The organism is Methylobacterium sp. J-077 (assembly GCF_022829365.1).
GTDB lineage: Bacteria > Pseudomonadota > Alphaproteobacteria > Rhizobiales > Beijerinckiaceae > Methylobacterium.
This window is the reverse complement of record NZ_JAKSYJ010000119.1, coordinates 280,310-336,013: the sequence shown is the minus strand read 5'-3', so window position 1 is coordinate 336,013 and position 55,704 is coordinate 280,310. Positions and strand designations below refer to the sequence as shown.

The window sequence follows — 55,704 nt, the reverse complement described above, 5'->3', positions numbered from 1 at the left end:
GCGACGCGGTCTCGCTCGATGCCGGCGGGCGGATCCTGTTCCACGGCCGCATCGATGATCAGGTGAAGATCCGCGGCTTCCGGGTCGAACTCGGCGAGATCGAGGCGCGGATCCGCAGCGTGCCCGACATCAACCAGGCCGCGGTGGTGCTGCGCCAGGACGACGGCGTCGACCGGCTGGTCGCCTTCCTGATCCCCGAGCGCGGCCGGTCGGTGGACACCGCCGCCCTGCGCCGGACGCTCGCCGGCCAGATGCCGCCCTACATGGTGCCCGGCCATTTCGAGCTGGCCGAGACCCTGCCGCGCCTGACCTCGGGCAAGGTCGACCGCAAGGCCCTCAAGATCGCCCCGCTCACGGTCGTCTCCGCCGACGGCGAGCAGGAGCCGCCGGCCAACGAGACCGAGGCGGCCCTGGTCGCCGCGGCCAAGCAGGTGTTCGGCAACCAGCCGATCCCGCTGGAGGGCGATTTCTTCGCCGATCTCGGCGGCCATTCGCTGTTGGCCGCCCGCTTCGTCTCGGCGGTGCGCGAGGCGCCGGCGCTCGCCGGCATCACCCTGCCGGACGTCTACGCCCTGCGCACCCTACGGGCGATGGCCGACGCGCTGATCGCCCGCACCGGCGGCATGGGCGCGGCGGCCTCCGTCCGCGACCTCAGCTTCGAGCCGCCGCCGCTGCGGCGCCGGGCCCTGTGCGGGCTGGCCCAGGCCATCGCGCTGCCCATCGTCATCACCCTCTCCACCGCGCAGTGGCTCGGGATCTTCGTCACCTACCTGCTCCTGACCGGCGGCGGCCTGAGCTTCTTCGCAGAGCTCGGCGTGCTGCTGCTCGTCTACATCGCGATCAACGGCGTAACCGCGGTGGTCGCGGTCGCGGGCAAGTGGCTGATCCTCGGCAGGACCAAGCCCGGCCGCTACCCGCTCTGGGGGGCCTACTACTACCGCTGGTGGCTGGCGCAGCGCCTGGCGCCCCTGGTCCACGTGAAATGGCTCCAGGGCTCACCCGCGATCTCGGTCTATCTGCGGCTGATGGGCGCCACGGTCGGCCGCGACGCGCTGATTTCCGACATCGAGATCGGCGCCCCCGACCTGCTCACCATCGGCGACGGCGCCTCGCTCGGCGGCCGCCTGGTCATCGCCAATGCCGAGATCGTCGGCAACGAGCTGGTGATCGGTTCGGTCGAGATCGGCGCCGACGCGGCCATCGGCACCTCCTGCGTGCTCAGCCACGACACGGTGATCGGCGCGCAGGCCGAGATCGCCGACCTCACCACGATCCCGACCGGCACCCGGGTCGGGCCGGCCGAGATCTGGGACGGCTCCCCTGGCCGGAAGGTCGGGATGGCCGATCCATCGGAGCTGCCGGCGCCTGCCGAGGCCTCATGGTCGCGCCGCGCCGCCTTCGCGGCCGCCTATATCGTGCTGCTCGGCGCCATCCCGGCGGTCGGCTTGCTGCCGATCTTCCCGGCGTTCTTCATCTTCGACCAGATCTCGGATTCGCTCTCCGACATCACGGACATCGACTACCACTGGTACTTGCCGATCCTCACCTGGCCGACCGCCATGCTGATGACCGCCGGCACGGTGCTGCTGATCGCCGGCATCCGCTGGATCGTGCTGCCGCGGGCCCGCTCGGGCACCTACTCGGTCCACTCCCTGTTCTACCTGCGCAAGTGGTCGCTGGCGCTCGCCGTCGAGGTGACGCTGGAGACGCTCTCGTCGCTGTTCGCCACCGTCTACATGCGCGCGTGGTACCGGCTGATGGGCGCCAACATGGGCCACGGCGCCGAGATCTCGACCAACCTCGGCAGCCGGTACGATCTGGCCGAGGTCGGCGCGAAGAACTTCGTCGCCGACGAGGTCGTGCTCGGCGAGGAGGAGATCCGGCGCGGCTGGATGCATCTCAAGCCGGTGCGCACCGGCGCCCGGGTATTCGTCGGCAACGATGCCGTGGTCCCACCCGGTGCGATCATCCCGGACAACGTGCTGATCGGCATCAAGTCGAAGCCCCCCGCCAACGACGCGATGAGCCCCGGCGAGACTTGGTTCGGCTCGCCGCCGATCCGGCTGCCCGCGCGCCAGCGGGTCGATCTCGGCTCCAACGCGCAGACCTACGAGCCGGGGATGTGGCCCAAGATCCGGCGCGGCGTGTTCGAGGCCTTCGCGACCTCGTTCTCGCCGATGCTCTACATCACCCTCGCGATCACCGTCATCGACTGGTACTTCTACCCGGCCATCCTGGAGAAGGACTGGTCCGGCCTGGCCGTCAGCTTCGTGACCGCCAGCGTCTGCATCGCGCTGATCCAGTCCGCCGCGGTCATCGCGATGAAGTGGGTGCTGATGGGCGTCTACAAGCCCGGCATGCAGCCGATGTGGTCCTGGTGGGCGATGCGCACCGAGGCGATCGCGGTGGCCTATTGGGGGCTGGCCGGCAAGGTGCTGCTGGAGCACCTCCAGGGCACGCCGTTCCTGCCCTGGGCGCTGCGCCTGTTCGGCGTGACGATCGGCGAGGGCGTGTGCATGCTCACCACCGACATCACCGAGTTCGACTGCGTGTCGATCGGCGACTACGCCACGATCAACCGCGTCTCGGCGCTGCAGACCCACCTGTACGAGGACCGGATCATGAAGATCGGCCGCGTCGTGGTCGGCCGCGGCGTCTCGGTCGGCGCCTTCGCGACGGTCCTGTACGACACCAAGGTCGGCGACTATGCCCGGCTGCGCCCGCTGACCATCGTGATGAAGGGCGAGTCGATCCCCGCCAACACGGAGTGGGAAGGGGCGCCGGCGGTTCCGGTGATCCACGCGACGGGAGCTGCGCGGACCGAACGACGGGGCGGCACGGCCGCGTCTCCGACCGTAAGTAACTGACACTACTGACGCCTGCGCGCTATTTTCGTCGCTCTGCTTCTAAATCCGCGCACTAGAGCCTCTTGCGGTGGATGTGACCAGACGTGCCTATGCTATCGTCTCAGGTGGAGACTGATAGAAAGCCGTGCATCTCGATCCCGCCACCCTGCTGATCGTCAGTTCCGTGACGACCCTGCTGGTCGGCACGCTGTTCCTGCTGTCGTGGCGGCAGGCGCCGTCCTCGCGGGCGCTGGCGATCTGGGGCGCGGCGCATATCGCGGGCGCGTTCGGTTCCGGCGGCCTCGCCCTGCGCGGCCAGATTCCCGACCTGCTGTCGATCGGTGTGGCCAACGCGGTGGTGCTGGCCGCCTACGGGCTGATCTGGAGCGGCGTCCGCTCGTTCGAGGGCCGACCCGCGCGGCCCGGCCTGGCCGTGGCCGGGGCGCTGATCTGGTGCGGTCTCTGCCTGGTGCCGGCCTTCTACGGATCGATCGAGGCGCGGATCGTCTACGCCTCGGCCGCGGCGACGCTGTATTGCGGCGATGCGGCTGCCGAGTTCTGGCGCGGACGCAGGGAGCGTCTCGCCTCGCGGGTCGCGGCCGGCATCATGCTGGGGCTCCACGCCCTCTTCTATCTCGTGCGGATCCCCTCGACCCTGCTGGCGCCGCCGCGGCCCGGGCTGAACCCGCTGACCTCCCCCTGGGTGGCGATCCTGTGCTTCGCGACCCTGCTGTTCTCGATCGCCTCGGCCTTCACCTTCATGGCCCTGGTGAAGGAGCGGGCCGAGCGCGAGCAGCGCGTCGCCGCCTCGACGGATCCGCTCACCGGCGTCCCCAATCGACGCGCCTTCGCGGGTGCCGCGGAGGCGGCCCTCGCCGCGCACCGGCATGCGGCCCTGCTGCTGTTCGATCTCGACCGGTTCAAGGCCGTCAACGATGTCCACGGCCACGCGGTCGGCGACGCGGTGCTGGTGGGGTTCTGCACGATGGCCGCCTCGCTGCTGCCCCGGGAGGCGATGCTCGGCCGGCTCGGGGGCGAGGAATTCGCCTGCCTGCTGCCCGACGTCTCGCCCGTCGAGGCCCTGGCGCGGGCCGAGGAACTGCGGCGGACCTTCTCAGGGCTGTCGGTGCCGGAATTGCCGACCCTGCGGGTCAGCGTCAGCATCGGGATCGCGCAGGCCCGGGACGGAGCCGATTTCGAGGCGCTGATGCGTCGGGCCGACGCCGCGCTCTACGTCGCCAAGAACGGCGGCCGCGACCGGGTCGCCGTGGCGGATTTCGGATACGCCGCATAGGGCGTCGCTGTCGGAGATCCACCGCGGATGCGCTATCGCGGGCCGGACTGGAGACCGGCCATGGACGAGCCCACCCGCATCGACCGCCTGGAGATGCGCCTCACCGAGCAGGATTCGACGATCGAGGACCTGAACCGCACCGTGACGGAGCAGTGGCGGGTGATCGACCGGCTGGTCCGTCAGGTCGATGCGCTACGGGATCAGGTGGAGGAAGCGGCGGCGCGGTCTGCGCCCCGCGGGCCGGAACCGCCGCCGCCGCATTACTGATGGGGCCGGCGCGCCGCTCTCAGCAGCGCGCCAGGTGGCGTTCTAGAAATTCGCCTGGGTGACGAACTTGGTCACCAGGTAGGCATCGAGCGCCTCAGAGCCGCCCTCGCTGCCGTAGCCGGATTCCTTGACGCCGCCGAAGGGCGTCTCGGGCACGGCGAGGCCGTGGTGGTTGATCGAGATCATCCCGCTCTCCACCGTGTTCGACACCCGTGCGGCCCGCTCGGCTGAGCGGGTATAGGCGTAGGCGGCGAGGCCATAGGGCAGGCGGTTGGCCTCGGTGAGCGCCTCCTCGTCCTCCGAGAACCGGTTGATCATCGCCACCGGCCCGAACGGCTCCTCGTTCATCATCCGGGCGGTCAGCGGCACCTCGGTGAAGACCGTCGGCTCGAAGAAGTTGCCGCGGTTGCCGATGCGCTTGCCGCCGGCGCGCAGCGACGCCCCGGCCGATTCGGCGTCGGCGGTCAGCGCCTCGATCGCCTCCAGGCGGCGCCCGTGGATCAGCGGGCCCATCTTCGTGTCGGGATCCAGCCCGTCGCCGACCTTCGCGCTCTTGGCGTAGCTGGTGAAGCCCTCGACGAACCGGTCGAACACCGAATCGTGCACCAGGAACCGGGTCGGCGAGACGCAGACCTGGCCGGCATTGCGGAACTTCGACGGGGCGAGGACCGACACGGCCTTCTCCACGTCGGCATCGCCGAACACGATCACCGGCGCGTGGCCGCCGAGCTCCATGGTGGCGCGCTTCATGTGCTCGCCGGCCAGCGCCGCGAGCTTCTTGCCGACCACCGTCGAGCCGGTGAACGAGATCTTGCGGATCACCGGATGCGGGATCAGGTAGGCCGAGATCGTCGCCGGGTCGCCGTAGACCAGGGACAGGGCGTCGCCGGGAATACCGGCATCCAAGAAGGCCCGCACCAGGGCGGCGCAGCTCGCCGGCGTGTCCTCGGGCCCTTTGAGGATCACCGTACAGCCGGTGCAGAGCGCCGCCGAGATCTTGCGGACCGCCTGGTTGATCGGAAAGTTCCAGGGCGTGAAGCAGGCCACCGGGCCGACCGGCTCGCGGATCACCGCCTGCAGCACGCCGTCGGCGCGGGCCGGGATGACACGGCCGTAGGCGCGCTTACCCTCCTCGGCGAACCAGTCGATGATGTCGGCGGCCGCCAGCGTCTCGACGCGCGACTCGGCCAGAGGCTTGCCCTGCTCCTGGGTCATGATCCGGGCGATCTCGTCGACGCGGGCGCGCAGCAGGTCTGCGGCTTTGCGCATCAGCTTGCCGCGCTCGAACGGCGACACCTTCCGCCAGGCCGGGAAGGCCCGGGCGGCCGCCGCCAGGGCCTCGTCGAGATCCGCCGTGGTGGCGACGGCACACTGGCCGATCGTCTCGCCCGTGGCCGGATTCAGGACGCCCAGGGTCTCTCGGTCGGCGCCCGCGCGCCAGCGGCCGGCAATGTGAAGCTCGGTATCCGGATACATCGGTCAGTTCCCGCCCGGCCGCATCGTCGGCCGTTGCCGACATGTGGCAACGTGGCACGGATCGACAATCCCGCCCGGGGCATGGCTGAGATGGGATCCGCTCAGGCGGCGCGCGAGCGAGCGGTCTCCGGCACGGTCACGACCGTGGCGCTCCCGTGCCGGGCCCGGAGCGTCCCACCCTTCGGGACGATCTGCCAGCCCTCGCGGCAGCCGTCGATCGGTTCGGACACGACGACGATCCCGCCCGGCCCATCGCGGAAATACAGGCTCGGCGGTCGGCCGTCGCAGGCCCAGCGATAGGCGGTCAGCGTCTCGCCATCGGTGAGCAGGGCGGTGAAGCGCAACGGCTCGGAGACGCCGGCCTCCTTCATCAGGGCGCGGATCGTCTCCAGGGTGCGGGCCATGGCGCCGACCGGGTCCTGCTCGAGCCCGTTGGCCAGGGCCAGCAGAAAGATCGCCTCGGAATCGGTGCTGCCGCGCCGGTGATCGTAGAACGTGTCCGGGATCAGGGCCTCGAGCCGCCGCTTGATCCGGTGGTAGCCGCCGATCTGGCCGTTATGCATGAACAGGTGCCGCCCGTAGACGAACGGGTGGCAATTCGCCCGGGCGGTGGCGGTGCCGGTGGAGGCGCGCACATGAGCGAAGAAGGTCCGCGCCCGGACCTGGCCGCACAGGTTGGTGAGGTTCTCGTCCGACCAGGCCGGGGAGATGTCGCGATAGATCCCGGGCTCCGGACGCTCGCCGTACCAGCCGATGCCGAAGCCATCGCCGTTGGTCTCGGTCTTCCCCTCGTCGGCGTGCAGCGACTGGTGCACCAGCGAATGCGTCGGCGCGCAGACCAGGTCCGAGAGAAAGACCGGCTCACCGCTATAGGCGAGGAAACGGCACATATCGGACGACGATCCTTCTCTGGTTCGCGCGTGATCCGTTCGCGGCCAACCTGGAACGGGCAGCCGCGAATGAGATTAACAGTCGGTCCACATGGGTGAACAGGTTCTTAACCGGGACCCAGCTGCGCCATTTTCAAGCGTTTCGGGCAAAAATGGCGCCGCTTGATTGCGGAGCGGGCAGGGGCGGCTCAACCACGAGGACACTTGTGAGCCGGCTCCTGGCAGGCCAGCATGGCCGAATCGGGGAATCAGCGGTCCATCAATGAGGCCGCGACCCGTAGAGGGGTTTCACGCAACCGACAGCAGGAGATTTTCATGGATCGCGCACAGCCCGAGTGTTCCGCCCCCGTGGCGCTCGTCGTGGAGGACGATGCGGCGGTGCGCGACCTCGCGACCGCGGTGCTGGAAGAGAGCGATCTCGGTGTCATCGCCTGCGAGAGCGCCGAGGCCGCGCTCTCGGTGCTGGAGCGGTCCGACGTCACCGTGGCCCTGTTGTTCGCCGATATCCGCCTGCCCGGCGCGATGGATGGCGTGTCGCTCGCCCAGGCGGTGGAGCGGCGCTGGCCGGACGTGCGGGTGGTCGTCACCTCCGGCGCGAGCCGCGACGAGCGCCTGCCCGACCAGACGGTCTACATGCAGAAGCCCTGGCGGGCACTCGACGTGCTGGTCCAGGCCGAGCACGCCACGATGGCGGCCAAGGCCGCCTGAAGAGGGGCTGACGCGTGCTCCTTCCTCCGGAGAGGGGAGGGGGCCGCGTTTCGGAGCTGATCGCACGCCCTGTCGCGTCGCAGACAATCCGATGATCGATGCATCGACGCACGCGAAGCGTGGGAGCCCACGGTTTTTGGCATAGGCCCTACGCGTTTCACGGTCATTGCGAGCGCAGCGAAGCAACCCAGTGCAGCGCGCGATCCAAGAAGGTCGCGTATCCCTAGGTTGCTTCGCTTCGCTCGCGATGACGGCACGCTTCCCCGAACGCGGGGCTCATCACCCCAGACAGCACGTTGCGTTACCGCCTCCGCGCCGGCGCTGATCCCAGCCAAACCAAACGCAAAAAGCCCGGCCGCTGGCGCGGTCCGGGCTTCTGCCGTTCGAAGGAAACGTCTTAGGCGACGGTCGTCGGGTTCACCGAGGCCTGACCGGCGGCGTTGCCGGCCTGCGGGCCGGCGGACGGCGACGGGAAGCCGGGGCGGCGGCTGCCGGCCGGGAAACGGGGCTTCGGCTTCGGCGCAGCGATCAGACCCTCGCGGATGGCGGTCTTGCGGGCCTGCTTGCGGGCGCGGCGGACGGCTTCCGCCTTCTCGCGCGCCTTGCGCACGGACGGCTTCTCATACGCCTTGCGCTGCTTCATCTCGCGGAAGATGCCCTCACGCTGCATCTTCTTCTTGAGGACGCGGAGCGCCTGATCGACGTTGTTATCGCGAACGAGTACCTGCAACGGACTTGATCCTCTGGACCTGGATTTGGGGCTCGCGCAGCCCGCCGCCGATCTGGAAACCGGCAACGTCCCTCGCCCGGGAGAACCCGGGAGGGACGGGAACGTCGGTTTCCGAATCGGCGTGGAGCCCACGCCTTGGCGCGCCTTCTACACCAAGCGCGAACCAGTTCCAACATCTTCGCAGCATCGATCTTCGCTGTGCTGATACCGCCATCGACGGCACTCATTCGGCGACCGATTCGACGCACACCTGCCCTGCTCGGGCTCGATTTGCGGCGGAGCCCGATTGCAACGCGATCGGACACGGTTCTAGGCTCGGGGGATGACGCACGACGACTCGCAGCAATTCGCCAGCGACAACTACTCCGGCATCTGCCCGGAAGCCTGGGCCGCCATGGAGGCGGCCAATCGCGGCCATGCACCGGCCTACGGCGAGGATGCCTGGACGGAACGGGCCGCGGACGCGTTCCGCCGCCTGTTCGAGACCCCATGCGAGGTGTTCTTCGCGTTCAACGGGACTGCGGCGAACGCGCTGGCGCTGGCGGCCCTGTGCCAATCCTATCACAGCGTGATCTGCGCCGATTCGGCCCATGTCGAGACGGACGAGTGCGGCGCGCCGGAATTCTTCTCCAACGGCTCGAAGCTGCTGACCGTTCGGACCGAGGGCGGCAAGCTCACCCCGGAGGCGATCCGCGGGCTCGCCACCAACCGCAGCGACATCCACTTCCCGCGGCCGCGAGTGGTGACGATCACGCAGCCGACCGAGACCGGGCAGGTCTACACGCTGGCTGAGCTGCGGGCGCTCTCGGCGACCTGCCGCGAACTGGGGCTGGCGCTGCACATGGACGGCTCGCGCTTCGCCAATGCCTGCGCCAGCCTCGGATGCAGCCCCGCCGACATGACCTGGCGGGCCGGGATCGACGTGCTGTGCTTCGGCGGCACCAAGAACGGCATGCATGCCGGCGAGGCGGTGGTGTTCTTCGATCCGAAGCTCGCCGAGGATTTCGGCTTCCGGTGCAAGCAGGCCGGCCAACTCGCCTCGAAGATGCGCTTCCTCGCCGCCCCCTGGGTCGGCATGCTGGAGAGCGGCGCCTGGCTGCGGAACGGCACCCACGGCAATGCCTGCGCCCGGCGCTTCGCCGCGGCGGTCGCCGGTCTGCCGGGGATCCGCGCGCTCTTCCCCGTGGAGGCCAACGCGGTCTTTCTCGCGATGCCGGCCGCGACCATGGAGCGGCTGCGGTCCCGGGGCTGGCGCTTCTACACCTTCATCGGCGGCGGGGCGCGATTCATGTTCGCCTGGGATGCCGAGACCGCCCGCGTCGACGCCCTGATCGCCGACCTGCGTGCCCTGTCGGCGGAAGCCGCCTGAGGTCGGGTTTCCAGAGGGCTCAGCCCTTTGGCGGGTCATCGGGGCGGAGCCCGATAGCAAGCGCTCAGATCAACCCGAGATCGGCCGGCTCGGCGCCGGCGAAGACCCGGTTGAGGCTCGCCTGATCGAGGTCGTAGAGGCGCTGGAGCAGGCCGGAGAGCAGGGCGCGGTAATTGGTGAGCACCGGGTAGTCCCGGTTCTGGAACAGGTGCGCCTCATCGGCGCGCACCTGCGGGCCGGCGATGCGGCCGCCCCGGACCCCGCCGCCCAGCACCCAGTAGACGCTGCCGTGGCCGTGATCGGTGCCGCGATTGCCGTTCTCCCGGAAGGTGCGGCCGAACTCGGACAGCACCACCACAACGGTGTCGGACCAGCCCGGCCCGATCTCCTCGACGAAGCCCGCCAAGCCTCGACCCAGTTCGCCGAGCCGGTCGGCGAGGTAGCCGGTGCCGGCGCCCTGGTTCACGTGGGTGTCCCAGCCGCCGACATCGACGAAGCCGAGGTTGAACGTCTCGCGCATCAGCCGGCCGATGCGCCGTGCCGACAGCTCGAAGCCCTTGGGCGAGACTGCGCCGCGGTCGGCCTGGCCGGCATGATCGGAGATCGTGTTGTAGACCGCGTCGCGGACGCGAAAGCCCTCGGTCACGGCGCCGGCCAGCTTGGTGTCGCCGTACATGGCGGCGATCAGCCTGGCCTGCCGGGCGTCGATGCCGGGTTTGCCGACCCCGTTGATGGCGATGTTGGGCACGGTCTCGCTGCCCCGGAAGATCAGCGGCAGCTGCTCGGTGAAGGCGATCGGCCGGACCCGGGTCAGCTCCGCGGCGAGCCGCGCCATGAAGCCGGAATTGTAGTCGCGGGTGGCGCCGATCGTCTGGCCGAGCTCGATCGTATCCTGGGTCTCGAAATGGCTGCGGGTCAGGTCGTCGGTGCCGGCGAAGGGCACGAACGCCGCCTGGCCCTTGGCGTAGAGCGGCAGGATCGTGTCGCGCAGTGCCGGGTGCAGGCCCCAGTCGGCATCCAGCGCCAGGGCGGCGTTCGGGTTGCCGGGATCAGGCCTGGCCACGGCGAGGTTGGGCCGCGCCTGGTAGTAGAACGGGCTGCCCGTGGGGATCACGACGTTGGCCGCGTCGTAGGCGCCGCGCAGGAACACGACCAGCAGGCGGGCATCCGCCTTCGGGGCCGCCCAGACGCGGCCCGCCACATTGGACAGGCCGAGCGCGGTGGCGGCACGGAGAAGGTCACGGCGGTTCATCGCATGAACTCCGGTGAGGCGAGGTAGAGCGTGTTCCAGTCCTGCGGCGACACCGCCTGGGCGAGGGCGCCTCGCGTGGGCGCGCCGAGCGTCCCGGCCAGGGTCGAGAAGTAGAGGCCGTTGGCGAGCACCGGGAAGGCCGGCTCCTCGGGCCGGTCCGGGTCGGCCGGCTTGAACAGGCCCGCCGGGCCCGAGCCGATCTGCCGGGCGATCTCGAACCGGGTGGTGAGCTGCCCCGGCCCGCTCCAGGCGGCGGCGTCGAGGGCGTAACCGTCCGGCGTCGAGCGGTTGAACAGGCCTTCGCCGAGGCGGTTCAGCCAGCCGAGCACCGGAGCCGTGTTGAGGATCACCTTCTCGTCATAGGCCATGCGCAGGGCCGAGAAGACGTAGCGGACCGGATCCTTGAACGCGCCGCCCTGCGATGCCGCGAAGACGGGCTCGCGGACCAGGGCCTCGGTCACGGCGGCGATGTCGCCGTCCGTGCGCGCGAACGTGGCGGCCAGCCGGGCGACCAGCGCGTCGTCCGGCGCCTGGCCCGTGACATAGGTGGCGAGCGCCCGGGATACGGTGGTCGCGGTGGCGGGATGGCGGACGATCAGGTCGACAGCCTCCTCGACCTCGGGCCAGCCGCGCCCCTGGATCCGAACGCCCAGGAAGGTCTTGTCGCCGTAATCGTGCCGGTTCGGGTTGAATTCGAACAGCCCGTCCCGGATGAAATCCGCCGCGTGCTCGGGCCGGAGCTTCGGGGGTTCGGGCTTCAGGTCGATGCCGATACCCGTGAGGATCCGCGCCAGGGCCTCGACATCGGCCTGGCTGTAGCCGGAGCCGACACCCATGGTGTGCAGCTCCATGATCTCGCGGGCGTAATTCTCGTTGATGTGGCCGGCGGCGTTGGCGTCGTTGTCGAGGTAGTGCAGCATCGCCGGGTGGCGCAGGCTCGCCATCAGCAGGTCGCGGAAGCGGCCGAGGACGTGCGGACGGATCGCCGTGTCGACGTAGTCGCCCACCGCAGCGCGCAGATTCGCCTTGCCCTGATGGACGTTGAAGCGGTTGTACCAGAACCAGGTCAGCCGCTCGCGCAGCTGGTCCGGGCTGTAGAGGGCGCGCAGCACCCAGGACGACGCGGCGTTGCGGGCGGCATCGTTCAGCGCGGCCTGGAACGTCTTCTGCGCCGCCTTGCTGGCCTCCGGATCGGGCAGAGCCTTGGCAGCCTTCGCCTGGGCGTCGAAGGCCTGGGCGCGCTCCAGCAGGGTTCCGGGCGGCGTCAGCGCGTCGATCTGGGCCTGAGCGGACGGCGGCAGGCGGGTTTGCGCCGGCGGATGGAGCTGCTCCTGCAGCCAGCGGGCGCGGCCCTCACGGCGCAAATGCGCGAAGGCCGACGGGGTGGCGCCCCAGGTCAGCGCGTCGAGGAACGCGACGTCGGCAGCGGGGGACGGAGCCGGTTCCGCGGCGAGCGGTCCGGCGGCGACCAGCATCGCCGCGGCGGCGAAGTGACGTGACAGGGTTGCGGTGCGCATCGTCGATGGCCTCGCCGAAAAGTCCGGCGCCCGAATCTCGCCGCTCCAGCCTGTACCGCGGATTAAGGGCTGCGGGTTCTTTGCCAATACCCGGGCTTGCCGCTACACGATCCCAAGACCACCGCCCGAGCCCATCGCCCGAGATCGGGCGCGCCGGGCGACGCCCCTTACGTTGTGCCGACCCAGAGCGTTCGCTCCATGCTGATGCAGACCAAGACCGAAGCGAGGCCGGCCGATCCGGTTGCGCGGCGGCGCACCTTCGCGATCATCTCCCACCCGGACGCTGGCAAGACCACGCTTACCGAGAAGCTGCTGCTGTTCGGGGGCGCGATCCAGCTCGCCGGCGAGGTCAAGGCCAAGCGCAACCGGGTCTCGACCCGCTCCGACTGGATGGGGATCGAGAAGGAGCGCGGCATCTCGGTGGTCACCTCGGTGATGACCTTCGAGTACGGCGACTGCGTCTTCAACCTGCTCGACACGCCGGGCCACGAGGATTTCTCCGAGGACACCTACCGGACGCTCACCGCGGTCGATTCGGCCGTGATGGTGATCGACGCCGCCAAGGGCATCGAGGCGCGCACGCGAAAGCTGTTCGAGGTGTGCCGGCTGCGCGACATCCCGATCGTCACTTTCGTCAACAAGCTCGACCGCGAGGCCCGCGACCCGTTCGAGCTTTTGGACGAGATCGAGAAGACGCTGGCGCTGGACGTCGCGCCGGTCACCTGGCCGATCGGCACCGGCCGCAACTTCTCCGGGACCTACGAACTCGGCGGCAACCGCGTGCGCCGGCTCGACGCCGCCGAGGATGCCGGCATGGTTACGGTGTCGGGCCCGCAGGACCCGCTGTTCGACCAGCTGCTCACCGAGAACGGCGCGGCCGATGCGTGGCGCGAGGAGGTGGAGCTGGCCGAGGGCGGGCTGAAGCCGTTCGACCTCGACGCGTTCCGCGAAGGGCACCTGACGCCGGTGTTCTTCGGCTCGGCGCTGCGCAATTTCGGCGTGCGCGACCTCATCGACGGCCTCGCCAAGGTTGCGCCGCCGCCGCGCGGCCAGGATGCCGACAAGCGCCTGGTCGAGCCGACCGAGCCGCGCATGACCGGCTTCGTATTCAAGATCCAGGCGAACATGGACCCGAACCACCGGGACCGGATCGCATTCATGCGGGTCTGCTCGGGCAAGCTCAGCCGCGGGATGAAGGCCCGGCTGGTCCGCACCGGCAAGCCGATCTCGCTCTCGGCGCCGCAATTCTTCTTCGCGCAGGATCGCGCCATCGCGGACGAGGCGTTCGCCGGTGACGTGGTCGGCATCCCGAACCACGGGACGCTCCGGATCGGCGATACGCTGACGGAAGGCGAAGACATCGTCTTCCGCGGCGTGCCGAGCTTCGCCCCGGAAATCCTCCGGCGGATCAAGCTCACCGACGCCATGAAGGCCAAGAAGCTGCGCGAGGCGCTCCAGCAGATGGGCGAGGAGGGCGTCGTCCAGGTGTTCGTGCCCCAGGACGGCAGCCAGGCGATCGTCGGCGTGGTCGGCGCGCTCCAGCTGGACGTGCTGAAGGAGCGCCTCCAGGCCGAATACGGCCTGCCGGTGGATTACGAGACCTCGCGCTTCTCGGTGTGCCGGTGGATCGAGTCCGAGTCCGAGATCGAGCTCGACAAGTTCGTGGACAGCCACGGCTCGGCCATGGCCAAGGACCTCGACGGCGCCCCGGTGTTCATGGCGACCACGGCGTTCTCGTTGCGCTACGAAGAGGAGCGCTACCCGGCGGTGCGCTTCACCGACGTGAAGGATTACCAGAAGCGGGCGGCTTGAGGGTTTAGGGGAGGTCGCGTCCCGTATCCCTCCCGCGCAGAGGGGGGAGATAGGGCGCGCGTCGGCGCCGAACGTGAGACCTCAAAACTTCCCCAGCATCGGGAAATCCGCCGTCAGCGTCGATTCCGCCGCGATCGGTGCGTCGCGCTTGCGCGGCTTGCGGTTGAGCACCTGCTTCAGCTTGCTCTTCAGCACCGCCATGTCGAACGGCTTGAGGATGAACGCGTCCGCCCCGGCCTGGTGGGCGAGGTTGATGTCCTCGAAGTCGAAGGACGATTCCGTGAGCATGAACGGCGTGTTCATCAGCGCGTCGTCGGCGCGGATCTCGCGCAGCAGGCTGAGACCGTCCATCGGCTCCATGGTGAGGTCGGAGATCACCAGGGCGTAGCGGCGCGTGCGCAGCCGCTCCAGCGCCTCGGCGGCGGTCGTCACCCCCTCGACGTCGGGGAAGCCGATCCGGGTCATCAGCATCACCACGAGACGCAGAAGCTTTTCCTGGTCGTCGACGATGAGGATCGGGGGCGTATCGCTCTCGGACATCGCTCGGCTCAGATGAAGAGGTGATCGATGCCCTGGCGGGACATCGCGTCGTTCTGGAGCGCCACGCAGAGACCGTGGATCGCGGTCGCCTTGGGGGTGCCGCGCTGGAGCATCGGCAGCAGGTTGGCCTTGGCGAACAGGCTGTCATTCGCCGCGGTGCGCTGAGCGCTCTTGAAGGAGTGGACGAACTCGCGCTTGGCGATCTCACGCCACTCGTTGATCTGGACGTCGCGGTGACGCTGGTCAGCGCTGACCCGGTCGAAAGTCTCATGGACCGACGAGCGCTCGCCCTCGATCACCTGGCAGGCAAAGTTGCCCTCGATGATCAGGAAGCTGGTGATCACCGAGAACTCGTTCTTCTTCTGCGCGACTCGACCGATCTCGGTGATCTGCTCCGACCGCTTCGCGGGGTCCGATGACAGATTGAGGCGCGAGAAGTAGATGATGTGGACGAGGCTCGTCCGTTTCGCCCGCATGACCTCGAGATCCGCAATCCATTCTGCTTCGGCGTGTTCGGGCAGGACGCGCCCCACCCAGCTTAGCCCGCCCACGATCCTTGCGCGAGCCGGATAACACCCCGTAAACGCGCCGGCCCCACCTGTTCACATCGGCGTGGTTTCCGGTCCGGCAGAAACTGCCGGGTCGGCACCTCAGGTCGGTCAGTGCTGCCGGGCAGGCTCTGGCCAATGTCTGATCTGACAAGGACTTAGCTTTGGCACGGCGGTTGCGGTCGCTGGATTCTGCGGGCCAGTGCGGCGCGTATCGGGATCGCATGCCATGGATCTTTTTACCGCCCTGCAGACCTCGGTCTCCGGACTGCAGGCGCAGTCCTACGCCATCAGCAACATCTCCGGGAACATCGCGAACTCGCAGACGACCGGATTCAAGCGGATCGACACCAGCTTCGTCGACATGATGTCCGAGACCACGCCGAAGCGCGAGGTTTCCGGCTCGGTCCTGGCCCAGTCCCAGCTCACCAACACGATCGCCGGCAACGTCGTGGCCTCGACCGTCCCGACCAACATGGCGATCAACGGGACCGGATTCTTCACGGTGGTGCAGAAGACCGGCGATTCGAACGGCGCCGCGACCTTCAGCGGCACGAACGTCTACACGCGCCGGGGCGATTTCTCGCAGGACAAGGACGGCTACCTGGTCAACGGTGCCGGCGGCTACCTGACCGGCACGAATCTCGACCCGGTCACCGGCCAGGCGACCAGCACCGGGCTGCTCAAGATCGGGAACACGTCGCTTCCGGCCCAGCCCACGACCTCGATCACCTATGCGGCCAACCTTCCGGCGACGCCGGCCACAACCGCGTCGACCACGTCGGGCTCCGACGTCTACAATCAGCTTCCGGCGGCCGTGGTCCTCAGCGGGACCGGCCAGACCGGCGTCTCGGTGCCCTCGACGGGGGCCGGGACCTTCGTGAACAACAGCATCGCGGGGCCGTCCCTCACCACCTACACGCAGACCGGCGCGCCGGTCACCCTGAGCACGCGCTGGGCGAAGGTGCAGGATGCCACCACGACGCCGTCGCAGCCGGCCGTCTGGAATCTCTATTACGCCTCCGATCCCTCGGCTTCGGCGAATTCCACGGCCTGGCAGAATGTCGGGACCGCGTTCACCTTCGACTCGACCGGCAAGCTCACGTCGCCCGCTACGAGTCCGGTCTCGCTCGGCAACGTGACGGTGGGAGACTACACCTTCTCGAACATGACCATGAATGTCGGCACGGCCGGCCTGACGCAGTACGCCGACACGTCCGGGGCCGTGACCACCAACACCCTGACCCAGAACGGCAACAGCTCCGGCACGCTGACCAGCGTCGCGATCGGGACGGACGGCAAGATCAACGGCACGTTCTCGAATGGCTCGGTGCTCGGGCTCGCCACCGTGGGGATCGCCCAGTTCGCCAATCCCGACGGGCTGAAGGCCGATTCGAACGGCAATTACCTCCAGACCGCCGATTCCGGGCCCGCCCTCGTCGGTCTGAACGGAAGCACGATCACGGGCGCCAGCACTGAGCAGTCGAATACCGACATTGCGACCGAGTTCTCTAAGATGATCGTAACGCAGCAGGCCTACTCTGCGAACACGCGCGTCATGTCGACGGCCCAGACGATGATGTCTGACCTGCTCAACGTGATCCGCTAAGTGAGGATCCGATCCGAACTGCGGAGGCCGTGAGATGTCGTTGAACGCGCTTTCCACCGCGACCGCCGGGCTTGCGGCGACGCAGGCGGCGATCAACGTCGTTTCGCAGAACGTCGCCAATTCCGGCACGGCGGGCTACGTCAAGCGGACGCTCTCGACGGTCGCCACCGGGACCAACAATTCCGGTGTCGCGGTCGGGACGATCACCCGCAGCTTCGACGCCGCCGCGCTGAAGCAGCTGCGGCTCCAGACCTCGGGAGCCGCCTATACCAGCACCAAGTCCGATATCGTCTCCCAGCTCGACACGCTCTACGGGACGCCCGGCAGCTCGGCGGCGCTCGACGGCACGCTCAACACCTTCACCGAGTCGCTGCAGGAACTCTCCGCCAACCCGACCTCGGCAGCCGCCCGCACCACCGTGGTCAGCAACGCCTCAGCGCTGGCCAGCCAGATCAACGGCGCCGCCGCCTCGGTGCAGAACTTGCGCACCGGGGTCGAGGCGCAGCTCGGCACCGACACGCAATCCGCCAGCACCCTGCTGTCCAACATCGCGAGCCTGAACGCCAAGATCCAGAACACCACCGACGCCTCGTCCCAGGCCGACCTCCAGGACCAGCGCGATCAGGTGATTAACAGCCTGTCGAGCTACATGGACGTCCAGACCGTCGCGCAGCGCGACGGGACCGTCTCGGTGCTGACCCAGTCGGGCGTGACCCTGGTCGACCGCGGCAACGCGGCGACGCTCACCTTTGACGGGCACGGCACGCTGAGCCCCAGCTCGACCTACTCCACCGATCCGACCAAGCGGACTGTCGGCACGATCACGGCGACGCTGCCGGGCGGCGGCAAGGTCGATCTCGGGGCGCCCGGCGCCATCCGGTCCGGGAGTCTCGCCGCCGGAATCGAGCTGCGCGACCAGATCCTGCCGCAGGCCCAGCGCCAGCTCGACGACCTCGCAGGCGGGCTCGCCAGCGCGCTCACCGACAAGTCCGTGACCGGCACGGTGACCGGCTCGTCGGCGACGATCGACCTCACGGGCATCCAGGCCGGCAACAGCCTCACGATCCCGGTCACCGCCGCGGATGGCTCGGTCCGCAACGTCACGCTGGTCGCCTCGAACACCGCGACCACCGGGGTCGATCCGAGCCAGACCGACGATGCCAGCGGGCTCGCGCAGACCTTCAACATCTCCGGCGGTCCCTCGACCTACGCCAGCGCGATCCAGACCGCGTTGGCGGCGCTCAACACCCGGGCGACGGCCGCCGGCATCAAGAACGCGCCGAACCTCACCGCCACCGGCACCGGGGCTTCTGTCACGATCGGGCCGGCGGCGGCCAGCACGGACAAGGTTTCGGGGGCCAGCGCCAACATCACCCTGCCGACGTCGCCGAGCGATCTCACCACGGGCTACCCGCAGATCGCTCTGTTCACCGACGTCTCCGCGGCTCCGCCACCCGTCACCCAGCTGTTCACCGGCTCGCTCGACAGCGGCTCGCAACTCACCGGCTTCGCCCAGCGGATCGCGGTCAATCCGGCGGTCTCCGGCAACACGGCGGCTCTGACCGCATCGAGCGCCACCGATCCGAGCGCCTCGGGCGGCCGCGCGCAGGCGATCTTCACCGCGCTGACCTCGGCCCAGCAGACGTTCTCGTCGTCGAGCGGCATCGGCGGAGTCTCGGCGCCCTACCAGGCGACCGTCGTCGGCTTCGCCCAGGACGTGATCGCCTCGCAGGGCTCCGCCGCCTCGAACGCGTCATCGCTCAACGACACCCAGCAGACCGCGCTCTCGACCGCGCAGAGCCGGTTCTCCGCGGGAGCGGGGGTCAATATCGACCAGGAAATGTCGAACCTGATCGCCCTGCAGACGGCCTACGGCGCCAATGCCCGGGTGCTGACCGCCGCGCGCGACATGCTCAACCAGCTGCTGCAGATCTGACCATGACGACGATCTCACCCTTCGCGGCCGGTTCCTACGTCTCCAACCGGAACACCTCGCAGCTCCTCACGCTGAAGAACCAGCTGAACGACCTGTCGAACCAGCTCTCCAGCGGCAAGGTCTCGCAGACCTATGGCGGTCTCGGCACCGGGCGCTCCACGGCGCTCGCCGCCCAGGCGACCCTGAGCGCGCTCAACGGCTACGGCGCCGGCATCACCGCCGCCCAGACCCGGACCGACCTCGCCGTCACCAGCCTGACCCAGGTCGCGACGCTCGGCACCAGCGCCCGCACCGCCCTGAACAACGGCCTTCAGAGCGTCGCGGCCAACACCACCGCGGGCCGCTCGATCGCGCTGAGCAACCTGCAGACGGCGCTCGACACGCTCAACCAGTCGGCGGCGGGCAGCTATCTGTTCGGCGGCCGCGATGCCACGACCCAGCCGGTGCTCGACGCGGACACGATCCTCAACGGGACGACCGACAGCCAGGGCAACAAGCTCGACGGGCTCACGACGCTGGTCAACCAGCGGGTCAGCGCGGAGCTGGGCTCGGGCGGCAACGGCCGCCTGACGCAGACATCGCCCAGCAGCACCTCCGTCCAGGTGACCGAGGAAGCGAACGCCGCGACTCGGGGCAAGTTCGGCTTCACCCTGACCGGCACCCCGACGACCACCGGGACGGCGCTCAGCGCGTCCGTCTCGGGCGCCGGACCGGCCTCCCTCAACGTAAGCTTGGCGGCACAGCCCGCGGCCGGCGACAGCGTCAGCTTCGCGCTGAAGATGCCCGACGGCACCTCCACGACCGTGACGCTAACGGCGGCCACCAGCGCGGATCCCACCTCGACCACCAGCTTCGCCATCGGTGCGAGCGTCACCGATACGATGACGAACCTGTCCGCCACGCTGACCAACGCCCTCAAGGGGGCGGCCACCAGCACGCTGGCGGTGAACGCCACGGCGGCGGTGACGCAGGATTTCTTCACGGGCTCGGCTAAGGGCGGCCCGACCGGAACCGGGATCACGCCTCAGCGCATCGTCTACGATGCGAGCAAGAATCCGATCGGCTACACGCCCGCGACCCCGACCAACACGGTGCTCTGGTACCAGGGCGAGAACACCTACGACACGTCGACCAACCCGCCGCAGCCGACCTCCGCCCTCGACAGCCAATCGGTTCAGGTCAGCGCCACCGGCAAGGTCGGCACCGGCGCACGCGCCAACGACCCGACGATTCAGAACGTGCTCTCCGGCCTCGCGACCATGGCGTTCGCGCTGCCGACCACCAGTGACGCCAACACCAGCTCCACCTACCAGACCGTGGTCGACAAGGCCGGAGCGTTGCTGTCCGCTGCCGACCAGACCAATCCCAGCGTCCAGGACACCGTCACGCAACTGAGCGTCGCCTCGACGCGGCTCTCGAATGCCGCCACGACCAACACCGCAACCCAGACCACGGTCCAGAACACCCTCGACGGGATCGAGCAGGCGCCGACCGAAGAAGTCGTCGCCAAGCTGCTCGACGTCCAGAACCGGCTCCAGGCCAGCTACTCGGTCACGGCCTCGCTCTCGAAGCTCTCGCTGGTCAATTACATCAGTTGACGTCTCTTCAGACGGGGAACATCCTTAATCGGGCACCGCGACCTTAGTCTCGCCGCTTTCTCGCAGTGAAGGGCGGGTTGCGATCGCGTTCTGCGCGATCGCCCGATCGAGGAGAGGTCCGCGTGGCGCTGTCCGAACCCGTCCGCGCGGTCCGCCGCCTCGGCTCCACGGCGCAGATCGGCGCCATCGTGATGGGCGAGCAAGCGATCGACACCTATCTCGACGGTTATGGCCGGGCTGACGACCGCGCCATCGCGCTCGACATCCTCCTGCGCGATCTGGCGCGGCTGCGGTGTCTGGAGCCCGACCTCGACGGCTTCATCGGCGAGGTCGAGCGCTACATCGATCTGCTGTACGAGGACCTCGCGCGCCGGGCCGCCTGAGATGTCTCGTCTGCACCTGACCGCCCTGGTTCTCATGACCGCGGCGCTTGGCCTTGGCCCTGCCGAGGCCCGAGACTTCGAAAGAGCGTCGATCACGCCGTCGGTGATACCGTGTCCGTCGAAGGGGCCGGGTTTCGTGCGCCTGCCGGGCAGTGCGAGCTGTATCCGCGTCTCCGGCCGCGTCACTGCGGGCGCGGATCTGCGGACCGGCCATGGGATCGACGCATCGGGCGTGCCCGCCATCACCGGGCGCCTTGCGATCGATAACCGCGCCGACACCGATCTCGGCGAGGTCCGCACCTTCGTGCGGATCGGCAACGGCCGGCGCTGACTGCGCCGTCAAAGATTCCGCGACAGCACCAGCGGTCCGCTGCGCACGCCGCGGCCATACGGCGAGGGGGCCGGGCCCTGCCGGCCATAGCCCGACGGCATCTGCGCGCGGCCGATCTCCTCCGCCAGGGATTTGATCAGCCCCTCCGACACGGATTTCGCGCTGTCGAGCACCGACTGGTTCGCCTCCACGGCGGTGGTGAAGCGTCGATGGGCGGCCCGCAGGGTCTCGACGCCGTCCGGGTTGAAGCGCTTCAGCGCCACGGCGTTCGCCTTGGCGACTTCGAGCCCCTGCATGTAGGCTGCGGCGAGCGCTGCTTTCGGCTCGGCCGCCGCGAGCCCCTCGCGCAGCCGCCCGGCCCGGACATGGGCGGCCTCCTCGGCCAGGACGGATTCCAGCGCGGCCATGTTGGCCAGCACGCCCCCGACCAGCGCCTCGGCGGTGATCCGGTCGGCGACGCGTAGTGGCTCAGCCCTTTGCATTCGTCGCTCCATCGCTCGCCGCGCCCTGCATCTTCATGATCTCACGGAACACCGAATCGGCGATGCCGACACCGCCGCTCTTCACGATCTGTCCCGCGTATTCCTTGGTCAGCATCGAGCGGTAGACGCCGCCGCCGGTGCCGTTCTCGCCGAGCGGGCCCTCGGTCCCGTCCGACTGGGTCATCCGGTCGAGGCTGTTCTCCAGGAACATCGATTCGAACTCGGTGGCGGTCTTGTGCGCCTTGGCTGTGTTGGCGGTCTTGAGGATGCCCTCGGACACGCTGCCCGCGATGGCGCTCCCGACGCTGGCGGCGGCATTGGCCGCGATATTGGCGAGTGGCAGCATGGTTGAGCCCTCTTGATCCTTCCTGGAGCATCGTCTCGTTCCGAAAGCCGGCAACCACCTTTCGGGACGATGCACGCGACAATCACATCAGCTCGATATCGGCCTGGAGCGCCCCGGCGGTCTTGATCGCCTGGAGGATCGAGATCAGGTCGCGGGGGCCGACGCCCAGGGCGTTGAGCCCGTCGACCAGCTCGCGCAGGCTCACACCCTCCTTGACCAGCGCCAGCTTGTTGCCGTCGCCGGTATCGACCTTCACGCTCGTGCGCGGCACCACGGTGGTGCGCCCGTTCGACAGGGGCGCCGGCTGACTCACCTGCGGCTGCTCGCTGATCGTGACCGTGAGGTTGCCCTGCGCGATCGCCACCGTGGAGACGCGCACGTCGCGGCCCATCACGATGATGCCGGAGCGCTCGTCGACCACGACCCGGGCGGTCTGGTCGGGCTCCACCTTAAGCTGCTCCACCTCGGTGATGAGGCGGATCATGTTGCCGTTGTACTTGGCCGGGATCTGGATCGTCACGGTGGCCGGATCGGTCGGCTCGGCCGTGTCGGCGCCCATGAAGTCGTTGATCGCTGCCGCGACCCGCTTGGATGTGGTGAAGTCGGGGTTGCGCAGGGACAGGCGCAAAGCATGCGCGTCGTTGAGCTTGAACGCGATCTCGCGCTCGATATTGGCGCCGTTGGATATGCGGCCGTTGGTCGGCACGCCCCGGGTGATCTTGGCGGCGTCGCCCTCCGCCGAGAAGCCAGCGATCGCCACCGAGCCCTGAGCCAGGGCGTAGACCTCGCCGTCGGCACCGAGCAGCGGCGTCACCAGCAGCGTGCCGCCCTGAAGGGATTTCGCGTCGCCCAGCGACGAGACGGTCACGTCGATGCGGGTGCCCTGCGCGGCAAACGGCGGGAGGCTCGCGGTCACCATCACGGCGGCGAGGTTCTGGGTGCGCATCGTTGCGCCCCGCGTGTTGACGCCGAGCCGCTCCAGCATCGCCTGCAGCGACTGCTTGGTGAACGGGATGTTGTTGAGCGTGTCGCCGGTGCCGTTGAGGCCGACTACGATGCCGTAGCCCACGAGCTGGTTCTGGCGGACGCCCTCGATCGAGGCGAGGTCCTTCACCCGGGACAGGGCCAGCGCCGGGCCGGACGCCGTCGCCAGCAACAGCACGCCGACGACGAGGGTGGCGAGGGCCGATCCGATGAGACTGAAGGGGTGGCTCGGGCGCATGCCGGGTTTTTTCGAGGGTGAACGGACCTGCCCGTCTCCTGCCAGCCCCGTGCCAGAAGGCTTTTCGGGTTAAGTCTCTGAGGAAAAATATCATTATGCGGCCGGTATGCGGTCGTCGATGACGATCGACCGGTACCGAACCTGCCGACTCGGCAGCTTCTGCCGGCCTGTTTACCGGTGCTTAACCCTGCCGGCGCGAGTGTTTGGACCTGCGCAGGGGCGCCCGGAGCGACACGAACAGCATCATGCGCGTCGAGACTCGCCAGCCGATCCAGAATGCCGGTGGCGTCGCGGCCAAGGGCCGGGTCGAGGGCGGTCGCGGCTTCAGCCTCGACGCGGCCCCGGCTTCCGCTTCGGGCACCCATGCGCCGGCCGCAGCGGCGACCCTGGCCGGGCTCGACGCGGTGCTGCTGCTCCAGGGCGAGGCCGAGACGCCGCAGCAGCGTCGCCGCCGCACGGCCAAGCGCGGCCACGATCTCCTCGACGGCCTCGACCGGCTCAAGGCCGCAATGCTCGGCGGCCGCGTCGCTCCGCAGGATCTGCGCGCCATCGCCGGCCGGTTGGCCGAGCGCGCGGCTTCCTCGGGGGATCCGCGGCTCGACGGGTTGATGGCCGAGATCGAGCTTCGCGCCGCGGTGGAACTCGCCAAGCTGGAAGGCCGGCGCAGCGCATAGCTGCACCACCGTCATTGCGAGAGGAGCGAAGCAACCTAGGGAAACGCCACCTCCCGGGATCGCGCGCCACACTGGGTTGCTTCGCTCCGCTCGCAATGACGGATCGCTTTACGATCGCTACCCGGCCCGCCGCTTCGGACCGGTCGGCAGCATCTGCGGCTCGCCCGGGCCGGTCTCCACGCCGAGATCCGGCACCGCGATGATCGGCGCACCGCGCAGGTCCTTGCGCGTGACGATCGCGCCGCGCTCCTCGAGATAGGCCAGCATCCGCCGGGCGCGGCCGCCCGAGCTGGTGCCGTAGGCATCGGCCAGCATCGCGTCGGTGGGGCAGGGGGCGCCCTCGATCGCCGCGCGGGCGACCACCAGAAACAGCCCGGCGAGGTCGTCCGGCAGGCCGGCCGCGATCGCCTGCGCCCGCTCCCAGGTCGAATTGTCGGCGACCGCGCCGCCGGCCTCGGCCCGGGCGACCGCGAGCCGGCGCTTGAATTCCGGCAGGCCCATCGTGTCGCCGCGCAGGCGCCGGATGCGGCAGCGGACCGTGAAATCCTGGTAGAGCGTCGCCGGCGTGCAGGCGGCGGCGTCGGCATCCGCCAGGACCGAGGCTAGGACCTCGGTCAGCGCGGCCTCGCGCGCTTCCGGGTCCATCGGCTCCTCCTCGGGCTCTTCCACCGGAACCGGAGGCCGGTAGCTGGCGAGCTGGACCAGCACGTCCGGGGCCGCCACCGGGCGCGGCTTCGGGCGCGGCATCGGCGGCGCCAGGCTGTCGGCCGGGCTCGCCGTGAGGATCAGTGCCCTTGCATCCTCGGTCTGGTCGGGGAGGGGGACGAGCACCGGCGATGAGCTGCGGCTCACCGTCAGGGTCGGACCCACCGCGATGGTGAGCGGGCGCCGGGACAGAGCCGGGCCGAGCGCGACGAAATGGCCGCGTGGCAGGTCTCGAAAGGTCTCGGCCTGGCGGCGCTCCAATCCGAGAAGATCGGCGGCGCGGGCCATGTCGATGTCGAGGAAGGTCCGACCCATCAAAAAATTGGAGGCCTCGGCCGCGACGTTCTTGGCGAGCTTGGCGAGGCGCTGGGTGGCGATCACGCCGGCAAGCCCGCGCTTGCGCCCGCGGCACATCAGGTTGGTCATGGCGCCGAGCGACAGGCGGCGGGCCTCGTCCGAGACCTCGCCAGCCGCCGCGGGGGCGAAGAGCTGCGCCTCGTCCACGGCCACCAGCATCGGGTACCAGTGGTCCCGGTCGGCGTCGAACAACCCGCCGAGGAAGGCGGCGGCGGCGCGCATCTGCCCCTCGGCGTCGAGATTCTCCAGCGACAGCACCACCGAGACCCGGTGCGTGCGCACCCTTGCGGCGATGCGCTGGAGGGCGACGTCGTCGCCGTCGGCCTCCACGACCACGTGCCCGTAGCGGTCGGCGAGGCTGGCGAAATCGCCCTCCGGGTCGATCACCGCCTGCTGCACGAGCCCGGCGCTCTGCTCCAGCAGGCGCCGGAGCAAGTGCGACTTGCCGGAGCCCGAATTGCCCTGGACCAGGAGCCGCGTGGCCAGCAGTTCGGTGAGGTCGAGGAGCGCCGGCTGCCCGCCGGTCAGGCCGAGATCGATATCGGAACGCATGGCCGCTCAATACCACGCCGGAACCGGATCCGTGCGTGCTCCGGACGCGCTATCCACGCTTCCTGCGCGGCTGCAATGCCGCGGCCGCGCTGGACCCGGGCGCCGCCGCCCTGTAGGGGCCGCCCTCCCTCGAAACAAACCGGATCCCCACCACGATGGCGGCCTGCGGCCTCGATTTCGGCACGTCGAACACCACCCTGGGGCATCTCGCGGCGGCGGGGCCGACCCTGCTGCCGCTCGAGGGCGCGCACCGGACCATCCCCAGCGCGATCTTCTTCGAGCCCGGCGAGCCGCCGCTGATCGGCCGGGCCGCCACCGCGGCCTATGTCGACGGCCATGCCGGCCGGCTGATGCGCGGGCTGAAATCCGTCCTCGGCACGCCCCTGATGGACGAGGCGACCCCGGTCGGCCGGGAGCGCCTGCGCCTGCGCGACGTGATCGCCCGCTATCTCTCGGCCGTGAAGGCCCGGGCCGAGGCCGCCTGCGGGCAAACCCTCGACACGGTGGTCCATGGCCGGCCTGTCCATTTCGTCGACGGCGACCCGGAGGCCGACCGGCGGGCGGAGGACACGCTGCGCGACATCGCCCGGGACGTCGGGTTCCGGGAGGTCTCGTTCCAGTATGAGCCGATCGCCGCAGCCCTCGACTACGAGCGCCAGGTCCGCGCGGAGGAGATCGCGCTGATCGCCGATATCGGCGGCGGCACCTCGGATTTTTCGATCGTCCGCCTCTCGCCCGAGCGGCGGGGCCGCCCGGATCGGGCCGGCGACATCCTGGCCAACGACGGCGTGCGCATCGGCGGCACCGATTTCGACCGGCAGCTCAGTCTCGGCACGGTGATGCCGCTGCTCGGCCTCGGCAGCCCGATGCGGCGCGGCGACCTCGCGGTGCCGAACGCCTATTACCACGACCTCGCCACTTGGTCGGCGATCAACCGCCTCTACAACGGAAAGACCCTGCGCGAGATCGACGAGGTGATCCGCGATTGCGCCAAGCCCGACCTGGTCGCGCGCCTGCGTGCCGCCGTCGAGGGCGAGCGCGGCCACGCCCTGGCCGGGGCCGTGGAGGGCGCCAAGATTGCCGCCTCCGAGGCCGGCACGACCGATCTCGACCTCGGCCTGATCGAGCCCGGTCTCACCGCCCGGGTGGGCCGTGACACCCTCTCGGCGCAGACCGGCGACCTCGCCCGGGCGGTCGCCGCCCGGATCGCCCGCTGCCTCGCCCAGGCTGAACTCGGCCCGGAGCGGATCGATGCCATGTTCCTCACCGGCGGTTCCACCGGCCTGCCGCACCTGCGCGCCGCGCTCACCGCCGCGCTGCCCGCGGCCCGGGTGGTGGAGGGCGACACGTTCGGGTCGGTGGGGCTGGGCCTGACCATCGAGGCGGGACGTCGCGCGGCGTGAGCCTCCGCGATTGACGGGCCTGCCGCGATCCCCGACAAGGCGGGCGCCTCGCGCCCGGAGAGACCGGCGGCCCATCCTTTCCCTTCGCGCCGCCCCGCCCGATGCTGTTCAACTCCTTCGTCTTCCTCCTCGCCTTCCTGCCGGCCGCGCTGATCCTGCACGCGCTGGTGGCGCGCGCGGCGCCGGCCTGGCGGCTGCCGCTGCTCGTCGGCCTGTCCTTCGTGTTCTACGGCTGGTGGGATGTCCGGTTCGTGCCGCTGCTCGCCGGCTCGATCCTGGCGAACTGGTGCGTCGCCCGGGCGTATCGCCGATGGCCGGGGCGCTGGCTGATCCCGGCCGCGATCGCCGCCAACCTCGGCCTGCTCGGGCTGTTCAAGTATCTCGACTTCTTCGCCGACCTCGCCAACCTGATCCCGGGGCTGGAGGCGCCGCGGCTCGGACTGGCCCTGCCGCTCGGCATCTCGTTCTTCACCTTCCACCACATCATGTATCTCGCCGACCTGCGGGCCGGCCGGGCGCCGGCCTTCGGGCTGATCAAATACGCCCTCTACATCGCCTTCTTCCCGCAGGTTCTCGCCGGCCCGCTCGTGCGCTGGAGCGAGATCATGCATCAGTTCGACGAGCGGCCCTACGCGCGGCCCGATGCGGCCGAGCGCTTCGCCCGCGGGTTGATGCTGCTCACGGTCGGGCTCGCCAAGAAGGTGTTTCTGGGTGATCCGCTCGCCGCCTACGTGAACCCGGTGTTCCAGGCGGCGGCCGCCGGCAAGGTCGTGTCCGTCACCGAGGCGTGGCAGGCGACCCTCGGTTTCACCTTCCAGATCTATTTCGACTTCTCCGGCTATACCGACATGGCGCTCGGCATCGCCCTGCTGTTCGGCCTGGTCCTGCCGCAGAATTTCGACGCGCCCTATCGCGCCACCTCGCCGCGCGATTTCTGGCGGCGCTGGCACATGACCCTGTCGCGGTTCCTGCGCGACTATCTCTACATCCCGATGGGCGGGAACCGCCGCGGCCTGTCCCGGCAGGTCGGGGCGCTCGCCGCCACCATGACGCTCGGCGGCCTCTGGCACGGGGCGGGGCTGACCTTCCTGGCCTGGGGCGGCCTGCACGGGCTGGGCCTCGGCGCCGGGTTGCTGGCGCGGCGGGCGCGGATCACGGTTCCGACGCCCCTCGGCTGGCTGCTCACCAGCCTGTTCGTGATGCTGACCTGGGTGCTGTTCCGGGCGACGAGCTTCGAGGCGGCGCTCGTGATCTTCAAGGGCCTGTTCGGCCTGGCGCCCCATGGCTCGGGCTTCAAGTGGCGCACCATCGCGGTGGCGGCCCTGGTCGCCACGCTCGGCCCGACCGCCTGGGCGGCGGTCCATCGCCTGCCGCCCCGCCGTCTCCTGGCCTTCGGTTTCGCGCTCCTGTTCGTGGTCGTCCTCCTGAAGATCGGGGACGATGCGAATTACGAGTTCATCTACTTCCAGTTTTGAGGATGGCGCTGGCTCAACCCCCACAGGACCGGACCTGGCGCGGCTTCGTCCGCATCTGGCTGCTGGCGATGGCCGGGCTGTTCGCGGCCTATCTCGGCCTGGCGGTCGTGGTCGATCCCTATGAGACCGGCCGCTCGACCCTGCTGTCCCGCGGCGCCGTCCGCCCGCAAGGGCCGCGCACCGCCTCGGCCCTGCGCGGCCGCGACGCGGCCTATTCCGGCGCGGTGATCGGCAATTCCCACATCCAGCTGATCAATCCGGCGACGCTCACCCAGCGCACCGGCATCCCCTTCGTCCAGCTCTCGGTGCCGGCGACCGGCCCGGCCGAGCAGTTCGCCCTGCTGGACTGGTATCTCCAGCATCACCCCCGGCCCGACGCGATCGTGCTCTCGGCCGACGCGTTCTGGTGCTCCGACGATCCGACCTTTCCGAGCGAGCACGGCTTTCCGTACTGGCTGCTCGGCGATTGGCCCGACTATCTCAAGGGCCTTCTGCGCTTCACCGCCGCGCAGGAGACGATCAACCGCCTCGGCTGGCTGCTGAACCCGCGCCGCAAGCAGGCCGCGTCCGACGGCTGGTGGGATTACGAGTCGAACTATCTCAGCCAGGGCTTCGGCCGCGACCCGGCCAAGAAGGCGGCGCTCGAACGGCCCGTCGGTCCCGAGGCCGAGCCGCATCACGGCGGCCCGTTCCCGATCACCGATCGGCTGCGCGCCGAGCTGGCGCGGGTCCCGCCCAGGACCGCGCTGGTTCTGGTCTTCCCGCCGGTCTACGCCCGTGCCGAGCCGCCGGCCGGCAGCCCCCGGGCCACGGCCGAAGCCGCGTGCCGGGCCGAAATCCGATCTGCGCTCGCCGTGCATCCGCTGAATACGGTCATCGAGGGACGCGCCAGGCGCCCGGAGGCCGGAAATCCGGACCTGTTCTTCGACCAGACCCACTATCGGCTGCCGCTCGCGCGATCATTGACCGAGGAGATCGCCGCCGCGATCGTACGTTTGCGGACAGTTTCGGTGGACTAAGCCCGCTTGCACCATCCCGGATACCGGAACAGGGTGACGCGCTCGGCCCTTGAAATTGCATCACCTTTTCAGAAAAGCCGGCGACCAGCTTTCGCTTGGATGCTCTAGACCGTGGCTTGTTTGCCGCAGGTGCGCACGCATTCGAGACAACATCCAAGCCCTGCATCGCTGCGCGTTGTCGCGATTAAGCGCCTCGACTATACGGCACCTCACGTTATCGCCGCGCACCGGCCATCCCCTGGTGGGCGGTTATGATCCAGCGAGGGTGACGCATGGCGAAGGTGACGCTGGAGGACGGCTACGTCCCGTCCGACGACGAGCCCTTCATGAACGACCGGCAGCGCGAATATTTCCGGCGCAAGCTCTTGAGCTGGAAGAGCGATATCCTGCGCGAGGCGCAGGACACGCTGGTCGCGCTGCAGAGCGAGAACGAGAACCATCCCGATCTCGCCGACCGCGCCTCCTCGGAGACCGACCGGGCGATCGAGCTGCGCGCCCGCGACCGCCAGCGCAAGCTCACCGGCAAGATCGACGCGGCGCTCGCCCGTCTCGAGGACGGCTCCTACGGCTTCTGCGAGGAGACCGGCGAGCCGATCTCCTTGCGCCGCCTCGACGCCCGGCCGATCGCGACCCTGTCGCTCGAAGCCCAGGAGCGGCACGAGAGGCGGGAGAAGGTTTATCGCGACGATTGAGGGGGCGGCTCCCTCGATCGTAATGACGAGTTCGATCGCCGCCCACCTGACGGATGGTCCAACCGCAGCGCTTACTGCGTCAGCCGCAGGGCGCCGATACTCGCCTGGATCTGCTGGAACGCCTTGATCAGGTCATCCGAGGTGTTGGCCAGGAAGAACTGGCCCGCCGAGGAGGCGCAGTTCTTGAGGAGCGTCTGTCCCGCGGCGTCGATCGGATCGGAGGGGACGCTGAAGCCGATCGTGTAGATCGAGATGTTGACCGTCTTCGCGTTGTTGCACGCGGTCGCGGTCAGTGCGTCGAGCGCATTGCGGGCGCTGGTGCCGTCAGACACGTTCTGATTACCGCTGGGCATCCGCCCGTTCGCGTTGGTGCCGTTGGCATTCTGAAAATAGCCGTCGGCAAAGTAGAGTGATCCGGTAGGCGCGCCTGGGTTGGCCGCCCAGCTATTCGTACCGTCGGTCATCAGGATGATGATCTTGTTGATCGTCGTCGTATTCGAGGCGCTCGACGTCGACGCGTAAGCCGCGGGTGGGCTGCTGCTTGCCGGGGTCGCGCCGCTGGCAAAAACGCTCTTCGGCGAGAGTGTCCGCCAGCCCCACATGAAGCCCTCGTGGATATTGGTCGAGCCCAGGGGCGCCATGTTGCTGATCAGGCTCTTGAGGGCGCTCGTGTCGCTCGTCAGGGGCAGAAGCGGCTTCGTCGTGCAGCCGAAATTCGGCCCGTTCGGGATCCCCAGATAGCTGTTGGATGTCGCGTTGCGCGGACTGGCGTATTTGCAAACCCGACCGAGCGAGGCGTTATATGACAAAGTCTTGATCGGACAAGTGCCGCTGGAGCTACTGGTGTCGTCGTCGATGTAGCTGTTGTAGGACCGATAGGTGCCAGTGGTATCGCTGAAATCCCTGTAGCTGCTGCTGGCATCCCCCGGCTCGTCGGGCGAGAACAGCGGGACGTAGTAGGAATCCTTGTTCGCAGCTGTCGGCGCGCCGTCCTGGACGTTGAGCGGGTAGGGGAGTGCTTCCAGGCAGCCGGCCCAGCCCCAGCCGGAATAGACGCTTTGAAGCTTGGTGAAGATGTCGAACCGGCTCGCGAAGCCGGACCCGTTGAGGGTGAGCACGTTGGTCCAGTGATAGCTGGATTGCCCGTTCTGATCGATCCAACTGGCATAGCGGTAAGTCGACGGATCGACCGCCACGGCGCCGGCGAACGGCACGATCGAGATCCGGGTCGCGGACGAGAACGCCGCGTTGGTGTAAACGTAGTTCACGAAATTCGTGGCCGCGGTCTGCACCGCCTGAAGCTTGGACTGGCCGCCGCTCGACTCCGCCATCGATCCGGTATTGTCGAGGACCAGCGCGATCTCGAAGGTCTTGGGCAGGGGCGTTGCGCATTGCGCGGCCGAGCCCGGGTTGATGCGGGTCGTCCCGGTGAACTTGCCGAAGAACGCCGTCGAGAGCTTGTGGGCGGTCAGGGTGATCTGGCGCGGGCTGCTGGTGATGACCAGCGGGTCGACCACGAGGTTGGCCGCTCCCATGGCACCGGTCATCGCCGTCTGGGCGAGCAGGTTGAGGTCGGCGTTCGAGGTGGTGAGCGGCGTCTGGCACAGGAGCAGCGCCGTGGCATCGGTCGCGGCCTGCAGCTTGGTCTCCAGCCGGGTCGCGAAGCCGTAATCGATCGCCGCGCCGGTGAACATCAGCATCGGCACGCTCAGGAACGCGAACAGGACCGCGACGTTGCCGCCGCGTCCCCGCGCGAAGCCGAACCGCCCCGGCGGGCGGGCGCGGTCAGGGCGTCGAGCCATCGCACGCCTTCTGGGTGGTGCCGGGCACGACGACTTCGGTGTAGGTGTTCGTTCCATAGGTGGTGCCGCCGCGGGTCGGCCATGGGACAGCCGTGGAGAAGGTGATCTGGTTGCCGACGCCCTTGACCAGCTTGACCAGCGCGCTGCCGATCATCGGCGTGTAGGCGATGCTGACTTCGGCCAGCACGTAGCGCATGCCCGTGGTCTGGTAGCCCGGGGGGACGATCAGGTCGGTGGCGGTGCCGGTGGCCCGGGCCGTGGCGTTGCCGTTGGCGACGCTGGAGCAGACCCGCGGGAACAGGTTCAGATTCTTGAGATCGACGCCCATGGCGCTGACGACGATCTTGACGTTCGTCGTGTCGAACGGCCGCATCACCTTGGCGGCGGAGGCGACGATGTCGCTCATCAACGCCGTGCCGATCGGGTTCTGGGTGTCGCCCTGGGCGGTCAGGTCGGCCACGGTGCGGGCGAGCAGGGTCAGCTTGCGCCACTCGTCGATGGCGTGGGCGATCTCGGTCATGCCGGCCCAGATCGACAGCAGCACCGGCAGAATCACGGCGAATTCCACGATCGCGCTGGCGCGGCGGTCCCGGCGCAGCCGGGCGGCCTTGCGGCTGAGGCGCCTCAGCACGGGCTCGACCCGGTGATCTGGTAGGGCTCGGTCCGGAACACCGCCGTCGAGGTGAGCAGGCTGGACCCGGCCCCGGCGCCGGTGGTGAACTTCTTGGTGCCGAGCCCCATCAGGTTGAACAAAGTCGGGAACTGCACCGCCGCGGTCACCACCACGATCGTGCCGGGCTTCGCGCAGGCGTAGTTCGTGCCGAAATTGGTGGTCCACGTGCCCGTGGTGGCGTTCACGGGCGTCGATGCGCTGGCGCCGGCGAGCGAGGTGGCGGTGGCGACGTCGATCTTGACGTTCTGGCAGTTGAAGACCGTGGGGACGACGGCGTTGCCGCTGCCGCACATCGTCGTCTTCAGCGACGCGAGCAGGGTGGCGGCATCGGTCTGCCCGGCATTGGCGAGCTGAAATTGGCCTGTGAAGATCGACCGGACCGCGTTTTGCAGGGCGCGGTCGAAATTCTGCGTGGCCCAGATCTGGAACGCGATCTGGAAGATCGCGCCGACGAGCGCCAGGAACGGCAGGGCCACCAGAGCGAATTCCACCGCGGCCGCCCCATTCGAATCCCGCCAGAGCCGGTCGAAGAGGCAACCTGAGGTAAGTTTCGTCTGCGGTACTATTGGTAATCGGTGAGTCATGGACTCGAGCTGCAACGTTAAGACCAGCACATGCTGTGATGTGTGACTAATCGTTTGCGAAATGCTTAATCCGAACAGGCAGATCGAGATATAAGCGCGTATTCTACTGAGGGTTGTATCCGGAGTGTATTGCCCGGCCTCGCGCCCGAAGGGCCGCCATTGACGCTGGGCCGAACGGCGCCACTTCGTCGGCGGCATCTTGGCCGGAGCACCCCATGAGAATCCTGAAGACCGCCGCGATCGTCTCCGGGCTGATCGCGGCGCTCGCGCTCGCCGGCTGCGAGGCGCCCAAGCCGGGACCGGCCGGGCCGCCCGGGCCGAAGGGCGATCAGGGACCGCCCGGACCGCAGGGGCCGCCGGGCCTGAACGGCGCCACCGGGGAGCGCGGCCCCACGGGCGAGCGCGGGCCGGCCGGCGCGGTCGGGCCGGCGGGGGCGGCCATGAACACGCTGGTGCGGCTCGACGTGGCCTGTCATCGTGACGAGGAACTGATCGGCGCCTATTGCGAGGGCATGGCGGTGGTCCCGTCCGTGACCGTCACCGACGGCGTGTCCACGGTCGGCTGCCTCGACATGACCGCCAAGGCCGCCAAGGACGCGAAGCCGGTCGCCGTCTGCATGAGGAAGCCGTGAGACGCCTCGCCCTCGCTCTGCTCGCCGCCTCGGTCGCGTCCGGGGCGCAGGCGCAGCGTTTCCTGCCCACCGAGCGCGCCGCCATCGACCTCGTGCGCAGCCGGCACACCGACAGCCTCGCCACGGTGGACGGCACGCTCGCCTATGCCGAGCGCGCCACCGGCGGCGCCTTCAGGCGCGGCGGCTACCGGGTCGTGCGCCGGCCCGGCGAGCCCTTCGCCCGGGTGCAGATCTGCTACCGGCTGGGGATAGACCCGCCGACCTGCGGCCTCGATTACCTCGTCACCGTCAACCCGCCCCATGTCGAGCCGGCCGAGCGTTATGACGGCTTGGCGCGGGACCTCGAACACGGCCCCCGGGCCTTCCTGCGGGCGCTCGCCCGCGAGGCCGATCTCCAGCGTCAGCCGCAGATCCTGCGGCGGATCCAGGCCGCGCTGGAGCCCTACAACCCCTACGATTGGCGCTGACGCCTACAGCAGCCGCGGCCAGCCCAGCAGGCGTTCGGGTGCGAAGGCCGCCACAGGGACCGCCGGGGTCCGGCCGGTGGCGAGGTCGGCAACGATCTCGCCGGTGATCGGCCCCGTCGACAGGCCGATATGGCCGTGGCCGAACGCGAACAGCAGGCCCTTGTGCCGGGGCGCCGGTCCGATCACCGGCATCCCGTCGGGGGTGGACGGGCGCGAGCCGAGCCAGGGCTCGTTGTCGAGGGGGCCGCCCAGCCGCAGGGTTTCGGCGGCCTCGCGGGACGCAGCTTCGATCTGGGTGTGGTCCGGGGTGGCGTGGCGGGCATTGAGCTCGACGCCGGAGAGCACCCGGATCCGGTGATCGCCCATCGGCGACAGGATCGATCCGGCGCCGGTATCGAGCACCGGCCGGGTCAGGGGCGGGCTGTTCGGGTGCAAGGCGTAGTGACGATGATAGCCGCGCTCGGCCGCCACGGCGAAGCGGTAGCCCAGGGTTTTTGCAATCGCCCCGGAGGCGGCGCCCGCCGCCAGCACCACCTGCCTGGCCCGCACCGTCCCGGTCTCGTGGACGACCTGCCATCCGTCCGCCTCCGGCGACAGCCGTTCGACACTGCCGCGCAGACGCCGTCCGCCCAAACCGGTGAACAGTGCTTCGCAGGCCTCGATCAGGCGGCCGGGCTCGCGCACCGAGCCGGTCTCGGTGAGTAGCATCGCTCGGGCGTAGGGGCGGACCAGGGCCGGCTCCAGATCGCGGATGCCCGCCGTATCGAGAATGTCGAAGGCCACCCCGTGGCCCGCAAGGATCTCCCGTTCCAGGACCGCGGCCTTGAAGGAATCCTCGGTCCGGTAGGCCTTGAGCCAGCCGGTCCGCTGCAGCCGCTCGCCGGTGCCGGCCCGGGCGGCGAGGCGCTCATGGGCCGGGTAGGCGGCGCTCGTCAGCGGCAGCAGGGCGGCGGCGGCGCGACGCCAGCGCGAGGCCCGGGCGCTCGCCAGGAAATGCGCCGTGTAGGGCAGGATCCGCGGCAGGTGGGTGTAATGCAGGCGCAGGCCCCGGTCGGCGTTGCACAGATAGGCCGGGAGCTTGCCCCACAGGGCCGGGCTCGACATCGGCAGGATCGAGCCGCGGCTGACGACGCCGGCATTGCCGTAGGAGGTCCGGGCCCGGGCCTCGCCGGGATCGCACAGGACCACGTCGAGGCCGCGATCCTTGAGCGCGATGGCGCAGGCCAGCCCGACCATCCCGCCGCCGACAACAACGATATCGGCCGTCTCGTCCATCCCGCTCACCCCAACCTGCGCCAAGCGGGCCTTCTGACGGGTTTTGCCGGCTCTGGGTAGCGCGCTGGGGCATGGATGGAGGCGGTTCGCGCCACCCATGCGCGAAGGGACGCGCAAAAACCGGCGCAGATCGGCTACAGAGCGGAGCATGACGCTCGTCCGCTTCGCTCCCTCGCCCACCGGCTACCTGCATATCGGCAACGCCCGCCCGGCCTTGCTCAACGCGCTGTTCGCGCGCAAGGCGGGCGGCCAATTCCTGCTGCGCCTGGATGACACCGACGCCGAGCGCTCGACCGAAACCTTCGCCGCGGCGATCCGGGAGGATCTGGCCTGGCTTGGGATCGAGCCGGACCTGTTCGCCCGGCAGAGCGAGCGCGAGGCCCGGCACGACGCCGCCGCCGAGCGGCTGCGCGCGGCCGGGCGGCTCTATCCCTGCTACGAGACCCAGGAGGAGCTGGAGCGGCGGCGCAAGCGCCAGCTCGGCCGCGGCCAGCCGCCGACCTACGACCGGGCCGCGCTCCAGCTCACCGCCGAGGAGCGCGCCGCCCTGGAAGCGGAAGGCCGCCGGCCGCATTGGCGGTTCCTCCTGGACGCGCGGACGGTAACCTGGGACGACCTCGTGCGCGGGCCGGCCCATGTCGATTGCGCGTCGTTGTCCGACCCGGTGCTGATCCGCGCCGACGGCAGCTACCTCTACACGCTGCCCTCCGTGGTCGACGATGCCGATCTCGGCATCACCCACGTGATCCGCGGCGAGGACCACGTCACCAACACCGGCGTGCAGGTGCAGATCTTCGAGGCTCTCGGCGCCCCCGTGCCGATCTTCGCCCATCACAACCTGCTCACCACTGCGGACGGAGAGGGGCTGTCGAAGCGGCTCGGCCACCTGTCGCTGCGCGGCCTGCGCGAGGCCGGCTACGAGCCTGCCGCCGTGCGCTCGCTGGCGGTGCTCACCGGCTCGGCCGAATCCGTGCGGGCGGTGCCGGACCTCGACACGCTGGCGAGCCTGGTGGATCTCGGCGAGATCTCCCGCGCGCCGGCCCGGTTCGACCCGGCGGAACTCGACGGGCTCAACGCCCGGCTCGTCCACGCCATGCCGTACGCGGAGGTCGCCCCGCGCCTGGCCGAACTCGGCATCCCTGCTGAGGCCGCCGAGGCGTTCTGGTTGGCGGTGCAGCCCAATCTCGGCCGCGTCTCGGAAGCGCGGGACTGGTGGCAGGTCGTGGCCGGCCCGATCGATCCGGTGCTCACCGAGGAGGCCGTGATCGCGGCGGCCCGCGAGACCCTGCCGCCGGAGCCGTTCGGCCCCGAGACCTGGAAGGCCTGGACCACCGAGATCCGCAGCCGCACCGGCGCCAAGGGCAGGGGGCTGTTCATGCCGCTGCGCCTCGCGCTGACCGGCCTGGAACACGGGCCGGATCTCGCCGGGCTGCTGCCGCTGATCGGCCGCGACCGGGCGGCGCGGCGGCTGGCGGGCGAAACGGCGTAGCGCTTACGCCGCCTCCGCTTCTTCCAGCCGCGTCGCCAGCAGCTTGTCGATGCGGCGGCCGTCGAGATCCACCACCTCGAAGCGCCAGCCGGCGATGTCGCAGGTCTCGCCGGTTTCCGGCAGGTGCTGGAGCGTCGCGATGACCAGCCCGGCGGCCGTGGCGTAGTCGCGCGACGGCGGCAGGCGCAGGCCGAGTTGGTCCGCCATCTCGTCGGCGGGCATCGATCCGGCGATCAGCCAGGAGCCGTCCGGACGGCGCACCGCATCCGGCTCGAGGCTCTCGGAATGGAACGCGCCCGCGATGGCGTCGAGGATGTCGGCCGGGGTCACGAGCCCGTCGAAATGGCCGTACTCGTCATGCACCAGCGCCATCGGCACGGGACCCTTGCGCAGGGCGTCCAGGGCATCGAGGGCGTCGAGGGTATCGGGCAGAACCGGCGCCCGGCGGACATGCGCCCGCAGGTCGAGGGGCTCGCCGCGCGCGAGCGGGCCGATCAGGTCGCGCACCTGCACGACGCCGATCATGGCGTCCGGCCCGCCATCCGCCACCGGCAGGCGGGCATGGGGGCTCGCCAGCAACCGGTCCCGGATGGTTTCGGGATCGTCCGAAAGATCGAGCCACACGACCTCGGTGCGCGGGGTCATGACGCCGCGCACCAGCCGGTCGCCGAGCCGGAGCACGCCGGAGATCATCGCGCGCTCGCCGCCCTCGATCACGCCGGCGGTCTCGGCCTCGGCCACGAGGCTGCGGATCTCCTCCTCGGTGACCGCGCTGGCGCTCTCGGTCTCCTGGCCGATCAGGCGGAACACCGCCCGGGTGGAGGCGTCGAGCAGCCACACCGCCGGCAGGGCGGCCCGGGCGACGTAGCGCATGCCGGGCGCCACCGCGCAGGCGATACCCTCCGGGTTACGCAGGGCGAGATGCTTCGGGACCAGCTCGCCGATGATGACCGACAGGTAGGTGATCACCCCGATCACCAGGGTGTAGCCCAGCGTGTCGGCCCAGCCCTTGGGCAGGCCGAGATCAATCAGCGTCAGTGCCAGGCGGTCCCCGAGCGCCGCGCCGGAGACCACCCCGGACAGGATCCCGATCAGGGTGATGCCGATCTGGACCGTGGACAGGAACCGCCCCGGCTCCTCGGCGAGCGCCAGGGCCGCCTTCGCACCTGGACGGCGCGCCTCCGCGTAGGCGCGCAGGCGGCTCTTGCGCGACGAGACCACCGCCAGCTCCGAGAGAGCGAAGACGCCGTTCAGCGCGATCAGCAGGACGACGGTGACGAGCTCGAGCAGGCGGGTTTGCAGAGCCGCGCTCCCGCAGGGCGGGCCGGGCTTCCTCTGGTGGAACGGGCCTCGAAGATGGGTGCGGAGTGCGGACCGTTCAACGGCCAAGCCTGCGACCGCGCTTCAGCGCGGGCGCGCCTCGATCAGCACGGAATCCAGCAGGAAGCTGCCGTCGGCCGCGATGGAAAAATGCTCGATCACCTCCCGGGGCGCCGAGGCCTGCAGGGCGCGGATCGCCGCCGCGTTGACCTCCGGCGTCCGCATCCGGGCGATCCAGCTCGCGTAGTCCATGCGCGGCCGGCTCGCGAGCGCCTCGCCGGGGGCGAAACCGGCAATCTCCAGCATGCGGCGCCATTCCGAGACGCGGTAGTCGCGCACATGCGAGGGATCGCGCAGCAGTTCGACCGCCTGGAGATGCGTATCGAGCAGCGGCTCCTCCGGGGCGACGGCATCGCAGACCACCAGCAGGCCGTCCGGCTTCAGCACGCGCCGCGCCTCCGCCAGGGCGGCCGGGACGTCGCGCCAATGGTGGGCGCTGTAGCGGGTCAGCACCGCGTCGAAGGCGGCATCCGGGAAGGGCAGGGTCTCGGCGGCGCCCTGCCGGGTCTCGATCCGGTCGAGGCCGCGCCGCCCGGCCTCGGCGGTGACCGCCGCCAGCATCTCGGCCGAGAGGTCGTAGGCCGTGACCGCGGCGCCGGCCGACGCGGCCGCGAAGGCGACGTGCCCGCCACCGCAGCCGAGATCGAGCACCCGCGCGCCCGGCATCGCGCGAACCAGCGCGCCGATCCGGTCGAGATCGGCGCCCGCGGCGTGGACGGCGCTCGTCACGTAGGCGGAGGCCTGGGCGCCGAACTGGTCGACGACATGGCCGGAATGGTCGCGCGCGCTCATAAGTCCTTCCTCGGTTCAGGAGCATCGTCCTGGCTGCCCGGTTGCGGACGATGCGCCGGGCTGGGGCGATCCGCAATCGCCGGCAGGCCGGGACGTGCGATCGTCGTTCACGACAGGGCGCGTTCCCAATCCTGCCGGCCATGCAGGATGCGAACGATCAGGATGCCGGCCTCATCTTCGACGTAGACGATCATGTGGGCCTTGCAGCGATGGAGCCGCATCGGCGGCGCGAACGCCCGCCGCTCATGCGCCAGCCGAGGATTGGCGGCCAGCATCCGGAACGTGTCGAACAGGCCGTCCTGGTAGCGCTCGGCCTGGGCCTCGCCGAAGCGCAACGCGCCCGCCGCGTAGGCCTCGGCAATGTCCTCATCGGCCTGAGCGGTGGTCCGAAAGGTCATCGGGCCTGGAGGGCCGCCAATCTCTCTCGTCCGAGCCGGCGGATCTCGTCTTCCGACCGGCCGCTGATGCCGCTGGCCAGGCCCTCATCGATCAACCGTTGCAGCTCGCCGATTTGTGCCAGGCGTTCCTGGTCGCGCTGGATCAGGTCGCGCACGTAGTCGCTTGCATTGGCGTAGCGGCCCGTGTCGGCTTGTTCCTCCACCCAGGCCTTCATCGGGTCGGGCAACGAGATGGTCACGCTCGCCATGCTGGCACCTCCTTGGGGCAGCATGGCAAGGTTCGGTAAAGACTGTCAAAAACCCGACGCACGGCCGTGCGGAATGCGACTCAAACCGTCAGCGGCGCCAGGCGCGACAGCCGAATCGCGATGGCCAGCGCCAGACCGTAGAGTCCGCCCACGAACAGCACCACGCCGGTCCAGCCGGAATGGGCGAAGAACCAGCCGCCCGCGGTGCCGAGCACCGACGAGCCGAGATAGTACAGGCACAGATAGATCGAGGAGGCCTGCGCCCGGTCGCGGAGCGCCCGGCGCCCGACCCAGCTGCTCGCCACCGAATGCGCTCCGAAGAAGCCGATGGTCACCACAACGACCCCGGCGACGATCAGCAGGATGTTGTCGGCCGCCGTCATCAGGATCCCGGCGAGCCCGAGCCCGGTGGCGAGCCACAGCACCCGCCGCCGGCCGAAGCGGCTCGCCAGCTCGCCGGCGACGGGGCTGCTGACCATCCCGGCGATGTAGACGGAAAAGATCAGGCCGATCACCGTCTGGCTCAGGGAGAACGGCGGGTCGAGCAGGCGAAAGCCGATGTAGTTGTAGATGCAGACGAAGCCGCCCATCAGCAGGAAGCCTTCCGCGAACAGCCAGGGCAGGCCGGCATCGCGAAAATGGTGGCCGAAGCTGCCCGGCACCTCGCGCCAGGCCATCCGGCGCGACACGAAGTTGCGTGCGGGCGGCAGCCAGCGCCAGAAAGCCAGGGCGGCGACCAGAGCGAGGCCGCCGATCGTGGCGAGGCCGATGCGCCAGTTCACATGGTCGGCCATCACCCCGCTGATCAGCCGGCCGGACATGCCGCCGAGCGCGTTGCCGCCGACCAGGAGACCCATCGACAGGCCGATCGCCTGCGCATCCATTTCCTCCGCGAGATAGGCCATCGCCACCGCGGGCAGGCCGCTGGCGGTCAGCCCGGACAGCGCCCGCAGGACCAGGAAGCCGTGCCAGCTCGGCACCAGGGCGGCCACGATGGTCAGAAAAGCCGAGGCGAACAGGGAGGCCAGCATCACCGGCTTGCGGCCCCAGATCTCCGAGAGCGGGCTCACCACCAGCAGGGCCACGGCGAGCAGCCCGCAGGGCAGGGACAAAGCGAGGCTGCTCTCGGCCGGCGAGACGCCGAATTCCTCGGAGAAAATCGGCAGCAGCGGCTGCACCGCGTAGAGCACCGCGAAGGTCGAGAACCCGGCTGCGGCGAGCGCCAGGGCCGTGCGGCGGAAGACCGGCGTGCCCGACCGGATCAGCCGCTCGTTGCCGTCGCTCGCCATCACCGTCCCGCGCTGCTTCACTCGCTCGGTGGTGCGGCGCAGGGCTGCCCGCGTCAACCGCAGGCGGCGCGCTGTCGCCATGCGGGCGGATCAGCCCGGATCGAGGGCGCGCCGCATCGTGGCCTACCGCGGTGATCATGACCGACCGGGATCGCCCCGTTCGGTCGGTGTCGATCCTCCTATCAGCGCGGGGGCGGCGCGCCCTGCGCCGTCCCCTGCTGCAGCAGCGGGGTGATCCGGCGGACCGTGACGCGGCGGTTCTCCCGGGCGGCGTTCTGCGTGTTCACCTTCAGGTACTGCTCGCCGTAGCCCTGGGTGGTTAGGTTCTCGGGCGGAACTTGGAACTGCTGGGTCAGCACGGTCGCCACCGATTGCGCCCGGCGGTCCGACAGGGACAGGTTATCGATGTCGGATCCCACCGCGTCGGTGTAGCCCTCGATCAGGAAGACTTCCTGCGGGTTGGCGCGGATCGCCCGGTTGATGGCGGCTGCGATCACCGACAGCCGGGCGGCCTGGTCCGGCGTGACCGTGAATGAGGCCGTATCGAAATTGATCGTGTCGATGTCCACCGAGCGCATCCGGGACCGCAGGTCGGGGCTGTAGCGGACCTGATCCAGGGTGTAGCGGCGGTCGATGGCGACCACCGGCGGGGCCGTCAGCGCCTCGTAGACCGCGCCCTCGTCCGCCTGCTCGTACTCCACGACGTAGCGGTCGCGCGGGATGCGGATGTCGGGCGGCGGCAGCACGACCACGTCGTCGTAGATCGGGCGCGGCGGCCCGCCGTAGCTGTTGTCGATGATCACCACTTCGCGGCCGTCGCGAAGACGGCGGTAGCGGCGCAGCATCCGGCCGTCATCGTCCGTGACGGTGACGATCTGCTCGCCGCCCGGCCGGTCGATGAAGCTGTAATAGTCCGTGCCGCGCCGCTCGGAGCGGAAGCCGCGCGGGTCGAGATCCCGGAACCGCTCGTTCTCGTCGTGACGGATCAGGTAGGTGTCGCGATCCTGGACGATGATCCGGCCGGGCTCGCGATAATAGGTCCGGCCACCCTCGCTGAACGCGCGCCGATCGCGGCGGACCTGGTCGTAGTCGCGCGCGTCGTCGTCCGGACGAAAACCGCCCGGGACGTAGCCGGGCTGGCCCGGCGTGTTGAAGGCGCCGCGGGCGCCCGGGCCGCCAGCCGGCGGCTGACCCGGTTGAGCGCCTGGCGGAGGCGGGGCGTTCGCGCCCGGAGGGGGCCCCGGCGGCAGGACGGGACGGCCGGGCACCCCCGGCGCCATGTTCGGCGGTACCGGGCGACCGGGCTCCGCGCCGGGCTGGTTCTCGAGGCGCTGGACGGGTCGTCCGGGCACGCCGGGGGCCATATTGGGCGCCAGGGGCCGCCCGGGTGCCCCGCCGGGACCCGCGTTCGGCTGGGGCTGAGCGCCGGGCTGGGCGTCCGGGCGCTGCACCGGCCGGCCCGGGCCCTCACGGTCGGGAACGGCATCGCGGCGCTGTGCCGGATTGTTGGGTGCGGCCCGCTCCGGCTCCGGTGCCCGGCGGTCCTGATCCGGCGCACGCTGCGGCGGACGCTCGGGCGCCGACCGGGGTGGCGGTGGAGGCGATGGATCACGCTGCGCCGGTTGCCGGTCGGATTCGGGCCGTTCCGGTGCTCGGCGCTGCTGCGGCGCCGGACGCTCCGGGCTGTCCGGCTGCCGATCCATCCGACGCTCCGGAGCGGGCGGCCGGGCCGCCGGCGGCTCGGGTCGGCGCTCGGGGGCGCGCTCCCGCGGGGCCGGCTCGGCTTGAGGCTGCCGCTGGGCCGGCGGTTCGGGACGCTCGCGCGGCGGCGGGGCACGCTCGGGTCGCGGCTCGGGCCGCTCGCGCGCGGCGGGCGGCGGTCCGGGCGGTGGTCCGGGACGTTCCTGCGGCGGCCGTTCCGGACGGGGGCCGCCATGCGGAGGCTCGCCGCCGCGCGGGCCCCGCTCGTCGGGGCCGCCCTGGGCCATGAGCATCGCGCCCGGGGATGCCCCGGCCGGCTGCACCAGGGTGAGGCCAGGAATCACCGTGCCGGTGAGGAGGATCAGTCGCAGCAGCCGCATCGGGGCCTCGTCTCGGATCGAGCCGACCCGAACCCCGTGTGCGGCCCATGGGTTCCGCACCGGCCGCTCAAGACTCCGTTAGGGTGTCAGGCGCTGGGGCACCGCGATCATGTCCGGGGCGATGATCCGAACCGCGACGTGGTCGGGCTTGGCGCCGCTCGGCTTCACCTCGCCTGCCTTGGCATCGGCGGCCGCGCCGGCATTCATGTCGACCCCGGCGCGTCCGGCGGCGTCGGCGGCGAGTTCGGCCGCGGTCCGGTCGGCCCGGCCGACCAGGGTCAGGCGGACCTTCGGGCGCGACAGGGCCTCCGCCTGCATGGGCGTGACGAAGATGTCGCCCTTGTGCCGCACCAGCATGCTCTCGGCCTTCACCAGGGACTGCGCCCAGGTCTGGTTCTGCGGCTTGCACGAGCAATTCGGCACGAATTCCTTGCGAAACTTGAACGCGTTGGCGAGGCTCGCATAGGCGCGGCTGCCCTTCACCGAGGCGGCGTGCTTCAGCGCCTCGTCGCCGTAGGGCATGGAATAGGCCTGCGCCTCGGTGCCGGGGCAGAGGGCCTGGCACATCTCGTCGGCACCGCCGCGCCCCTCGGGCAAATTGCGCATCGGGAAGAAGCCGCCGTCGCAGGTCCGAACGCACACCATCTGCGGGCCGCCCTTGGCGTAGCTTTCGCCGGTGGCCGCATAGGTCTCCCGGGCGGGGCAGTTGGCCGTGACCAGACCCTGCAATTCGCGCCGGCGGGCGCCGCTGTCGTCGAACACCGCGCCGCCATAGGTGGCCTTGAGCGCGCGGATGCGCTGCTCCACGGCCCCGCACTGGGGCGGGCGGGTATCGAAGAACAGGAACTTGCCGCCCTCGCAGTTCAGCCCGCGGAAATAGGCCTCCAGCCGACCGATCTCGTCGTTGAGCGCCCGGGTGGTGCTGGCGCCGTTCTGCAGGGAGGCCAGCTCCGCCCGGTAGCGCCGGCACACGGGCGACGGCAGCTGCGGAGCACTGGGCCGCACCTCTCCGGCGACGGGCGCACCGTCCGGTGCATCCTCTGCCCAGGCAGTTTCGAGGCTCAGGGACAGACCGAACGCCAGCGCTGCACTCAAGAAGAGGCGGCCGAGCGAACGGACGATCGGGCGGTCAAGCATCGGCTGCATCGCGTTGATCGGAAATACTCTAATCCCGCTGGTCGAGCGCGTCCTGCCCGTGCGGTGGGACCGAAGCAGCTTGAGTGTACGCCCCCTCGCAAGGCGGCGACAGCCCTCCTACATCGGGGTCGCGCGCTTGAGCAGGGAATTGACCCGTGATGTGGTTTCGGAGTCTCACTTATGTCGGGCTGTTCGCCCTCGGTCTGGCCGCGGCCGGACCAGCCTCGGCCCAGGAGCCGGACCGGATCTTTTCCAAATCCACGGTCTGGCGGCCGCTGACCCCCAACGACAAGCTCGTCGTCTACGGCATCGACGATCCGGCCGTGTCGGGGGTCGCCTGCTGGTACACGCAGCCGGAGAAGGGTGGCATCAAGGGGACGCTCGGCCTGGCCGAGGATGTCTCCGACATCTCGCTCGCCTGCCGCCAGACCGGCCCGATCGCCTTCAAGGGCAAACTGGGCCAGGGCGAAGTCGTCTTCAGCGAGCGGCGTTCGCTGATCTTCAAGTCGATGCAGATCGTGCGTGGCTGTGATGCCCAACGCAATACGCTGATCTACATGGTCTATTCGGACAAGGTCATCCAGGGCTCGCCGAAGAACTCGACCTCGGCGGTGCCGCTGGCGCCGTGGGGCACCGAGCCGGCACCGAAATGCGCGGATTTCGTGAAAGGCTGACGCCCTTCTCGCTCAGTCCCGGCAGGTGATGCGGATCGGGCGCTCGGTCGGAGTGGAGATCGGCTGCTCGATGGCGCCGGTATACTCGTCGGCGGCCGCGATCCCGAACGTGTTGGCGGCGGCGTAGCCCTGCGCCTCGCACCAGGCATTGGCGACCACCTGGCCGCACTCGCTGCCGGGGGTCGTCAGGCAGTCGCCGACGCCGTAACCGTCGCTCGACGGGATCAGGAAGGTTTTCTCGACATGGCTCGGGGCCTTCGCGGGCGTCTCGCCGTCGCTGCCGGCGAACGCGACCTGCGCGAGGCAGGCCGTGGTCAGGGAAGCGGCGATGACGAAGTAACCGGCAGCCTTGCGTCGCATGGACTATCCTTGGGCACAGTATCTTGCGTGTGATGAGCTTGGGCCGGACGGTCCGACGGCGCGGTTAAGGAAGGCTTACCCCGCACGTGCGAGGACCATCTCGAATTCCTCACGCTTTTGCGTTAGCCCCATCGGGCGCACGGCACCGTCGCCGCGGTGCAACAGCGGGCCGCCGCGGTACGGCGTGAGCCGCCACGGTTCGGCCGCTCTTCGCGGCGCAGAGCCCGCAGGTCGTTGAAGGCAGGGCCGGTTTTCCGGCGACGGCGCGGCACCGGGATCCGGCCGCGGCGCCGGAAGGGGATGGGTTTCATGGCGCCGATGTTGCGGCTCTACAACACGCTGACCGGTGCCAAGGAGGCCTTTGCGCCGATCGATCCCGCCCGGGTGCGGATGTATGCCTGCGGCCCGACCGTCTATGACGCGGCCCATATTGGCAACGCGCGCCCGATCATCGTCTTCGACCTGCTGTTCCGGCTCCTGCGCCACCTCTACGGACCGGCGCACGTCACCTACGCCCGCAACGTCACCGACGTGGACGACAAGATCAACGCCCGGGCGGCCGAGCGCGGCATCACCATCCGCGAACTCACTGACGGCACGCTCGAGCAGTTCCACCGGGACATTCGCGATCTTGGCATCCTGAGCCCCGAGGACGTGAACCGGCCGGGCGAGCCGCCCCGCTTCATCGAGCCCCGCGCCACCGATCACATCGCCGAGATGCGCGCGATGATCGACGCGCTGGTCGCCGGGGGGCACGCCTATGTGGCGGAGGGGCACGTGCTGTTCGACGTGCCCGCCATGCCCGAGTATGGCCGCCTCTCGAAGCGCCCGCTGGACGAGATGGAAGCCGGCGCCCGGGTCGAGGTCGCGCCCTACAAGCGCTCGCCCCTCGATTTCGTGCTGTGGAAGCCGTCAAAGCCCGGCGAGCCATCCTGGCCGTCGCCCGCCGGCATCGCCGAGCCGGGCCGGCCCGGCTGGCATATCGAGTGCTCCGCGATGTCGGCCAAGCACCTCGGCAAAACCTTCGACATCCATGCCGGTGGCATCGACCTGATCTTCCCCCACCACGAGAACGAGGTGGCGCAATCGCGCTGCTGCTTCGGGACGCCGGTGATGGCCAATGTCTGGCTGCACAACGGCTTCCTGCAAGTGGAAGGCGAGAAGATGTCGAAGTCGCTCGGCAACTTCATCACCATCCGCGACGTGCTGAACGATTGGCCGGGGGAGGTCGTGCGCCTCACCATGCTCAAGACGCATTACCGGCAGCCGATCGACTGGACCCTGCGTGGGCTCGAAGAGGCCAGCCGCGTGCTCGACCGCTGGTACAATGCCGCAGGGGATGCGCCGGCCGCCGATGCGGCGCCGGATTCGGTGATCGACGCGCTGTGCGACGATCTCAATACCCCGGCTGCGATCAACGCGCTGCACGGCTTTGCCGGCGGCGGCTCCGATGAGGCGGCGTCGCTGCGGGCCGGTGCGAACCTGTTCGGCCTGCTCGCGCGCACCCGCAGCGACCGTGAGCAGGATCAGGTCGCCGCTGCCGGGATCGACGTCGCCGCCGTCGAAGCGCTCATCGCCGAGCGCCGGGCGGCCCGGGCCGCCAAGGACTGGGCCGCCTCCGACCGGGCGCGCGATGCCCTTGCCGCCATGGGCGTGTCGGTAAAGGACGGCAAGGACGGCACCAGCACATGGACGGTGTCGCGCTGATGGACGCTCCAGCTCACATTAGATCGTGCTCTAGATTGTTTTCGACCTCGTTCAGATTGAACCAGAAAGAATGCCTGGTCTGTCGAAGGTAGTACTCCCATTCTTGCTGCGGAATGCGCTTGTCTTTGTACCAAGGGCGATGGCGAGCAGAATAGGAGCCGGCAACGCGCAGGGCACGATAGAAATCGTGAGTTTTAAAATTTTCTTTATTGTACACAGCAAAGGTCGTATCGATTTGAGCCGAATAAATTGTTGGCTCGATCTCATTTTCCCAAAACTGCTTCTCCCAGTCCAGAACATTTAACAATTTTCCATCACGAATGATGGTTTTATTGTCAAAATTACAATAATCATCAAGTCTTAACGCGCATCCTACCTTCCCGATCTTATTTTCTCGCTCGATCTGGATAAGCCGGGAAAGGAAGTCTTTTGGCAGATGATCCGGCAATTCGATATCGGGGTCGGTAAAAATAAAATAATTCGGAGCATTCTTGAAATAATCCGAATCAAAAAATGATCTTGGCCCATCGTTGCTGGAATTGACCACGACTCGACAGCAGGACCTTACAAATTTTGAATTGAGGAGCGCGACACACGTTGCGGATGTGCTTGCCTGATCAATAATACATATGTTAGTAAAGTTATTTTCCAGTAAATATAAAATCATTCTCAAGAGATATGTCGGTTGATTGAATGAGTTGATAACAAACATGATGTTATTTCTGAGGTATTCCTCACGGCTTGAGGATAAATTTACGCGGGATAAAAGAATTTCGCGTCGCATGATCGTCACTCAGATGAAATATAAAGTTTCTAGGTCAATAAATTTCGAGTACGTAAAGAACTTTGCTATAAAAATACTAAGGGTCGTCGAATGAGTCGTGCAAATCTAGCCGAGAGCCTGGGTTATGACAAGAACGATCGATTGTTGATCGTGAACTGCGATGACCTAGGGTCGAGCCACAGCGCGAACATCGCATCCCACCGGGCACTCACTGACGGCTTTGCGACGAGCGCAACGTTGATGGTCCCGTGCCCGTGGGCATTGGAAGCCGTCGAAATGCTTGATGGTTTTTCGATCGGCGTTCATTTGACTTTGACGTCGGAGTACGAGGGATACCGTTGGCGAGGATTGACAGGCGCCGCATCACTTCATGATGAAACCGGTTTTCTAGCCAGAACGACGGCGGCCGCGTTGAGTATGATCAAGCCTGGAGACGCTCGGGCCGAGTGCCGGGCCCAAATCGAGGCCGCGCTTTCCTGGGGCGTCGACGTGACTCATCTCGACGCGCATATGATGGTGATGCAATTCCGGTTAATCTATATGAAATCTATCTCGATTTGGCCGTGGAATACAATCTACCTGTCCGGATGATGGGTCGAGATCATCCGGCCGTGCATGGATTTGAATCACGACAACGCGCGGATGAGCGCGGCGTCCTGTATAACGATCACCTGATTGAAGCTTGGCCGAGGCAAACGGCTGAAGTTCTGCGGAATAGTCTGGCGATGATCAATCCCGGGGTGACTGAAATTTATGTCCACCCCGTCGTCGACGGCCGGGAACTGCGCGCTTATGATCAACATTATCACGCGATCCGTCGACACGATATGGATTGCTTATTGGACCAAGGATTGAAAACCCTGATCTCTCAAAGCAATATCAAATTGATCAATTATAAAGCTATTAGGGATTTACAACGTAATAACATGATTTAATTTCGGAACCGTGGAATTTGCGATTTGCAGGTGGAAATATATAGAGACACGGTTGTCGAGTGACGGGTGGTCTGCAAGCAAGCTTCACGCGATGCAACTCGCTCCGCGCTATGTCACGGGTCGGACGCGTCGCCGTCGAGCGATCTCGCCGATCTGGATTTTGCTGCCTCTCGATCTGGATCACGCGGTGCTGATCCTCGTCCCTGATTCGAAGGAATCAGACGGAGACATTTCCAGTTGGCTCAAGGCCAATCCGACATCATCAGCGACAAGGCCGCGTCGTCGCGTCGCTTGCGCTGATAGTGTCTCGCGGCATCTGTGCACCGGGAGATCTCAGCGCAGAAGGTCAACGCGTGATCATTTTCGGTACGATACCAACGCTGCTTTCCGGCGCGGCGCTCGCGCTGGCGATCGCGCTCGGTCTGGCGGCGCCGGCCGCCGCCATTGACGGCGGGGCGCCGGCGGGGCGGGATGCGCTGGCGCAGGCCACCGTCGCCATCGGGACGATCACCCAGCCCGAGGAGGCGCTGAGCCTCACGCGCTGCACCGGCATCCTGGTCGCGCCGGACCTCGTGCTCACCGCGGCCCATTGCGTGAACGGCGATCCGCTCGGCGCGCTGGTGGTGTTCTTCCGCGGCACCGAACCGACGCGGCCGGTTTACGGCGCCCGGGTCGCCGCCCGCTACAGCCCCGATCCCGGCGAGATGCTGCCGAACGCGGCCTCCGACGTGAGCCTCGCCGACCTGTCCCTCGACCTCGCGGTCCTGCGCCTGACCGAACCGGTCCGCGACCGGCGCCCGGTGCCCCTCGCGGCCGATCCGCGCCGGGTCCCTAAGAGCCTGCGGATCGCGGGCGCCGGCCTGTCCGGGCGCGGCGTCGGGCGCCTGCGCACCGCGACCCTAACGCCGGTCGCGGCGAGCAGCACCGGCCTGACCATCGCCCGGGCGAACGGCGCCCGAGTCTGCTTCGGCGATTCCGGCGGTCCCGTCGTCGCGCAGGACCGCGGCGGGACCTATGTCTGGGGTGTGGCCAGCGCCGTGATCACCCGCACCGCTCCGTGCGGCGGCTACGTCGTGGTCGCGCCGGCCGCCCAGGTCTTTTCCGGGACCGGGGTCCGGTAGCACCCAACCGGTAAGGTCCAAAAAATCGAAAACCCCGCGCGGCCGAGCCGCACGGGGTTTTTCGGAGGTGGCGATGATCCGGGAGGATCAGACCGCCATGCGCTCTTCGGCATCCATCGGCTCGCGCAGCACGTAGCCGCGGCCCCAGACGGTCTCGATGTAGTTCTTGCCCTGGCTGGCATTGGCAAGCTTCTTGCGCAGCTTGCAGATGAACACGTCGATGATCTTCAGCTCGGGCTCGTCCATGCCGCCGTAGAGATGGTTGAGGAACATCTCCTTGGTGAGCGTCGTGCCCTTCCGGAGCGAGAGGAGTTCCAGCATCTGGTACTCCTTGCCGGTCAGGTGGACCCGGGCGCCGCCGACCTCGACGGTCTTCTGATCGAGGTTCACGATCAGGTCGCCGGTGGTGATCACCGACTGGGCGTGGCCCTTCGAGCGGCGCACGATGGCGTGGATGCGGGCCACCAGCTCGTCCTTGTGGAACGGCTTGGTGAGGTAGTCGTCGGCCCCGAAGCCGAGGCCCTTCACCTTGTCCTCGATCCCGGCCATGCCGGAGAGGATCAGGATCGGGGTCTTCACCTTGGCCACGCGCAGGTTGCGCAGCACCTCGTAACCCGACATGTCGGGCAGGTTCAGGTCGAGGAGGATGATGTCGTAATCGTAGAGCTTGCCGAGGTCGATCCCCTCTTCGCCCAGGTCGGTGGTATAGGTGTTGAAGTTCTCGGACTTGAGCATCAACTCGATGCTCTGCGCTGTCGCGCTATCGTCCTCGATCAAAAGTACCCGCATCGTCGTCGGTCCCCAGCCCCGCCGGCCGCATCAGCGCGCAGACACGTCACCACCTTCGCCCGCCACCGGCCTGTGGACGGGCGCTCCGTCGCTCTTGACGTGGAACGCTATGGATTAATCGTTAACAAAACCTGATTCCCACCCGCAAGCGTCTCGTTCACCGGCTTGCGAGCTTGACTGGAGGAATGAGGTCCCTCCACCCCTGCCCGGGGCCGTGATTCCGGTCCTCTCGCGATCGGCACGCCCACGACCGGGGGCGTAAGTGCTTCCCCCGTAACGACCCGATCCCGGCTGTGATCCTGCGGCCACAGCCCCACGACTTCGTGAAGCCCTAAAAGCCGCGGGAGCCCGAACCGGACCGCTGCGAGCCCGATGACCGCAGTGTTAAGGAGGCCGGTAAACGAAGCGTTGAGAGCGAGGCGGATGACACAGGTTCCGGCAAGGTCCGTTACCAACCTCGCCGCGGCTCAGGCCGCTCTCGATCGCGTCAAGGTGCTGGAGACGTTCGGCCGCGTGGTGGCGATCCGCGGCCTGCTGGTCGAGGTCGCTGGCCCGGTGGCCGCCATGCGGCTCGGCGGCCGGATCGACGTGGAGGGCGCCAACGGCCTCGGGCTGGTGCCCTGCGAGATCATCGGCTTCCAGGGCGACCGGGCGCTCGCCATGCCGTTCGGCTCCCTGGAAGGGGTTCGCCGCGGCTGCCCGGCCTACGTGCGCGACGAATCGGCGGGCGCGATCCGGCCGACGAGCGCCTGGCTCGGGCGGGTGATCGATGCGCTCGGGCGGCCCGTCGACGGGCTCGGGCCGCTGCCGCAGGGGCCGGACGTCTATTCCCTGCGCGCCGACCCGCCCCCCGCCCATGCCCGCACCCGGGTCGGCGGCCCCCTGGACCTCGGGGTCCGGTGCATCAACACCTTTCTGACCATGTGTGCCGGCCAGCGGATGGGCATCTTCGCCGGATCCGGTGTCGGCAAGTCGGTGCTGCTGTCGATGCTCGCCCGCTACACCGCCGCCGACGTGGCGGTGATCGGCCTCGTGGGCGAGCGCGGCCGCGAGGTGCAGGAGTTCCTGCAGGACGATCTCGGCGCGGCGGGCCTCGCCCGCTCCGTGGTGGTGGTGGCGACCTCCGATGAGCCGGCCCTGATGCGCCGCAACGCCGCCTACGTGACCCTGTCGGTGGCCGAGCATTTTCGCGACCAGGGCGCGAAGGTGCTGTGCATGATCGATTCGATCACCCGCTTCGCCATGGCCCAGCGCGATATCGGCCTCGCCGCGGGCGAGCCGCCCACCGCCAAGGGCTATACGCCGACCGTCTTCTCGGAATTGCCGCGGCTGCTGGAGCGGGCCGGGCCAGGCGTCGGCGTCGGCACGATCTCGGCCCTCTTCACGGTGCTGGTCGAGGGCGACGACCACAACGAGCCGGTGGCCGACGCGGTCCGCGGCATCCTGGACGGGCACATCGTCATGGAGCGGGCGATCGCCGAGCGCGGGCGCTACCCGGCGATCAACGTGCTGCGCTCGGTCTCCCGGACCATGCCGCGCTCCTGCAACCCGGCCTATCTGCCGCTGGTCCGCCGGGCCCGCCGGGTGCTCTCGACCTATGCCGACATGGAGGAACTGATCCGGCTGGGCGCCTACCGGGCGGGCTCGTCCCAGGAGGTCGACGAGGCTGTGGCGCTCATGCCGCATCTTGAGGCTTTTCTGGGGCAGGGTAAGGAAGAAGCAACGTCCATCGGCGATGGTTACGCACGGCTCAGCCAGATCATCGGCGGGGCCTAGGCATCATGCAGCGAAGCGGTAACCGCTTCTGTGCAGTGAGTGATGCGGAACCAGGGTCCGAGCAGGTTCGCCTTCGCGATCCTGCTTAGGGCACGGGCCGGGCATGGTCCTCGGCGCGGCCCCGAGCGTTGCGTGGAGTGAGCGTCCCAATGAAATCGCGTGACACGCTGATCCGGCTGCGTCGCTTCCAGGTTGATGAGAAGCGGCGGCGTGTGACCCAGATCGAGATGATGATGGCCGACTTCCAGCGCATGGCGGTGGAACTCGACCGCGAGGTCGCCGTCGAGGAGGCCCGTGCCGGCATCACCGATGTCGGGCATTTCGCCTACCCGACCTACGCGCGCGCCGCCGCCGGCCGCCGGGACAACATGCGTCAGTCCGCCCAGGCGCTGGAGGGCCAGCTGGCCGAGGCCAAGGCCGAACTCGGCGAGGCGTTCGAGGAGCTGAAGAAGGTCGAGATCCTGCACGATCGCGAGCGCACCGCCGAGCGCGCCGCCGACGCGGTCCGGGACCAGGCCGCGATGGACGGGATCGGGCTCACCCGCGCCCGGGGCTGACCCGATCCAAGGGGCGCGCAGCCACGCGTTGCACCCCGTTCGGCGGCCGGTCTTCCGAGTCCGCGTCTGATGTGCCGGCGACGCGGCACGAAACCGTCATGATCGCCTGACAAGGGGATCGCGATGGCCTCGATCCGCTTGCGGCGCGTTGCTTGGCGGCGCATCAGGGGCTCTCCCCGGGGCGTCGGTGTTCATGAAGAAGCTCAGCGAGTTCATCTGGCCGTTGATCGGCCTCGCAGCGGTCGTCGTATCGGGCTACTTTCTCTATCAAGAGTTGAAGACTACGTCGCTGGCGGCGATCTGGGCTGCGGTCCTGGCAATTCCCCCGCACCGCATCCTGATGGCGGCGATCTCGACCCTCGTGGCCTATGCGGCGCTCGCCTGGTACGACCGGATCGCGCTGATGCATCTGGGCGTGCGCCACATCTCGTGGCTGTTCGTCTCCCTCTGCTCCTTCACCACCTACGCGCTGTCGCACAATATCGGCGCCTCGGTGTTCTCCGGCGCCCTGGTGCGCTACCGGGCCTATACGGCCAAGGGCCTCTCGGCCGCCCAGGTCGCCGTCTTGGTGGCCCTGTGCTCCTTCACGTTCTTCCTCGGCACGATCCTGCTCGGCGGCTTCACGCTCGTCTACGATCCGAACCTGCTGGAACGGCTGAGGGACAAGCTCCCGGCGATCATCACCAACCCGAGCACGGCTATTGTCGTGGGCATCTGCATGCTGGCGTTCGTGGCGATCTACGTCATCGGTTCGCTCCTCCGGCTGCCGCCCATCAGCTTGCGCAAATTCAAGCTCGAGTATCCGCGTCCGGGGATCATGCTGCGTCAGCTCGCAGCCGCACCACTGGAGCTTCTGGGTGCCGCGGGGATCATCTATTTCGCCCTGCCGGACGCGGTGAATCCGAATTTCATCCCCGTGCTCGCGATCTTTCTCGCATCGTTCTCGGTGGCACTCGCCTCGCACGCTCCGGGGGGGCTCGGGGTCTTCGAGATCGTCTTCCTCACCGCGATGAATATCGATGTCGCCGACGAGCCCCGGAAGAATGCCGTCATCGCCGCGCTGCTGGTGTTTCGGGTGTTCTACTTCTGGATCCCGGCGCTGATCTCGGTGGTCGTCGTGGTGCTGTTCGAGCGCTCCCGCCTCGCCGCCGCCATCACCCCGTCCGTCCCCGCGACCGTGCCGGAGCCCCCCGTGGTCGTGCCGGGGCTCGACGCGCACGAGCTGGAGCGAGAGCTGAAGCAGAAGGCGATCTGAGGCGGGTTTCGGAAGAACCGCTTGCTCGATCGACCCGCCTCGTCATCGCGAGCGCAGCGACGCGATCCAGGGATACGCTACTGGCTGGCGCGCGCTGCCCTGCCTGGCTTCGCTGCGCTCGCCAGGACGGTGAAGGGCCGCTTCTGCCCATAAGCCCGACACACGGCCGCCGCTTGCCGCCGCCCACTCAAATTGATCCCACGGTGCGCAGCCGCGCCCGCGGGTGGATCTCGGCCTGGCTCATCACCGGCGTCTCCCGGCGGAACCGCTCGATGATCGAGCGCACGAACGGCCGGGACTGCGCCGAGGTGACCAGCACCGGCATCTCGCCCTGGCGGGCGGCGGTCTCGAAGCGGTCGCGGACCGCGGTGACGAACTCGCTGAGCTTCGAGGGCTGCATCGCCAGGTAACGCTCTTCGCGCTCGCCGACGATCGCTTCCATGAAGGCCTGCTCCCAGGCGGGCGACAGCGTGATGATCGGCAAGGTGCCGTTCGGGTCCTGGTACTGGGCGCAGATCTGCCGCCCGAGCCGGGCGCGGACATGCTCGACCACGTCGCGGGGATTCTTCACCGAGCCCGCGACTTCCGCGATCCCCTCGACGATCGCCCCGAGGTCGCGGATCGACACCCGCTCGGAGAGCAGGAATTGCAGCACGCGCTGCACGCCGGTGGTCGAGATCTGCGACGGCACGATCTCCTTGAGCAGCTCGGCGTGCTCCTTGGGCAGCTCGCGCAGCAGCTTCGAGACCTCGACGTGGTTGAGGAGCTCGGAGACGTGGGCCTTGATCACCTCGGTGAGGTGGGTCGAGACCACGGTGGCGGCATCGACCACCGTATAGCCCTTGAGCTGCGCCTGATCGCGCAGGGATGCGTCGATCCAGGTCGCCGGCAGGCCGAAGGTCGGCTCCAGCATGTGCTGGCCGGGCAGCTGCACCTGGCCGCCCATCGGATCCATGGCCATGAACTGGCCAGGAAAAATCCGGCCGGTGCCGGCCTCGATCTCCTTGACCCGCACCACGTAGGAATTGGCGTCGAGCTGGACGTTGTCGAGGATGCGTACCGAGGGCATCACGAAGCCGAGTTCCGCCGCGAGCTGGCGGCGCAGCGCCTTGATCTGGTCGGTCAGCCGGTCCTGGCCCTCGCCGTTGACCAGGGCCAGGAGCGCGTAGCCCATCTCGAGCTTCAGGTCGTCGAGCTTGAGCAGGTCGGTGACGGTCTCCTCCTTGGCCGTCGCGGCGGCCGCAACCGCCTTGGCGTCCATCGGGACGCCCTGCGCGTCCAGCGGCGGCGCCTCGTTGGCCGTCTTGTTGGTGCGCCAGGCGGCGTAGGCCGCCCCGCCGCCGAGCAGCACGAACGGCAGCATCGGCATGCCGGGCAGCAGCGCGATCAGGAACATCACGGCCGCCGACATGCCGAGCGCCTTGGGATAATGCGCGAGCTGCTTGCCCAGCGCCTTGTCGGCCGAG

At 68.8% G+C, this 55,704-nt stretch carries 53 protein-coding genes (2 of these 53 only partly in view); 27 read left to right on the top strand and 26 right to left on the bottom strand.

Going from position 1 to position 55,704, the window contains the following annotated elements; translation table 11 throughout:
- The 3 genes from MKL11_RS14505 to MKL11_RS14495 all read left to right on the top strand — a co-directional run.
- Positions 1-2,867, top strand: partial view of a Pls/PosA family non-ribosomal peptide synthetase gene (locus tag MKL11_RS14505; protein WP_243944640.1) — the 3' portion only. 1,261 nt of this gene lie to the left of the window's left edge; only the last 2,867 of its 4,128 coding nucleotides appear in the window; the start codon falls outside the window, past its left edge; it ends in the stop codon at positions 2,865-2,867.
- A gap of 124 nt (positions 2,868-2,991) precedes the next feature.
- Positions 2,992-4,140: a sensor domain-containing diguanylate cyclase gene (locus tag MKL11_RS14500; RefSeq protein ID WP_243944639.1), complete on the top strand. Its 1,149-nt coding sequence runs from the start codon at positions 2,992-2,994 to the stop codon at positions 4,138-4,140.
- Between the two features lie 60 nt (positions 4,141-4,200).
- Positions 4,201-4,407: a SlyX family protein gene (locus tag MKL11_RS14495; RefSeq protein WP_243944638.1), complete on the top strand. Its 207-nt coding sequence runs from the start codon at positions 4,201-4,203 to the stop codon at positions 4,405-4,407.
- A 42-nt stretch (positions 4,408-4,449) separates the two neighbouring features.
- Here the strand turns inward: MKL11_RS14495 and MKL11_RS14490 are convergent, their stop codons facing one another.
- Both MKL11_RS14490 and MKL11_RS14485 read right to left on the bottom strand, forming a co-directional pair.
- Complete coding sequence (locus tag MKL11_RS14490; RefSeq protein WP_243944637.1) at positions 4,450-5,883, bottom strand: NAD-dependent succinate-semialdehyde dehydrogenase; 1,434 nt, start codon at positions 5,881-5,883, stop codon at positions 4,450-4,452.
- Between the two features lie 101 nt (positions 5,884-5,984).
- Complete coding sequence (locus MKL11_RS14485) at positions 5,985-6,773, bottom strand: class II glutamine amidotransferase (protein ID WP_243944636.1); 789 nt, start codon at positions 6,771-6,773, stop codon at positions 5,985-5,987.
- Between the two features lie 315 nt (positions 6,774-7,088).
- On the opposite strand from MKL11_RS14485, the gene MKL11_RS14480 reads away from it, so the two are divergent.
- On the top strand, positions 7,089-7,481 hold the full coding sequence (locus MKL11_RS14480; protein ID WP_243944635.1) for a response regulator: 393 nt from the start codon (positions 7,089-7,091) through the stop codon (positions 7,479-7,481).
- A 397-nt stretch (positions 7,482-7,878) separates the two neighbouring features.
- On the opposite strand, the gene rpsU is transcribed toward MKL11_RS14480, so the two are convergent.
- The gene (gene rpsU, locus MKL11_RS14475; RefSeq protein ID WP_243944634.1) at positions 7,879-8,211 is read right to left on the bottom strand and encodes a 30S ribosomal protein S21; all 333 of its coding nucleotides are present in this window, start codon (positions 8,209-8,211) and stop codon (positions 7,879-7,881) included.
- A 322-nt stretch (positions 8,212-8,533) separates the two neighbouring features.
- Here rpsU and MKL11_RS14470 point away from each other — a divergent pair, with 322 nt between their 5' ends.
- A complete protein-coding gene (locus tag MKL11_RS14470) occupies positions 8,534-9,580 on the top strand; it encodes a threonine aldolase family protein (protein ID WP_243944633.1) in 1,047 nt (348 codons plus the stop codon).
- A gap of 64 nt (positions 9,581-9,644) precedes the next feature.
- Here MKL11_RS14470 and MKL11_RS14465 read toward each other — a convergent pair whose 3' ends face one another.
- On the bottom strand, positions 9,645-10,832 hold the full coding sequence (locus MKL11_RS14465; RefSeq protein WP_243944632.1) for a DUF1501 domain-containing protein: 1,188 nt from the start codon (positions 10,830-10,832) through the stop codon (positions 9,645-9,647).
- On the bottom strand, positions 10,829-12,349 hold the full coding sequence (locus MKL11_RS14460) for a DUF1800 domain-containing protein (protein WP_243944631.1): 1,521 nt from the start codon (positions 12,347-12,349) through the stop codon (positions 10,829-10,831). The genes MKL11_RS14465 and MKL11_RS14460 overlap by 4 nt, the downstream gene beginning before the upstream one ends.
- Before the next feature lie 198 nt (positions 12,350-12,547).
- On the opposite strand from MKL11_RS14460, the gene MKL11_RS14455 reads away from it, so the two are divergent.
- Positions 12,548-14,161, top strand: coding sequence for a peptide chain release factor 3 (locus tag MKL11_RS14455; RefSeq protein WP_243944630.1), 1,614 nt, complete (start codon positions 12,548-12,550; stop codon positions 14,159-14,161).
- An 81-nt stretch (positions 14,162-14,242) separates the two neighbouring features.
- Here MKL11_RS14455 and MKL11_RS14450 read toward each other — a convergent pair whose 3' ends face one another.
- Together MKL11_RS14450 and MKL11_RS14445 are read right to left on the bottom strand one after the other, a co-directional pair.
- Positions 14,243-14,701 carry a response regulator gene (locus MKL11_RS14450; RefSeq protein WP_243944629.1) on the bottom strand — a complete coding sequence of 153 codons (459 nt, stop codon included), beginning with the start codon at positions 14,699-14,701 and terminating at the stop codon, positions 14,243-14,245.
- An 8-nt stretch (positions 14,702-14,709) separates the two neighbouring features.
- The gene (locus MKL11_RS14445; RefSeq protein ID WP_243944628.1) at positions 14,710-15,177 is read right to left on the bottom strand and encodes a BLUF domain-containing protein; all 468 of its coding nucleotides are present in this window, start codon (positions 15,175-15,177) and stop codon (positions 14,710-14,712) included.
- Positions 15,178-15,478: 301 nt separating this feature from the next.
- On the opposite strand from MKL11_RS14445, the gene MKL11_RS14440 reads away from it, so the two are divergent.
- The 5 genes from MKL11_RS14440 to MKL11_RS14420 all read left to right on the top strand — a co-directional run bounded on the left by MKL11_RS14440 (position 15,479) and on the right by MKL11_RS14420 (position 21,106).
- Entirely contained in the window at positions 15,479-16,858 is a 1,380-nt protein-coding gene (locus MKL11_RS14440; RefSeq protein ID WP_243944627.1) for a flagellar hook protein FlgE, read from the top strand.
- A gap of 34 nt (positions 16,859-16,892) precedes the next feature.
- On the top strand, positions 16,893-18,794 hold the full coding sequence (flgK, locus tag MKL11_RS14435; protein WP_243944626.1) for a flagellar hook-associated protein FlgK: 1,902 nt from the start codon (positions 16,893-16,895) through the stop codon (positions 18,792-18,794).
- Positions 18,795-18,796: 2 nt separating this feature from the next.
- The gene (locus tag MKL11_RS14430; RefSeq protein ID WP_243944625.1) at positions 18,797-20,392 is read left to right on the top strand and encodes a flagellin; all 1,596 of its coding nucleotides are present in this window, start codon (positions 18,797-18,799) and stop codon (positions 20,390-20,392) included.
- 122 nt (positions 20,393-20,514) lie between these two features.
- Positions 20,515-20,775, top strand: coding sequence for a hypothetical protein (locus tag MKL11_RS14425; RefSeq protein ID WP_243944624.1), 261 nt, complete (start codon positions 20,515-20,517; stop codon positions 20,773-20,775).
- A 34-nt stretch (positions 20,776-20,809) separates the two neighbouring features.
- Positions 20,810-21,106 carry a porin gene (locus MKL11_RS14420; RefSeq protein WP_243944623.1) on the top strand — a complete coding sequence of 99 codons (297 nt, stop codon included), beginning with the start codon at positions 20,810-20,812 and terminating at the stop codon, positions 21,104-21,106.
- A gap of 8 nt (positions 21,107-21,114) precedes the next feature.
- Here MKL11_RS14420 and MKL11_RS14415 read toward each other — a convergent pair whose 3' ends face one another.
- From MKL11_RS14415 to MKL11_RS14405, 3 genes are all read right to left on the bottom strand, one after another.
- Positions 21,115-21,588, bottom strand: coding sequence for a hypothetical protein (locus MKL11_RS14415; RefSeq protein WP_243944622.1), 474 nt, complete (start codon positions 21,586-21,588; stop codon positions 21,115-21,117).
- Entirely contained in the window at positions 21,575-21,934 is a 360-nt protein-coding gene (locus tag MKL11_RS14410; protein WP_243944621.1) for a rod-binding protein, read from the bottom strand. Before MKL11_RS14410 ends, MKL11_RS14415 begins: the two co-directional genes overlap by 14 nt.
- 82 nt (positions 21,935-22,016) lie before the next feature.
- Complete coding sequence (locus MKL11_RS14405; RefSeq protein WP_243944620.1) at positions 22,017-23,156, bottom strand: flagellar basal body P-ring protein FlgI; 1,140 nt, start codon at positions 23,154-23,156, stop codon at positions 22,017-22,019.
- Positions 23,157-23,401: 245 nt separating this feature from the next.
- On the opposite strand from MKL11_RS14405, the gene MKL11_RS14400 reads away from it, so the two are divergent.
- Positions 23,402-23,830: a flagellar assembly protein FliX gene (locus MKL11_RS14400; RefSeq protein ID WP_243944619.1), complete on the top strand. Its 429-nt coding sequence runs from the start codon at positions 23,402-23,404 to the stop codon at positions 23,828-23,830.
- 117 nt (positions 23,831-23,947) lie between these two features.
- Here the strand turns inward: MKL11_RS14400 and MKL11_RS14395 are convergent, their stop codons facing one another.
- Positions 23,948-25,444, bottom strand: a complete 1,497-nt coding sequence (locus MKL11_RS14395; RefSeq protein WP_243944618.1) for an ATP-binding protein — start codon at positions 25,442-25,444, stop codon at positions 23,948-23,950.
- 155 nt (positions 25,445-25,599) lie between these two features.
- On the opposite strand from MKL11_RS14395, the gene MKL11_RS14390 reads away from it, so the two are divergent.
- The 4 genes from MKL11_RS14390 to dksA all read left to right on the top strand — a co-directional run bounded on the left by MKL11_RS14390 (position 25,600) and on the right by dksA (position 30,033).
- A complete protein-coding gene (locus MKL11_RS14390) occupies positions 25,600-26,847 on the top strand; it encodes an Hsp70 family protein (protein WP_243944617.1) in 1,248 nt (415 codons plus the stop codon).
- A gap of 101 nt (positions 26,848-26,948) precedes the next feature.
- Entirely contained in the window at positions 26,949-28,322 is a 1,374-nt protein-coding gene (locus MKL11_RS14385; protein WP_243944616.1) for an MBOAT family O-acyltransferase, read from the top strand.
- A gap of 2 nt (positions 28,323-28,324) precedes the next feature.
- A complete protein-coding gene (locus MKL11_RS14380) occupies positions 28,325-29,341 on the top strand; it encodes a hypothetical protein (protein WP_243944615.1) in 1,017 nt (338 codons plus the stop codon).
- Between the two features lie 272 nt (positions 29,342-29,613).
- Positions 29,614-30,033: an RNA polymerase-binding protein DksA gene (dksA, locus tag MKL11_RS14375; protein ID WP_050733124.1), complete on the top strand. Its 420-nt coding sequence runs from the start codon at positions 29,614-29,616 to the stop codon at positions 30,031-30,033.
- Between the two features lie 71 nt (positions 30,034-30,104).
- Here dksA and MKL11_RS14370 read toward each other — a convergent pair whose 3' ends face one another.
- From MKL11_RS14370 to MKL11_RS14360, 3 genes are read right to left on the bottom strand one after another with little or no spacing between them, the layout of a single operon-like run.
- Positions 30,105-31,835: a pilus assembly protein gene (locus tag MKL11_RS14370; RefSeq protein ID WP_243944614.1), complete on the bottom strand. Its 1,731-nt coding sequence runs from the start codon at positions 31,833-31,835 to the stop codon at positions 30,105-30,107.
- Entirely contained in the window at positions 31,819-32,466 is a 648-nt protein-coding gene (locus tag MKL11_RS14365; RefSeq protein WP_243944613.1) for a TadE/TadG family type IV pilus assembly protein, read from the bottom strand. Before MKL11_RS14365 ends, MKL11_RS14370 begins: the two co-directional genes overlap by 17 nt.
- Positions 32,460-32,999 carry a TadE/TadG family type IV pilus assembly protein gene (locus MKL11_RS14360; RefSeq protein WP_243944612.1) on the bottom strand — a complete coding sequence of 180 codons (540 nt, stop codon included), beginning with the start codon at positions 32,997-32,999 and terminating at the stop codon, positions 32,460-32,462. The genes MKL11_RS14365 and MKL11_RS14360 overlap by 7 nt, the downstream gene beginning before the upstream one ends.
- Positions 33,000-33,307: 308 nt before the next feature.
- Here MKL11_RS14360 and MKL11_RS33090 point away from each other — a divergent pair, with 308 nt between their 5' ends.
- Both MKL11_RS33090 and MKL11_RS14350 read left to right on the top strand, forming a co-directional pair.
- Positions 33,308-33,724, top strand: coding sequence for a hypothetical protein (locus MKL11_RS33090; protein WP_279600478.1), 417 nt, complete (start codon positions 33,308-33,310; stop codon positions 33,722-33,724).
- Positions 33,721-34,191, top strand: a complete 471-nt coding sequence (locus tag MKL11_RS14350; RefSeq protein ID WP_243944611.1) for a hypothetical protein — start codon at positions 33,721-33,723, stop codon at positions 34,189-34,191. The genes MKL11_RS33090 and MKL11_RS14350 overlap by 4 nt, the downstream gene beginning before the upstream one ends.
- A 3-nt stretch (positions 34,192-34,194) precedes the next feature.
- Here the strand turns inward: MKL11_RS14350 and MKL11_RS14345 are convergent, their stop codons facing one another.
- A complete protein-coding gene (locus tag MKL11_RS14345; protein WP_243944610.1) occupies positions 34,195-35,466 on the bottom strand; it encodes an NAD(P)/FAD-dependent oxidoreductase in 1,272 nt (423 codons plus the stop codon).
- Between the two features lie 148 nt (positions 35,467-35,614).
- On the opposite strand from MKL11_RS14345, the gene gltX reads away from it, so the two are divergent.
- Positions 35,615-36,955 carry a glutamate--tRNA ligase gene (gene gltX, locus MKL11_RS14340; protein ID WP_243944609.1) on the top strand — a complete coding sequence of 447 codons (1,341 nt, stop codon included), beginning with the start codon at positions 35,615-35,617 and terminating at the stop codon, positions 36,953-36,955.
- Positions 36,956-36,958: 3 nt separating this feature from the next.
- Here gltX and MKL11_RS14335 read toward each other — a convergent pair whose 3' ends face one another.
- The 7 genes from MKL11_RS14335 to MKL11_RS14305 form a co-directional block, all read right to left on the bottom strand.
- Positions 36,959-38,245, bottom strand: coding sequence for a hemolysin family protein (locus tag MKL11_RS14335; RefSeq protein WP_243944719.1), 1,287 nt, complete (start codon positions 38,243-38,245; stop codon positions 36,959-36,961).
- A 114-nt stretch (positions 38,246-38,359) separates the two neighbouring features.
- Entirely contained in the window at positions 38,360-39,127 is a 768-nt protein-coding gene (locus MKL11_RS14330) for a class I SAM-dependent methyltransferase (protein ID WP_243944608.1), read from the bottom strand.
- A 107-nt stretch (positions 39,128-39,234) separates the two neighbouring features.
- Positions 39,235-39,525: a type II toxin-antitoxin system RelE/ParE family toxin gene (locus MKL11_RS14325; protein WP_243944606.1), complete on the bottom strand. Its 291-nt coding sequence runs from the start codon at positions 39,523-39,525 to the stop codon at positions 39,235-39,237.
- Positions 39,522-39,773 (bottom strand): type II toxin-antitoxin system ParD family antitoxin, encoded by a 252-nt coding sequence (locus MKL11_RS14320; RefSeq protein ID WP_243944604.1) that lies wholly within the window; start codon positions 39,771-39,773, stop codon positions 39,522-39,524. The genes MKL11_RS14325 and MKL11_RS14320 overlap by 4 nt, the downstream gene beginning before the upstream one ends.
- Positions 39,774-39,853: 80 nt before the next feature.
- On the bottom strand, positions 39,854-41,062 hold the full coding sequence (locus tag MKL11_RS14315) for an MFS transporter (RefSeq protein WP_243944718.1): 1,209 nt from the start codon (positions 41,060-41,062) through the stop codon (positions 39,854-39,856).
- Positions 41,063-41,244: 182 nt separating this feature from the next.
- Positions 41,245-43,143, bottom strand: a complete 1,899-nt coding sequence (locus MKL11_RS14310) for an OmpA family protein (RefSeq protein ID WP_243944602.1) — start codon at positions 43,141-43,143, stop codon at positions 41,245-41,247.
- Between the two features lie 78 nt (positions 43,144-43,221).
- Positions 43,222-44,280: a DUF2865 domain-containing protein gene (locus MKL11_RS14305; protein ID WP_243944600.1), complete on the bottom strand. Its 1,059-nt coding sequence runs from the start codon at positions 44,278-44,280 to the stop codon at positions 43,222-43,224.
- Positions 44,281-44,438: 158 nt separating this feature from the next.
- Here MKL11_RS14305 and MKL11_RS14300 point away from each other — a divergent pair, with 158 nt between their 5' ends.
- Positions 44,439-44,954 (top strand): CreA family protein, encoded by a 516-nt coding sequence (locus MKL11_RS14300; RefSeq protein WP_243944598.1) that lies wholly within the window; start codon positions 44,439-44,441, stop codon positions 44,952-44,954.
- 12 nt (positions 44,955-44,966) lie between these two features.
- Here MKL11_RS14300 and MKL11_RS14295 read toward each other — a convergent pair whose 3' ends face one another.
- Entirely contained in the window at positions 44,967-45,314 is a 348-nt protein-coding gene (locus tag MKL11_RS14295; protein ID WP_243944595.1) for a hypothetical protein, read from the bottom strand.
- A gap of 309 nt (positions 45,315-45,623) precedes the next feature.
- Between MKL11_RS14295 and cysS the strand changes: the two genes are divergently transcribed.
- Entirely contained in the window at positions 45,624-47,021 is a 1,398-nt protein-coding gene (cysS, locus tag MKL11_RS14290) for a cysteine--tRNA ligase (RefSeq protein WP_243944593.1), read from the top strand.
- Between the two features lie 13 nt (positions 47,022-47,034).
- On the opposite strand, the gene MKL11_RS14285 is transcribed toward cysS, so the two are convergent.
- Positions 47,035-47,568, bottom strand: a complete 534-nt coding sequence (locus MKL11_RS14285) for a hypothetical protein (RefSeq protein WP_243944591.1) — start codon at positions 47,566-47,568, stop codon at positions 47,035-47,037.
- 327 nt (positions 47,569-47,895) lie between these two features.
- Here MKL11_RS14285 and MKL11_RS14280 point away from each other — a divergent pair, with 327 nt between their 5' ends.
- From MKL11_RS14280 to MKL11_RS14270, 3 genes are all read left to right on the top strand, one after another.
- Positions 47,896-48,396, top strand: a complete 501-nt coding sequence (locus MKL11_RS14280) for a ChbG/HpnK family deacetylase (RefSeq protein WP_243944589.1) — start codon at positions 47,896-47,898, stop codon at positions 48,394-48,396.
- On the top strand, positions 48,369-48,740 hold the full coding sequence (locus MKL11_RS14275) for a hypothetical protein (RefSeq protein WP_243944586.1): 372 nt from the start codon (positions 48,369-48,371) through the stop codon (positions 48,738-48,740). Before MKL11_RS14280 ends, MKL11_RS14275 begins: the two co-directional genes overlap by 28 nt.
- A gap of 353 nt (positions 48,741-49,093) precedes the next feature.
- Entirely contained in the window at positions 49,094-49,861 is a 768-nt protein-coding gene (locus MKL11_RS14270) for a trypsin-like serine protease (RefSeq protein ID WP_243944584.1), read from the top strand.
- A gap of 87 nt (positions 49,862-49,948) precedes the next feature.
- Here the strand turns inward: MKL11_RS14270 and ctrA are convergent, their stop codons facing one another.
- Positions 49,949-50,650 (bottom strand): response regulator transcription factor CtrA, encoded by a 702-nt coding sequence (gene ctrA, locus MKL11_RS14265; RefSeq protein WP_007566477.1) that lies wholly within the window; start codon positions 50,648-50,650, stop codon positions 49,949-49,951.
- 423 nt (positions 50,651-51,073) lie between these two features.
- On the opposite strand from ctrA, the gene fliI reads away from it, so the two are divergent.
- From fliI to MKL11_RS14250, 3 genes are all read left to right on the top strand, one after another.
- Entirely contained in the window at positions 51,074-52,426 is a 1,353-nt protein-coding gene (gene fliI / locus MKL11_RS14260; RefSeq protein WP_243944582.1) for a flagellar protein export ATPase FliI, read from the top strand.
- A gap of 149 nt (positions 52,427-52,575) precedes the next feature.
- Positions 52,576-52,983, top strand: coding sequence for a flagellar export protein FliJ (gene fliJ, locus MKL11_RS14255; protein ID WP_243944580.1), 408 nt, complete (start codon positions 52,576-52,578; stop codon positions 52,981-52,983).
- Between the two features lie 193 nt (positions 52,984-53,176).
- Entirely contained in the window at positions 53,177-54,238 is a 1,062-nt protein-coding gene (locus MKL11_RS14250) for a lysylphosphatidylglycerol synthase domain-containing protein (protein WP_243944578.1), read from the top strand.
- Positions 54,239-54,425: 187 nt separating this feature from the next.
- On the opposite strand, the gene flhA is transcribed toward MKL11_RS14250, so the two are convergent.
- On the bottom strand, positions 54,426-55,704 hold the 3' portion of the coding sequence (gene flhA, locus MKL11_RS14245; RefSeq protein WP_243944576.1) for a flagellar biosynthesis protein FlhA. It continues 881 nt past the right edge of the window; 1,279 of the gene's 2,160 nt are visible here — the last part of the coding sequence; its start codon lies off the right edge, out of view — the gene reads right to left on this strand; the stop codon is at positions 54,426-54,428.

Bases quoted from the DNA above. Each gene is read 5' to 3' on its own strand.
- MKL11_RS14495 (WP_243944638.1), top strand. From the start codon at position 4,201: ATGGACGAGCCCACCCGCATCGACCGCCTGGAGATGCGCCTCACCGAG.
- MKL11_RS14490 (WP_243944637.1), bottom strand. From the start codon at position 5,883: ATGTATCCGGATACCGAGCTTCACATTGCCGGCCGCTGGCGCGCGGGC.
- MKL11_RS14485 (WP_243944636.1), bottom strand. From the start codon at position 6,773: ATGTGCCGTTTCCTCGCCTATAGCGGTGAGCCGGTCTTTCTCTCGGAC.
- MKL11_RS14480 (WP_243944635.1), top strand. From the start codon at position 7,089: ATGGATCGCGCACAGCCCGAGTGTTCCGCCCCCGTGGCGCTCGTCGTG.
- MKL11_RS14470 (WP_243944633.1), top strand. From the start codon at position 8,534: ATGACGCACGACGACTCGCAGCAATTCGCCAGCGACAACTACTCCGGC.
- MKL11_RS14465 (WP_243944632.1), bottom strand. From the start codon at position 10,832: ATGAACCGCCGTGACCTTCTCCGTGCCGCCACCGCGCTCGGCCTGTCC.
- MKL11_RS14460 (WP_243944631.1), bottom strand. From the start codon at position 12,349: ATGCGCACCGCAACCCTGTCACGTCACTTCGCCGCCGCGGCGATGCTG.
- MKL11_RS14455 (WP_243944630.1), top strand. From the start codon at position 12,548: ATGCTGATGCAGACCAAGACCGAAGCGAGGCCGGCCGATCCGGTTGCG.
- MKL11_RS14450 (WP_243944629.1), bottom strand. From the start codon at position 14,701: ATGTCCGAGAGCGATACGCCCCCGATCCTCATCGTCGACGACCAGGAA.
- MKL11_RS14445 (WP_243944628.1), bottom strand. From the start codon at position 15,177: ATGCGGGCGAAACGGACGAGCCTCGTCCACATCATCTACTTCTCGCGC.
- MKL11_RS14440 (WP_243944627.1), top strand. From the start codon at position 15,479: ATGGATCTTTTTACCGCCCTGCAGACCTCGGTCTCCGGACTGCAGGCG.
- flgK (WP_243944626.1), top strand. From the start codon at position 16,893: ATGTCGTTGAACGCGCTTTCCACCGCGACCGCCGGGCTTGCGGCGACG.
- MKL11_RS14430 (WP_243944625.1), top strand. From the start codon at position 18,797: ATGACGACGATCTCACCCTTCGCGGCCGGTTCCTACGTCTCCAACCGG.
- MKL11_RS14420 (WP_243944623.1), top strand. From the start codon at position 20,810: ATGACCGCGGCGCTTGGCCTTGGCCCTGCCGAGGCCCGAGACTTCGAA.
- MKL11_RS14415 (WP_243944622.1), bottom strand. From the start codon at position 21,588: ATGCAAAGGGCTGAGCCACTACGCGTCGCCGACCGGATCACCGCCGAG.
- MKL11_RS14410 (WP_243944621.1), bottom strand. From the start codon at position 21,934: ATGCTGCCACTCGCCAATATCGCGGCCAATGCCGCCGCCAGCGTCGGG.
- MKL11_RS14405 (WP_243944620.1), bottom strand. From the start codon at position 23,156: ATGCGCCCGAGCCACCCCTTCAGTCTCATCGGATCGGCCCTCGCCACC.
- MKL11_RS14400 (WP_243944619.1), top strand. From the start codon at position 23,402: ATGCGCGTCGAGACTCGCCAGCCGATCCAGAATGCCGGTGGCGTCGCG.
- MKL11_RS14395 (WP_243944618.1), bottom strand. From the start codon at position 25,444: ATGCGTTCCGATATCGATCTCGGCCTGACCGGCGGGCAGCCGGCGCTC.
- MKL11_RS14390 (WP_243944617.1), top strand. From the start codon at position 25,600: ATGGCGGCCTGCGGCCTCGATTTCGGCACGTCGAACACCACCCTGGGG.
- MKL11_RS14385 (WP_243944616.1), top strand. From the start codon at position 26,949: ATGCTGTTCAACTCCTTCGTCTTCCTCCTCGCCTTCCTGCCGGCCGCG.
- MKL11_RS14380 (WP_243944615.1), top strand. From the start codon at position 28,325: ATGGCGCTGGCTCAACCCCCACAGGACCGGACCTGGCGCGGCTTCGTC.
- dksA (WP_050733124.1), top strand. From the start codon at position 29,614: ATGGCGAAGGTGACGCTGGAGGACGGCTACGTCCCGTCCGACGACGAG.
- MKL11_RS14370 (WP_243944614.1), bottom strand. From the start codon at position 31,835: ATGGCTCGACGCCCTGACCGCGCCCGCCCGCCGGGGCGGTTCGGCTTC.
- MKL11_RS33090 (WP_279600478.1), top strand. From the start codon at position 33,308: ATGAGAATCCTGAAGACCGCCGCGATCGTCTCCGGGCTGATCGCGGCG.
- MKL11_RS14345 (WP_243944610.1), bottom strand. From the start codon at position 35,466: ATGGACGAGACGGCCGATATCGTTGTTGTCGGCGGCGGGATGGTCGGG.
- gltX (WP_243944609.1), top strand. From the start codon at position 35,615: ATGACGCTCGTCCGCTTCGCTCCCTCGCCCACCGGCTACCTGCATATC.
- MKL11_RS14330 (WP_243944608.1), bottom strand. From the start codon at position 39,127: ATGAGCGCGCGCGACCATTCCGGCCATGTCGTCGACCAGTTCGGCGCC.
- MKL11_RS14325 (WP_243944606.1), bottom strand. From the start codon at position 39,525: ATGACCTTTCGGACCACCGCTCAGGCCGATGAGGACATTGCCGAGGCC.
- MKL11_RS14320 (WP_243944604.1), bottom strand. From the start codon at position 39,773: ATGGCGAGCGTGACCATCTCGTTGCCCGACCCGATGAAGGCCTGGGTG.
- MKL11_RS14315 (WP_243944718.1), bottom strand. From the start codon at position 41,062: ATGGCGAGCGACGGCAACGAGCGGCTGATCCGGTCGGGCACGCCGGTC.
- MKL11_RS14310 (WP_243944602.1), bottom strand. From the start codon at position 43,143: ATGCGGCTGCTGCGACTGATCCTCCTCACCGGCACGGTGATTCCTGGC.
- MKL11_RS14305 (WP_243944600.1), bottom strand. From the start codon at position 44,280: ATGCTTGACCGCCCGATCGTCCGTTCGCTCGGCCGCCTCTTCTTGAGT.
- MKL11_RS14300 (WP_243944598.1), top strand. From the start codon at position 44,439: ATGTGGTTTCGGAGTCTCACTTATGTCGGGCTGTTCGCCCTCGGTCTG.
- MKL11_RS14295 (WP_243944595.1), bottom strand. From the start codon at position 45,314: ATGCGACGCAAGGCTGCCGGTTACTTCGTCATCGCCGCTTCCCTGACC.
- cysS (WP_243944593.1), top strand. From the start codon at position 45,624: ATGGCGCCGATGTTGCGGCTCTACAACACGCTGACCGGTGCCAAGGAG.
- MKL11_RS14280 (WP_243944589.1), top strand. From the start codon at position 47,896: ATGAGTCGTGCAAATCTAGCCGAGAGCCTGGGTTATGACAAGAACGAT.
- ctrA (WP_007566477.1), bottom strand. From the start codon at position 50,650: ATGCGGGTACTTTTGATCGAGGACGATAGCGCGACAGCGCAGAGCATC.
- fliI (WP_243944582.1), top strand. From the start codon at position 51,074: ATGACACAGGTTCCGGCAAGGTCCGTTACCAACCTCGCCGCGGCTCAG.
- fliJ (WP_243944580.1), top strand. From the start codon at position 52,576: ATGAAATCGCGTGACACGCTGATCCGGCTGCGTCGCTTCCAGGTTGAT.
- MKL11_RS14250 (WP_243944578.1), top strand. From the start codon at position 53,177: ATGAAGAAGCTCAGCGAGTTCATCTGGCCGTTGATCGGCCTCGCAGCG.